Below are 56808 nucleotides of genomic sequence, written 5' to 3' on the forward strand. Positions count from 1 at the left end.
TCAGTCTCTCCTCCGCGAAGATGCGGGTTTCACCGCGCAGCACGGCTTCGTAGATCGGCCTGTGGAAGTCCCGTGTCTCCGGCCAGCAGTCGTGCGTCGGCTGGCCGAGCGCACGCGGATGCTTGGCGGCGGCGATGATGGCGTAGCAGTCATTGTAGATCTGGACGAGGTCGGGACCCCAAAGAACGATCATGCCCAGCGGCGCATCCAGGATCAGGTCCACGACGGTGCACAGCGACGCCGACCAGCCCTCCTTGGGGCCGAGCGGGGTGGCTGCCCAGTCATGCGCGCGTATGAGGGCGCCCATGGTCCCGCCGTCGAACGGCCAGCCGCGTGCCGGAGGGAGCGCGCCAGTCTTCATGGCCGGTGTCCTGGCCGGACCGGGCATGACCTCCCGTAGGCCGCTGCGTGGACGGCCTGGCGGCGAGGGGAGACGCTCCGGCTGGTGCGCCTGGACATGCGCCTGAACATGGACCACCACGGTAATGGGTGAATGAGTAGTCACAGCCTATGCCAACATGGCGTAGAACCGCGACCTATCCGAACGGCCGATAGCGCCATGAGATGCTTTCGTTTCGTGGCCGGAGCCGTCCTTCGGGCGTCCCGGTTGCCGCGATTTCTTCGGTTCGGTCAGGAATCCGCCCGCCGGGATGAGCGTGCTTTTTCCGGCCGGGCGGATAAACTTGGGCATGCGGGCGGGGAGTTCAGCCTCCGCCGGCGCAGGATTCAGGACGGCGGAAGGCGATGTTCACCCTCAAGGGAAAAGCCCGGTTCGAGCAGGAGGTCAAGAAGAGCCGCTTCCTGGCATGGGCGGGACCGGTCGGCAGCGAGGAGGAGGCGCGCGGCTTCATCGCGGGCTGCGCTAGCCAGGATGCCGGCCACAATTGCTGGGCCTTCCGGATCGGCGGCGTCTACCGGTTCAGCGACGACGGCGAACCCGGCGGGACGGCCGGGCGGCCGATCCTCCAGGCCATCGAAGGGCAGGAGCTGGACGGGGTGGCGGTGGTGGTCAGCCGCTGGTTCGGTGGCGTCCTTCTGGGGACGGGCGGGCTGATGCGCGCCTATGGCGGCACGGCGGCGTCCTGCCTGCGCGCCGCGGAGCGGGAGCCGGTCGTCCGTTTCGCGGGCCTGTCGGTCACCTGCGCCTTCGCCGAGGAAGCGCGGATCCGATCGGGCCTCGGCCCCTTTGCCGCTCTCGTCGAGACCACGGGCTTCACGCCCGACGGGGTGCGGCTCGACATCCGGCTGCCAAGCGCGCGGCTGGAGGAGGCCGTCCGGCTGATCACCGACATTTCCCGCGGCCAGGCGGAGATCGAACGCGGTGAGGTCTGACGAAGCCAAACCGTCCGCCGGGCCGGGCATGACCGCCCCCGCCGACACGGGCCTGCGCGAGGTCGCCGGCCTGCTGGGCGCGCTGGAACGGGGCGGTCCGGACGCCCTCTGGCCGGAGGCCCTCGCCTTCGTCCGGTCGCGCGTTCCCTGCGACGCCTGCGCGCTGCTGCGCCGGGACGGCGAGGTGCTGGTGCCGCTGGCGATCCACGGCCTCAGCCCCGACGTGATGGGCCGCCGTTTCCGGCTGGGCGACCACCCGCGGCTTGAAGCGATCATGAAGGGCGGGGAGGGCCGCGGACCGGTGCTGCGCTTCGCCGCCGACTGCGGGCTGCCGGACCCCTATGACGGGCTGATCCCCGACCATGAGGACCGGCTGCACATCCATGACTGCGTCGGCGCGCGGCTGGGGGAGGGCTGGGGCGCCCTGACCTTCGACGCGCTCGACCCGAACGCGCTGGCCGGCGCGCTCGACGGGATCGCGGAGGTGGCGGCCGTCCTGGCGCCGCTGATCGCGCTCGCCGAACGGCAGGCCGCGTTGACGGAGCGGCTCAGCCGGGCGGGGGAACTGCACCGGGTGCTGGCGGAGGTGCCCGCCTCGGGAGGCGAGATCGTCGGGCGCAGCCCCGCCGTCACGGCGATGCTGCGGGAGATCGACGCGGTGGCCGACAGCGACCTCGCCGTGCTGCTGACCGGCGAGACCGGCACCGGCAAGGAGCTGGCGGCGCTGCGCCTGCACCGCCGCTCGGCCCGCGCGGGTGCAGCGCTCATCCAGGTCAACTGCGCGGCCCTGCCGGAAACCCTGATCGAAAGCGAGCTGTTCGGCCATGTGCGCGGCGCCTTCACCGGCGCCACCGCCGAGCGGAGCGGTCGCTTCGAGCTGGCCGACGGCGGCACCCTGTTGCTTGACGAGGTGGGGGAGCTTCCGCTCTCCGCCCAGTCGAAGCTGCTGCGCACGCTCCAGAACGGCGAGATCCAGCGCGTCGGCTCCGACCGCCACATCAAGGTGGACGTGCGCCTCATCGCCGCGACCAACCGCGACCTTGCCGAGGAGGTCCGGGCCGGACGCTTCCGCGCCGACCTCTATCACCGGCTCAGCGTCTATCCCCTGCGCGTGCCGCCCTTGCGCGACCGGGGCCGCGACGTGCTTCTGCTGGCCGGCCATTTCCTGGAGCGGGAACGCGCCCGGCTGCGGCTGCGCAACGTCCGCCTCTCCCCGGAGGCGCAGCGTCGCCTGCTCGCCTACGGCTGGCCGGGCAACGTGCGCGAGCTGGAGCACGTCATCAGCCGCGCCGCGGTGCGCGCCATGGCGCAGGGGGCCGCCCACCAGGGCGTGCTGACGCTTGGGCCGGAGGCGGTCGGGCTCGGCGAGACGCCGCCCGGCATGGCCCCGCCGGCCGAAGCCTGTTCCGCCGGGCCGGAGGAGGGCGGAGCGCCGCCTCAGGAAGGGGCGACGATGCGGGACGCCGTGGACATCCTGCAGCGCCGCCTGATCATCGAGCGGCTGCGGGAAAACGGCGGCAACTGGTCCGCCGCCGCCCGCTCCCTCGGCCTCGACCGCAGCAACCTGCTGCGGCTTGCCCGGCGGCTGTCGATCCGGGACGATGAAGGGTAGCGGGCGCCGCTTGTGTTCCGGATGCAACAGATGTGGTTCAACCGTCACCGGAGTGGCGGGCGGGCTGTCATGTCACAGCACCGGCGCGACGCCTGCGCTAACCTCCGAGTCGGCTTTGGTTGAAAGCTGTTTTTCGATTTCGCAAACCTTCAGACCGCTCCAGCCGATGCTGGAGCGGTTTTTTTCGTCCTCGGCCCGCCGGGGCCTGCGTGGCGAGGTGCGGTGCAACGGCCGGGGCGTTCCGCCGGTTGGCAGCGTCAGGACTGACGACAGGAACTGGCGCAACATGACCACCTCATCATCCAGGGTCGCTCTGGTCGCGGGGGCCGGCGGCATCATCGGCCATGCGGTCTGCCACGAGCTGAAGGCGCAGGGCTGGCGGGTGCGGGCGCTGGCGCGCCGCGCGCTTGCGGGCTTCGAGTCCGTGACGGCGGACCTCACCGACGCCGAGGCCACGGCGCGGGCTCTGGCCACCGCGCGGGATACCACCCACGTCTTCTACGCGGCGCTGAGCCCCGACCCGGACCTCGCCACCGAGGCCGAGCGCAACGGGCGGATGCTTGGCAACCTGCTGGATGGGCTGGAGTCGAACGGCGCGCCTCTGCGGCGGGTCGTGATCTACCAGGGCTTCAAGATCTACGGCATCCATCTCGGCGCCAAGGTGCCGACGCCTGCCCGCGAAAGCGACCCGCCGCACATGCCGCCGAACCTCTATCTGGCGCAGGAGGCGCAGCTCCGGCTGCGGGCGGAGCGCAGCCCCTGGGATTACGTGGCCCTGCGGCCGGACGTGGTGGTCGGGGACGTGCACGGCAACCCGATGAACATCGCGCTGGTCGTCGGCGTCTTTGCCGAAATCTCACGCGCGCTCGGCATCCCGATGCGCTTTCCCGGCACCGACCGCGCCTACGCCCAGCTCGTGCAGTTCACCGACTCCGGCCTGCTGGCGCGGGCGAGCGCCTGGGCGGCGGAGAGCGGACGGGCGGGTGGCGAGGCCTTCAACGTCACCAACGGCGACGTCTTCCGCTGGGAGCGGATGTGGGCCGACGCGGCCGCCCACCTGGATTTACGGACGGCCTCGCCGGTGCCGCTGACGCTGGCCCGCCACATGGCCGACAAGGGACCGTTATGGCGCGGCCTCGCCGAGGCGAAGGGGCTGGTGCAGCCCGACCTCTCGGCGCTCGTCGGCTGGGGTTTCGGCGACTTCATCTTCCACACGGAGACCGACGTGATCTCCGACGTGAACAAGATCAACCGCTTCGGGTTCACGGAACGGCTGGATTCGACCCAGTCACTCCTCACGGCCCTCGACAGCCTCAAGCGGCAGGATATCCTTCCCTGATGCCGACTGACGCTCGGACGGGCCGGTCCGCCGGCCGGTCTGTCATGCGCCTGGGGGCAGAGCCGCCATGGTCCCGGCATTCGTGTTTCAGAGCCGGATCTTACGGATCAGGGAAATCAGGGCCGGGAGGGGCATCGGGCGTAATCACCCGCCCGCCGCTTGGAAAAGCCTGTGCAAGCATGCATCTGAAGTGCGGTCTGCATGATTTTGCCGGGAGAGCGCCGTGGTGAGGAAATTTGGTTTCGTCTTTTATACGGGTGTCCTCCTTCTGGCGGTTTATCTGTTCATCGCCGGCAATATTCTCATGATCGGGGGACGGTCGGAGGAATGGGTGGTCCATGCCGTCGGCTTCCTGGTCGCGGCGCTTCTCGCCTACGCGATCCGGCCCCGCTCCTGACCCGCCGCCGGCCCGGCCGTAAGCCGCCAAGGGGTGGCTGAGCGAGTTTCCGCTTGTGCGGCGCGGGCGGCATCCCCACTTAAGACTGGTCGAGGTTGCTCTGGGCTACGCTACTCCGGTCTCCGCAAGGGGGTCGGGTCTCTTCCCGAAGTGAGTTTGATGCCCCTGGCGCATGTTGCGCAGGGGGCAACGCCAGAAAGGGAACAGACCCATGGCCAACGGTACCGTGAAGTGGTTCAATTCGACCAAGGGCTTCGGCTTCATCCAGCCGGATGACGGCACCGCCGACGTCTTCGTCCACATTTCCGCCGTCGAGCGCGCCGGTCTCGGCAACCTCAACGAGGGGCAGCAGGTTTCCTTCGAAGCCGTCCGCGACCCGCGTCGCGGCAAGGTGTCCGCCGAGAACCTGCGCGCTCTCTGAGCGACGCGGAACACGGCAGTGCGAAAGGGCGGCGTCAGCCGCCCTTTTTTGTTTCCGCCATCCGGTTCGCGCCCGGCCCGAACCGGGCCACATCGAGGAGGAAGCCGATGGATCTCGTTGAAAAGCTGCCGGCGATGACCGACGTCGCCCTGTCGAACCTGCAGGACAACGCCACGCGCCTGTCCAAATCCGGGACGGTCAAGCAGAAGGCGGCGGCCGAAGCGCTGTTGCCGGCCGTCCAGGCCGAAATCACGTCACGCATTGTCCCAAAGCCGGTCCGTGCACCGCGCGCCAAGAAGAAGGCGCCGTGAGCGGGCTTGCTGTCCGGTTGGAGGAAAGCCCATGACCCATCACAAGTTCGACGTCGGCCAGTTCGTCCGCGTGTCGCCGGGACGGCTGGAGCGGGTCGCACCCGAAGGCGAGTACCGGATCGAGCGGCAGATGCCCTTCGAGGACGGCGAGTTCAAATACCGCCTGAAGCCGATGGAGGGCGGGCCGGAACGGGTCGTCCGTGAAAGCCAGATCGGCAACCGGGCCTCGGTCGAGACCCTGGCCCAGTCGTTGTACGAGGCGGGATCGGCGACCGGCGTGCCGTGGGCGAGGCGCGACCGCTCCGTCCGCGATGCCTGGGTCGCCGCCGCCGAACAGGAACTCCGCCAAAGGGCCGCCCGGCAGCCCTGAACGCGAACGTTTCCTTTTCCGATGGGCCTGCCTTCGCGAGGGCAGGCCCGCTCGGCTGACCGCTCACTCGATAGTTGCGCCAAATAATCGGGCGCGACATTTCAAACTTTATTTCTCCCGTTGGCGTGAAGCCCGTTGGTTATTTCTGGAAGCGCCATATTTCTTGTTGGGAGCCGCCTTAAAACTCAGGGGCCATGTCCCCTCCTCCAGGCCGCCATCGAGGCAGGCTGTCACGGCGGAATCCGAATTGGAGGCGACCGCGATGTCGGTTCATGCCTACGACTTCACCGCCGATCTGCACAATTCCGGTTCGAAGAACGCCGATGTCGGGAACGACGCCTGGATGGTGGTCGATCTCGCCACCGGCGACGTCGCCTTCCTGAACGGGGCGGCACAGCGGAATCTCAGCGTGGATGAGGCGGACGACATGGCCGCCCTCCTGAACAGGGTTGCCGCGAGCCGCCCTCCCGCAAGGAAAGGATGACACGGCCATGATAACCCCCATGACGAGCGTCGCCGGGCTGGTGCCGCAGGGTGCCGACCGCCTGCGCGAACAATTGCGCTGGGCCGCCGCCGAGCGGCGCTGGCAGGAACCGGCCTCCAAGGGGCACGTCTTTCCGGTCCCTCCGCCCATCGGGCAAGGGGCGCTGCGGCGCGGCGCCCAACTCACCCGCTTCACCCACGCCCATGGAACAGCCGGCGGGGCGGCCAGCGGCGGCGGTGCCTTCTGAGGCGGTGCCTTCTGATCAACGCAGGCGGCACCGGCGGTCCGGTGCCGGTGCCGCAAGAAAAGGCAGGCTTCAATGACGATGTTTTCAAGGGCTCTCGCGATCGCGGTGGCGCTCGCTCTGTCCGGCTGCGCTGGAACGGGCGAGGACGTCGCGGCGGAGCCGACCGCGATGGTCGGCGATCCCAACGGGCATGTGACGGCGCCGGTTCTCCTGGCGCCGCTCGGCGGGATCTTCTAGGCACCATGATCGACGCCGAACTGCTGCGCCGCTATGAGGCGGCCTTCGGCACGACCTTCAACGCGGCACTTTGGGAACGGCGGCCCGGCGACACGGTGAACGGCATGATGCGGGCAGCGCTCGCCGGCGGTGGTCCCCCGGTGACCGACGCCCTCATCGCCGCGGAGCTTCAGGGGCGGATCGCGCCGCCGGAGTCCTCCTGACCGGCTTCCTTGCGCTTGGGTCCGGGCGTCCTCATGTCCTGTTCTCGAAACAAGAGAAAGGGGAGGGCGGCATGGCCGGCGATGCGGAGAAGGGCGGCGCGGAGAAGAAGGTGCATGAGCTGGACGCGGACACGCTGGCCTTCGTCGGCAAGGTGTTCCACTACACGCGCTCGGGCTCCGCGCCCGAACTGACCGACCTGCTGGACCAGGGGCTGCCGCCGAACCTCCGCAACGAGAAGGGCGACAGCCTCCTGATGCTGGCGAGCTATCATGGCCATGCCGACGTGTGCCGGGCGCTGCTGGACCATGGTGCCGATCCGGAGTTGGCGAACGACCGGGGCCAGACGCCGCTCGCCGGGGCTGCCTTCAAGGGCGATGCCGAGGTGGTGCGGCTGCTTCTGGATCATGGGGCGAAGGTGGACGGCTGCGGCCCGGACGGGCGCACGGCCCTGATGGTCGCCGCCATGTTCAACCGCGCCGACATCGTCGAATTGCTGCTGGAGCGCGGTGCGGACCCCACCGCGCGCGATGCTGGCGGCAACAGCGCGATCGATGCCGCCAACGTCATGGGCGCCACCGACACGCCGGAGCTTCTCCTGCGCGCCGTCCAGGCGCGCTGATCGAGATACGCGCTACTCCTGTGCTGGTCGGGCGCCGGCCTTCAGCCGGATCAGCACGTCCACGCGTCCGGGCGTGACGCCGCCCAGCTGTTCCACCAGCGCCCGGACGGCCGGATCGCCCTCGTCGAAGTGATGGAGCTGTCCCGTCTCCTCGCAATAGAGATGGCAGTTGTGGGTCACGTTGGTGTCGAACCAGCTGCGCTCGGCGTCCACCACGATTTCCCGCAGCAGCCCATGTTCGGCCAGCGCGTGCAGGGTGTTGTAGACGGTGGCGCGCACCACGGCGATGCCAGAGGCGCGCGCCTCGCGGTAGAGCCCGTCCGCCGTGACGTGCCGGTCGCCGGCCCCGAACAGAAGCGACAGGAGCGCCAGCCGCTGGTCGGTCACCCGCAGCCCGGCGGCATGGAGCAGCCCGGCGATGGGAGGGTCGGATTTGCGCCCGTGCGGCATGGGATCTCCCGCTTTCGCTGGTTCGGGTCCGTTCCGGTGGTTGCCCCTCAGTTAAGCTTTTGCTAGTTATATAAGCAAGTGATGTTTCGGATAGTTCGCATTCGAAACAGCAAGTGCGGCAGGACGGCGCGCTGGCGCGCGCCCTTGCCTCGGCCGGGTGCCTCGGACGGGTGCCTCGGGTGGGCACTTCGGAGATGGCAATTCCGGATGGGCCGGCGATCCGGCCTTGACAGGCAAAGTTTAGAATTATTCTAATTAGGTGCGGGCCGTGGTTCCGGAAGGGCATCTTCCCTGAGCCACGGCACGGCGGAGGACTCCTACGCGTGCCCAAGGGCCGACAGCCGGAGATGCATTTCCGGGGCCTTCATCTGTTGCAGGTTCCGGGTCGTATGCCGCTCCCGGCATCGCCAAAAACCTCAAGGGAGAAAGCGATGGACAAGACCAACGAGACCCGCCCGGGCGAGGCTGCGGCGCCGAGAGCGTCAGACGGCATCCTGACCAACCGTCAGGGCCACCCGATCACCAACAACCAGTCCCAGCGCACCGTCGGCAGCCGCGGTCCGGCCACGCTGGAGAACTACCAGTTCCTCGAGAAGATCACCCATTTCGACCGCGAGCGCATCCCGGAGCGCGTGGTGCACGCCCGCGGCTTCGTCTGCTACGGCGAGTTCGAGGCGACCGGCAAGATCGGCGACGAGCCGGCCTCCAAATACACCCGCGCCAAGCTGTTCCAGGAGCCCGGCAAGAAGACGCCGCTCGCCATCCGCTTCTCCACCGTCATCGGCGGCCGCGACTCCTCCGAGGCCGCCCGCGACCCGCGCGGCTTCGCGGTGAAGTTCTACACCGAGGACGGCAACTGGGACCTCGTCGGCAACAACCTCGCGATCTTCTTCATCCGCGATGCCATCAAGTTCCCGGACGTGATCCATTCGCTGAAGCCCGATCCGGTGACCTTCCGCCAGGAGCCGAACCGCATCTTCGACTTCATGAGCCAGACGCCCGAATCCATGCACATGCTGACGCACCTGTTCAGCCCGCGCGGGATCCCGGCCAGCTACCGGCACATGGAGGGATTCGGCGTCAACACCTACAAGATGGTCAACGCCCAGGGCGAGACCGTCCTGGTCAAGTACCATTTCCACCCGCGCTGCGGCATCGCCAGCCTGACCGCCGCCGAGGCCGCCCGGGTGCAGGGCGAGGATCTGGGTTCCGCCTCCAAGGACCTCTACGAGGCCATCGAGCGCGGCGAACACCCGCAGTGGGACATGTACGTCCAGATCATGGAGGACCATGACCACCCCGAACTGGACTGGGACCCGCTGGACGACACCAAGATCTGGCCGGAGAAGGACTTCCCCCTGCGCCATGTCGGCGTCATGACGCTGAACCGCAACGTGCAGGATCACTTCAACGAGAACGAACAGATCGCCATGGGCACCGGCGTGCTGGTGGACGGGCTGGACTTCTCGGACGACAAGATGCTGATCGGCCGGACCTTCTCCTACTCCGACACGCAGCGCTACCGCGTCGGCACCAACTACCTCCAGCTGCCGATCAACCAGGCCAAGAACGCCCGCGTCGCCACCAACCTCAACGGCGGCCAGATGTCCTTCTACCGCGACATGGCGCCGGGCCAGAACCCGCACATCAACTTCGAGCCGTCGATCCACAACGGCCTGAAGGAGGACCCGCGCGAGGAGCCGAACAACCCGCCGGAAATCCGCGGCCGGCTGACCCGCAGCGTGCTGGAGCGCCGCAACGACTATGTCCAGGCGCGCGGCCGCTACAACACCATGATGGACTGGGAACGCGACGACCTCGTCCTCAACATGGGCACGCTGCTCGGCCAGTGCGAACGCGACGTCCAGGAACGCATGCTGTGGCACCTGTTGCTCGTCCATGACGATTACGGCACCCGCGTGGGCAAGATGCTGAACATGACCGCCGACGACGTGAAGCACCTCCAGCCCCTGCCCAAGCAGGTGCTGACCGACGAGGACAAGCGCCGTCTCCAGAACCTCGGCAACAACGGCGACAAGATCGACCCGACCGTCTGGGGCCAGTGGACCAGCTCGGTGAAGAACTTCCAGGTCAAGGCCGAGGATGTGCTGGGCGGCATGCGCAAGCCGCTCGACACGAACCAGGGCCAGAGCAAGGCCGCCGAGTAAGGCCGGCTTTCAGGGCCGGAGTTGAAGGGGAGGGGCGGCCAGCGGATGGCCGCCCCTTTTCCTTTGGGGCAGCCGAGGAGGCGGGCCGCCCCATTGACTCCGGTGCCGCACGGGGGCAGCCTCCAGGCCATGTCGCAGGCGTTGAAACTTGATCCTTCGTTGTTGCAGTTCCCGGCGGTGAGCCTCACCGCGGAAGAAAGGCAGGCCGTTCTCGACCGCCTCCACCTGCAGCGAGCGGAGCCTTGGATCGAGGATCTGGCGATCCGAGCGGAAGAGCGGCGCCGTCAGCAGGCAGAATCACAGCGAAATCTGCGCACCGCCTTCGATCTTTTTCGCCGGGCAGCTGCCGGGGATGATGGTGACTTGGCGTCGGTGACGGCGAGCATCGTGTCCCGCCAGCGGGCTTTCGAAAAGGAGCTGCGCCCGGAGTTCAACGGCATCGCGGCGGCTTTGGCCAAAGCACGCAAGCTCGCCGAGCAGCGGAGCGCGGAGTTTCGGGCGGCCATCATTCCCTTGATCGACCGGGGCTTGGAACTCGACGCGAACCGGGTGAGATACTTCCGGGATTCCGCCATTCAATTCCAGGCGCTGGGCTGCGAACAGGACGGCCATAGGATCGCGGAAACCCTCTATGACGACGAGCTTCGCGTCCAGGCGGTCGCCGGCCTGTTCGATGATGCCTCGGCGGCACGCCGGCGCCGGCTCGTCGCCAGCCTCTGCCTGCTCGGGAAGGAACCAGCCAATTCACGGCTTCAACTGACTCCCGTCGGCGTGACTTCCTCCATCTGGATCATGCTTGCGGACGCCCCGACGGCCGTCATCCTGAAACGGAAGCGCGAAGCGGAACAGGATGCCCTCATCGCCGTCACGCTTGCCGAGTTCAAGCCGGTGCTGGGCGACGGGCTGGCGATCCTCTCCGGCGGGGCCGGCTGGTCCTTCCGGAACGGCCGGCTCGAAATCGGTCTCGGCCAGGGCGAGGACGTGGACTGGTCCCGCGCATTTTCGGAACGGCCTGCGGCCGAGGAACTGATCACTGGAGAGTTCGGCGAGGAAGCCGTTGAGTGGTGACGGCTTCATTCCGGGCCGAGGCGACCTCCTTTGGATTCTGTTCGGGCGCTCGCCCGAGAGCGGGGATGTTTTCGGGCATGAACAACAGGGACGGCGCCCGGCCTTTTGTCTGAGCCCCTACGACTACAACGAACAGCGCGGCATGGCCGTCGTCTGCCCCGTCACATCCAGGATCAGGGGCTATGAGCGCACCGAGGTCCGTCTGCCGCCAGGGCTCCTGGACAGGACTTCGGTCGTCCTGGTGGATCAGGTCCGTGCGATCGACTGGCGTGCGCGGAAGGGCCAGCTCATCGGCGCATGCCCGTTCGAAACCGTGCATGAGGTCCTTCGCAAGCTGAGGGCGATCACCGGGTGATGGTGGCGGCTCAACCTTTTCGACGATGATCAGCAGGTGGCGCTTCTTGCCCGGCCTCATCCAAGGAGCTGTCTTTCATCAGATCTTCTGGCGCAGCGAATTCCGCTGGAACCTTGCTTTCGCGCAATGCCCGCCGAAACGCATCCGACAAGTCGGCCGGGCGAAGGTGGCGGCGGGGATCCGCTGTGGGAGGATGTTCGTACTCGGCACGTTCCTCTGGGGACAAAGGGGCCTCCAAAGATTGCTCCAATGAAGATACTCCGATGCCGGCATAATGTCGAAAGTTGCCGCCAAATCCCTTAACGGCTGCGGCGAGAGCCCACGGCAATTCCGCCCGCTGAAACCGTACGAGCGTCCAGCGGGTTGATCCCCGCCCCCCGCCGCTCTAACGTGCGCCGGACAGGGCGCGACCGGGTGTTCCACGGCTCACCCGTGCCTGGACGTGGCCGGCGGCCGGCGTCCGGGGGCGCCGGACGGAGTTTGGAAGGCAAGGCCCAGTTTCATGCAGGACTATGTCAGGAAGATTCTCACCGCGCGCGTCTACGACGTGGCGGTGGAAAGCCCGCTCGATCCGATGGCGCGGCTGTCGCGGCGGCTCGGCAACACGGTGCTGCTGAAGCGGGAGGATCTCCAGCCGGTCTTTTCCTTCAAGCTGCGCGGTGCCTACAACAAGATGGCCCAGCTCTCCGACGAGGCGCGCGCGCGCGGCGTGGTCTGCGCGTCGGCCGGCAACCACGCGCAGGGCGTGGCGCTCTCCGCGCAGAAGCTCGGCATCAAGGCGATCATCGTCATGCCGAGCACCACCCCCGCCATCAAGGTGGAGGCGGTGCGCAGCCGCGGCGGCCACATCGTGCTGCACGGCGACACCTTCGACGAAGCGTCCCTCCACGCGCGCCAGATCGAGTCCGAACAGGGACTGACCTTCATCCATCCCTACGACGACCCGGACGTGATCGCCGGCCAGGGCACGGTGGGCATGGAGATCCTGCGCCAGCACCCGCACCCGCTGAACGCGATTTTCGTGCAGATCGGCGGCGGCGGGCTGGCGGCGGGTGTGGCCGCCTACGTCAAGTTCCTGCGGCCCGACGTGAAGGTGATCGGGGTGGAGCCGGACGACGCCGCCAGCATGGGGGCGGCCATCGCCGCCGGCAAGCGGGTGCAGCTCGACCAGGTCGGGCTCTTCGCCGACGGCGTCGCCGTGCGCCAGGCCGGCAGCGAGACCTTCCGCCTGTGCCGGGAACTGCTGGACGAGGTCATCACCGTCAACACCGACGAGATCTGCGCTGCGGTGAAGGACATCTTCGAGGACACCCGCGCGATCACCGAGCCCTCGGGCGCCGTCGGCATCGCCGGGCTGAAGAAATACGCCGAGCGCGAGAACCTGGAAGGCGCCGGCCTGGTCGCCATCGGCAGCGGCGCCAACATGAACTTCGACCGGCTGCGCCACATCGCCGAGCGGGCGGAGATCGGCGAGCGGCGCGAGGCGCTGTTCGCCGTGACCATCCCGGAGGAGTCCGGCAGCTATCTCCGCTTCATCGAGGCGCTGGGCCGGCGCTCCGTCACCGAGTTCAACTACCGCTACGCCGACAGCCGCGAGGCGCAGATCTTCGTCGGCGTGCAGCTGACCGGGGGCGAGGCGGAGAAGCGCCAGATCATCGAGACCCTGCGCGGCATGAACCTTCCCGTGCTCGACATGAGCGACAACGAAATGGCCAAGCTGCACGTCCGCTACATGGTCGGCGGCCGGGTGCCGGGCTTGAAGGACGAGGTGATCTACCGCTTCCAGTTCCCGGAGCGGCCGGGCGCCCTGCTAAAGTTCCTGAAGGGCATGGCGCAGGACTGGAACATCTCGCTCTTCCATTACCGCAACCACGGTGCCGACTATGGCCGCGTGCTGGCCGGCCTCCAGGTGCCGATGGCCGACCGAGAGCGCTTCCGCCGCTGCCTGGACGAGCTGGGCTATCCCTACTGGGACGAGACCGAGAACCCGTCCTACCAGCTGTTCCTCGCCGGAACGGGAAAGGCCGGCTGAGGGGCAGGCTTTTAGCTCTTCGGAGAGACTTTGGTGCGCAAATCGGCGTGACAGCGGAGTCCGCCGCAGAGCAGGGGTAATCAGGCGACCTTGCGAGTGACCGGCATGCCCAAGCTGGTCAAGACGTTCATGACCTTGCATCCGGCGGTCGCCTCGACCTTCTGGGTGCGCAGAGTCCGGGCACGTAGGCTGTGCCCGATCAGCGCCTTGTAGCGGAGCATCGCCACCTCGACGAGGGAACGGCGGCCGTACCCGACAGCCTTCTGCCAGCCGAGCCGGCCACGCTCGGAGATCACTTGAAGGTGTCGGTCGCGCTGGGTCGGCGCGGTTTGGGCGGTGTCGCTCGTTACGGCCGTGGAGCGGGGCGGGATGATCACCTCTGCCTCTGCCGTATGGGCGGTTATGGCTTGGTAGATGGGTTCACCATCGTAGGTACCGTCGGCCAGGACCGCGCCGAGCGGGCGGTCGATCCTCTCCAGCATGGGAGCGACCAGCGACGCATCCCCTTCTTCGGAGGTCATCAGCTCTGAAGTGAGGATCTCGCCGGTGTCGGGATTGACGGCCAAGTGCAGTTTGCGCCAACTCCGACGTGGCTTTCCGCCATGCTTTTCCTGATGCCACTCGCCGGCGCCGAACACTTTCAGCCCGGTGGAGTCGATCACCACGTTCACCGGTCCGGCGGCCTTCCTCAGCACCACGCCGATCGTCAGGTCGGCGCCTCGGCGCGAGAAGGTCGTGTGATCCGGGACCGGCAGGTCCAGGCCGAGCAAGCGCATGAGCGAGCCCAACAACCCTTCGGTCGGCCGCCAGGGACGGCCAAACGCGAGGCGTAGCATCATTCCGGCCTCAATGGCGATTTCCGAGTAGCGCTGCGGTCGGCCACGCCGGCCCGTGCTGGCGGGCCTCCAGGCCGCGATCGCCTCGGGCGTCACCCAGATCGTCAGGTCGCCGCGTCGACGCAACGCCGCATCGTAAGCCTACCAGTTCTCGACGCGGTACCAGGCCTTTGGGATCTTGTGGCGGCGGCACTCGTTCGCCTTGTACGGCATGCGGCTCTCGGCTTCGGTGGGAGGCTTCTATACCCGCCAAGGCCCTTCGTCGCCAGACCGCGACCGAACTATGCGCCAAGATCTTGAAGCATAGGCTGCGGGCGCTGCTTCCAGCTACCCGCAGCGCTGCCAACTGGCATCACTCCCCGGGCACCGCGGCCATCGCCCTATGCCCGGTCTCACCGGCTGGCCGGCGGCCGGCGCCGGCCAGCTGGCGCAGCAGCACGTAGAAGACCGGCGTCAGGATCAGCCCGAACAGCGTGACGCCGATCATGCCGGAGAAGACCGCGATGCCCATCGCCTGGCGCATCTCGGACCCGGCGCCGGTGGAGATGATCAGCGGCACCACGCCCATGATGAAGGCGATGGAGGTCATCAGGATCGGGCGCAGCCGCAGCCGGCTCGCCTCGATGGCCGCCTGCACGGGGCTGCGGCCCTGAAGCTCCAGCTCGCGGGCGAACTCCACGATCAGGATGGCGTTCTTCGCCGACAGGCCGACCAGCACCATGAAGCCGATCTGGGTGAAGATGTTGTTGTCGCCCCCCGTCAGCCACACGCCGGCCAGCGCCGACAGGATGCTCATCGGCACGATCAGCAGAATGGCGAGCGGCAGGGTCAAGCTCTCGTACTGGGCGGCCAGCACCAGGAAGACCAGCAGCACGCTGATCGGGAAGATCCACAGCGCGGCGTTGCCGGCCAGGATCTGCTGGTAGGTCAGGTCGGTCCATTCGAAGCGCATGCCGCGCGGCAGCACCTCCGCCGCGATGCGCTCGGCCGCGGCTTCCGCCTGGCCCGAGGAATAGCCCGGCGCCGGGCCGCCGTTGATGTCGGCCGCCGTGTAGCCGTTGTAGCGCACCACCATCTCCGGCCCGTAGCTCTGCGACACGGTGACCAGCGAGGACAGCGGCACCATCGCCCCCTGCTCGTTGCGCGTCTTCAGCAGCCCGATGTCGTCCGGCCGGGCGCGGAAGGGCGCGTCGGCCTGCACCCGCACCTGATAGACGCGGCCGAAGCTGTTGAAGTCGTTGACGTAGAGCGAGCCCAGATAGATCTGCATTGTGTCGAACACCTCGTCCACCGACACGCCGAGCTGCTTGGCCTTCACGCGGTCGAGATCGACGTCGAGCTGCGGCACGTTGATCTGGTAGCTGGAAAAGCTTGGCCCCAGCTCCGGCGTCTCGGCGGCCCTCTTCACGAAGGCGCCCACGGCCTCGTTCAGCGCCTCGTAGCCGAGCGAGCCGCGGTCCTCGATCTGCATCTTGAAGCCGCCGAGCGTGCCCAGGCCCATGACGGGCGGGGGCGGGAAGATGGCGACGAAAGCCTCCTTCATCCCGGCGTAGCGCTTCTGAAGCTCGCCGGCGATGGCGCCCGCCGACAGGGCGGGATCCTTGCGCTCCGCGAAGGGCTTCAGCGCGACGAAGACGATGCCGGCGCTGGAGCTGTTGGTGAATCCGTTGACCGACAGGCCGGGGAAGGCCACCGCATTCTCCACTCCGGGATGGGCCAGCGCCACGTCCGTCATGTCGCGGATCACCTGTTCGGTCCGGTCCAGCGAGGCGCCGGTCGGCAGCTGGGCGAAGCTGACGAGATACTCCTTGTCCTGGAGCGGCACGAAGCCGGCCGGCACGGCGCGCCCGAGATAGCCCGCCGCGCCCAGCAGCACTGCATAGAGCAGCAGCATGGAGCCCTTGCGCCGCAGCACGCCGCCCACGCCCCGCCCGTAGCCGCTGGACGCCCGGTTGAAGCCGCGGTTGAACAGGCGGAAGAAGCCGCCGAAGACCCGGTTCATGGCGCGGGTCAGCCAGTCCTGCGGCTGGTCGTGGCCGCGCAGCAGCACGGCCGCCAGGGCCGGCGACAGGGTCAGCGAGTTGAAGGCGGAGATGACGGTGGAGATCGCGATGGTCATCGCGAACTGCCGGTAGAATTCGCCTGTCAGGCCGGTCATGGCCGCCAGCGGCACGAAGACGGCGACCAGCGTCAGGGCGATGGCGATGATCGGTCCCGACACCTCCTGCATCGCGCGGTATGTGGCTTCCTTGGCCGACAGGCCGGACTCGATGTTGCGCTCGACGTTCTCCACCACGACGATGGCGTCGTCCACGACGATGCCGATCGCCAGCACCATGCCGAACAGCGACAGCGCGTTGACCGAATAGCCGAAGGCCAGCATCAGCGAGAAGGTGCCGATGATGGAGACCGGCACGGCCAGCAGCGGGATGATGGAGGCGCGCCAGGTCTGGAGGAAGACGATCACCACCAGCACGACCAGCGCCACCGCCTCCAGCAGCGTGTGGATGACCGCCTCGATGCTGGCACGGACGAACTGGGTCGGGTCGTAGACGATGCTGTAGTCCACGCCCTCGGGCATGTCGGCCTTCAGGTCGGCCATCGCCTCGCGCACCGCGTCGGAGATGGCGAGCGCGTTGGCGCCCGGCGCCTGGTTGATGGCGAGCGCCACCGCCGGCTTGTTGTTCAGCAGGGAGCGCAGCCCGTATTGCGCTGCCGCCAGCTCGACCCGCGCTACGTCGCGCAGATGGGTGACGCCGCCGTCCGCACCGGCCTTCAGAATGATGTCACCGAACTCTTCCGGCGTCTTCAGCCGGCCACGCGCGTTGATGGACAGCTGCAGCGGCACGTCCGGCAGGGTGGGGGAGGCGCCGATGACGCCGGCCGCGACCTGCACGTTCTGCTCGCGGATGGCGTTCACCACGTCATTCGCGGTCAGGCCGCGCTGGGCCACCTTCTGCGGGTCGAGCCAGACACGCATGGCGTAGTCGCCCGAGCCCCAGACCTGCACCTCGCCCACGCCGCCGATGCGCGCCAGCCGGTCCTTCACGTTCAGGACCGCGTAGTTGCGCAGGTAGGTCATATCGTAACGGTCGTTCGGCGACAGCAGATGCACCACCATGGTCAGGGTGGGCGAGCTTTTCACCGTGGTGACGCCCAGCCGCTGCACCTCCTCCGGCAGGCGCGGCAGCGCCTGGGAGACGCGGTTCTGCACGAGCTGCTGCGCCTTGTCCGGGTCGGTGCCCAGGCGGAAGGTCACGGTCAGCGCGATGTTGCCGTCGCTGTTGGCCTGCGACTGCATGTAGATCATGTTCTCGACGCCGTTGATCTGCTCCTCCAGCGGGGAGGCGACGGTCTCGGCGATGACCTTGGGGTTGGCGCCCGGGAACTGGGCGCGCACGACGACGGACGGCGGCACCACCTCCGGATATTCGGAGATGGGCAGCCGGAACATGGCGATCAGCCCGGCGAGCAGCACGAGGACCGACAGCACGCCGGCGAAGATCGGCCGGTCGATGAAGAAGCGTGAGATGTTCATGATGCACCTTGCGTGCGAAGGGCCTCGGGCTCCCCCTTAGCGGGAGAGTGCCGCCGTTTCGGTGCCCGTGCTTTCCATGGCGACCATGTTGGCGCGGACCTGCGTGCCCGGACGGGCGAGTTGGATGCCGTTGACGACGATGCGGTCGCCGGCCGTCAGGCCGGAGGTCACGACGCGCAGGCCCTCCTGGAGCGGGCCGAGCGTGACCGGACGGTATTCGACCTTGTCCTCGGCGTTGACGGCGAGGACGAACTTGCGGTCCTGGTCGGTGCCGACCGCGCGCTCGTCGATCAGGATGGCGCCGTAGGGGGCCGCACCGCCGACCCGCACGCGGGCGTAGAGGCCGGGGACCAGCCGTCCCTCCGGATTGTCGAAGCGGGCGCGGACGCGGATGGTGCCGGACACGCTGTCCAGCCGGTTGTCCACATGCTCCACCGTGCCGGTGCGGGAATAGCCCGTCTCGTTGGCGAGGCCGAGCCGCACCGGGATGTCGCCCGCGTCGCGCACCGGCGCGATGTGGCGCAGGTAGGTCTGCTCGTCCACGTCGAAGGAGGCGTAGATCGACGACACCGACACCAGCGTGGTCAGGGACTCCGCCGCCGCACCCGCCGCGACCACGTTGCCGACCGTCCGCTCCGCCCGCGACACGCGGCCCGACACGGGGGCCGTGACCTGGGTGTAGGACAGGTTCAGACGGGCGGCGTCCAGTGCGGCTTCGGCCGCCTTCAGGTTCGCGGCGGCCTCGCGGGCGGCGTTCTCCTTCTCGTCCAGCGTGCTGCGGGAGATGGTGTCGTCCTTGACCAGCCGCTGTGCGCGGTTGAGGTCGGAGGTCGTGAAGCGCAGCCGCGCCTGTGCCGCGGCGACGCGGGCCTCGGCCTGGGCCACCTCCGCCTCGTAGGGGCGCGGGTCGATGGTGAAGAGCACGTCGCCGGCCTTCACCAGCGCGCCGTTGCGGAAATGCACGGCGGTGATGGTGCCGGGGACGCGCGGGCGGATCTCGACATGGTCCACGGCCTCCAGACGGCCGGAATAGGACTGCCAGTCGGTCACCTGCCGCTCAAGCACGGTGGCCACGTCCACCTCCGCCAGCGGAGCGGCGGCGGCGGCCGGTGGCGTTTCCTGCGCGCCGGCCGGGCTGCGCAGGGTGGAGAGTCCGGCGCCGGCGGCGACCGAGACACCAGCCGCCAGGAGGACGGCGAACTTCATACGGGATGCGGTCATGATGCGTCCTGGGATTCGGAAGTTTGATCGGGGTTGGTTCGGGGAGCGGCGCCCGCGAGGCGGCGCCTCAGGAAGTCGGAGACGGCGCGCAGGGCCGGCGGGTGGCCGGCGAGCGCCGCGTGGGACAGGCCGGGAAAGCGCGTCGCCTCGGTCGGCACGCCGGCCGCGATCAGGCGGGAGGCCAGGCATTCGGCCTCGGGACGCAGCACGTCGCGTTCGGCCGTCAGCACCAGGGTTGGCGGCATCCGGTCGAGCCGGAGGGAGTCCAGCGGCATGGCGTAGGGATGAACGCGCGACGCGGCGTCCGGCAGATAGGCGCGGTAGAAGCGCGCGCAGGCGGCCACCGACAGGTCGGATTTCAGCTTCCGTTCGTCGCCGGTCCGCGTGAGGCTGGGGTCCAGCATCGGGCCGAGCAGCGCCAGGGCGGCGACGCCGGGACCGCCCCGGTCGCAGATCGCGAAGAGGAGGGAGAGGGCGACATGGCCGCCGGCCTCGTGGGCGGCGATGCCGACGGGGCCGGGCCGCACGCCCAGCGCCTCCGCCCGTTCCGCCAGCCAAACGGCGGCCCGGTGCGCGTCCTCCACCGCGGCGGGGAAGGGGTGGCTGGGGGCCAGCGAATAGCCGACCGACAGCACCAGCGCCGGAACGCTCCGCGCGATGGCCGCGGCGGCCGCGTCCGCCTCGTCGAGCGAGCCGGAGGTGAAGCCGCCGCCATGCAGGTAGAGCAGGGCGGGAAGGGAACCGTCCGCCAGGGGACGGTAGAGCCGCAGGGCAACGGGCCGGACGCCGGGAACGGCGTGTTCCTCGGTGGCGAGGGTCATGGCGGGAACGGCGGACAGCGCACGGTCTGGACCGTGCCCGCCTCCGCCTGTTCCCTGCGTCCCTTTACCCTCTTTCCTCGGCCCCATCTCGATCCGGCGCGGCGCGCCCCTCCTGCATTGCGACAGGGGGGAGTGTCGTCGGATGGGGCGCCCCGATAAAGACGCGGGGATCGTGAACAGAATTCACCGGAGCCGAACAATCGGCTCCTCAGGATGCCGGCCGGGAACCGGTGTCAACGGATCCGCGTCAGGCCACGCACTCGCCGGCCCGCATCCGCTCGGCGCGCGCCATCGCGGCGGCCTCCTTGGCGAGGCAGGCTTCGGTCGTGACGTCCTCGCCCTGGAGCAGCGGGCAGCTCTCGAACAGCTCCGCGGCCCAGTCCACGAAGACGCGGACCTTGGGGGAGAGGTGGCGGCTGTGCGGGTAGACGGCGGAGACCTGCATGCGCGGCGGCCGCCAGTCCGTCAGGATCTCGCGCAGGGCGCCGCTGCGCAGGTGGGGAAGCGCCATGAAGCGCGGCGGCTGGATGATGCCCAGACCCTCCAGCCCGCAGTTCAGGTAGGCGTCCGCGTCGTTCACGGCAACGACGCCGCGCATCGCGATCTCCCGCGTCTCGTCCCCGCGCTCGAAGCAAAGGTCCATGGTGCGGCCGGTGCGGCTGCCGAAATAGTTCACCGCGAGGTGATGCTCCAGCTCCTCCAGGCTCTTCGGCTCGCCATACTGCGCGATGTAGGCCGGGCTGGCGCAGGTGAGCGGCTGGAGCGCGCCGATGCGCCGGGCCACCAGGCTGGAATCCTGGAGGCTGCCGATGCGCAGCACGCAGTCCACCCCTTCCTGGATCAGGTCGATGGTGCGGTCGGTCAGGCCGATCATCACCTCGATGTCTGGATACTGCGCGTGGAACTCGTGGATGGAGGGAATGATGACCAGCCGGCCTATCGAGCCCGGCATGTCCACGCGGATGCGGCCGCGCGGGTTCTTGCGTGCGCTGGTCAGGGTGGATTCGATCTCGTCCACCTCCGACAGGATGCGGGTCGCACCCTCCAGATAGGCCGCACCGTCGAGCGTCAGGTTCAGCCGCCGCGTCGTCCGTTGCAGCAGGCGGACGCCGAGCGACTCCTCCAGGTTCTGGATGGTCGTGGTGACCGAGGCCCGCGGCAGGCCGAGCGTTTCGGCGGCCTTGGAGAAACTGTTCGCCTCGACGACACGGACGAACACGCGCATGGCATGCAGCTTGTCCATGGAGAACCCCCCGTCATCACGCGGCCCGAGCGCTTGGAGCCAAGTCTCTGGATGGGAGTGAGTCTTAGGCCCAATCGCCCGGCCTGTCGATACATGGCGTTTGAAGGGGGTTTTACGCAAAGGTGGGACCAGCCCTCCGCCCGGGGCGCGCGGGACAGGAATGCGCCCCGCGCTGTTTGCGCGATGACGGCGGCTCTTATCTACAAGCCCAATTCCCAGCCCGCCGGAAATGTGCGGGCATCATATGTGAAATGGAGTCATCGGCATGGCTGATCTTTCCATCGGCCGGGCGGCAGGCCCGGCGGCCGGCTTGCCGGACATCAACGGGCGCGTCGTCGGTGCGGCCCTGCTGGCCCTTCTGGGCGGCGCCCTGTGGATCGGCACGGACGTGTCGGGCCGGCAGGCGGCCCTCTATCTCATCGGCGGCGCGCTGGGGCTCGTGCTCTACCACGCGCTGTTCGGCTTCACCTCCGCCTTCCGGGTCTTCTTCTCGGACCGGCGCGGGGCGGGGCTGCGCGCGCAGATGATCATGCTGGCGCTGGCCTGCGCGTTGTTCTTCCCGGCGCTTGCGGCCGGCACGCTGTTCGGCACGCCGGTCAGCGGCCTCGTGGCGCCGGCCGGCGTCTCGGTCCTGGTGGGCGCCTTCCTGTTCGGCATCGGCATGCAGCTCGGCGGCGGCTGCGCGTCGGGCACGCTCTACACGGTCGGCGGCGGCAGCACCCGCATGCTGGTGACGCTGTTCTTCTTCATCGTCGGCTCCGTGCTGGGCGCCTATCACCTGCCCTGGTGGCAGGCCCAGCCGTCGCTGCCGCCGGTGTCGCTGGTGACCGCCTGGGGCTGGCCCGTCGCCCTGGCGGCGAACCTCGCCGTCTTCGCGGCGGTCTATGCCGGCACCATCCTGCTGGAGAAGCGGCGGCACGGCCGGCTGATCGAGCAGCCCGCGGCCCGCACGGCGGGCCTCGCGCGGCTGCTGCGCGGTCCCTGGCCGCTGGTCTGGGGTGCGGTGGCGCTGGCCCTGCTGAACTTCGCCACCCTGGCGCTGGCCGGGCGCCCCTGGGGCATCACCGCCGCCTTCGCGCTGTGGGGAAGCAAGGCGCTGGCCGCCGCCGGGGTGGACGTCGCCTCCTGGCCCTTCTGGCAGGCCCCGGCGCAGGCCAAGGCTCTCTCGGGAAGCGTGCTGGCGGACGTCACCTCGGTCATGGACATCGGCATCATCCTCGGCGCCCTGCTCGCGGCCGGACTGGCAGGCAAGTTCGCCCCGGTCTGGCGGCTGCCCCTGCGTTCGCTGGCGGCGGCGGTGGTCGGCGGGGTGCTTCTGGGCTACGGCTCGCGGCTGGCCTATGGCTGCAACATCGGCGCCTATTTCAGCGGGATCGCCTCGGGCAGCCTGCACGGCTGGGTGTGGATCGTGACGGCGCTGATCGGCAACTGGCTCGGCACCGGCCTGCGCCCGCTCTTCGGGCTGGAGGTCGAGCGGACCCCGCGCCAGACCGGCTGCTGACAATCCGAAACGGCTGATCGGCCCGCCCGGCGGCCCTCGGAGGGGTTGCCGGGCGCCGGCCTATTCCACGACCTTCAGCACGATCTTGCCGCGCGCGTGGCCCGTCTGACTCAGCTCATGCGCCTTGCGAACCTCGGACAGCGGGAAAACCTCGCCGATCAGCGGGCGGACATGGCCGGCGTCGATCAGCCCGGCGATCTCCGTCAGCCACGCCGCGTTCGGGCCGATGAAGATATAGTCCTGCCGCACGCCATGCGCCCGCGCCGTCTCCTCCGACGGCGGGCTGATGACGGAGACCAGCATGCCGCCCTCCCGCAGCACGCCCCAGGACCGTTCCTGCGTCTCGCCCCCGATCGTGTCGAAGACCATGTCCACCTCGCGGACGGCCTCCTCGAAGCGCGTCGTCCGGTAGTCGATCACCTCGTCGGCCCCGAGGTCGCGGACCAGCGCGTGGTTGGCCGCCGAGGCCGTGGCGACGACGCGCGCCCCGCGCCATTTCGCGAACTGCACCGCGAAGCTGCCGACCCCGCCCGCCGCCGCGTGGACCAGCACCGTCTGCCCGGCGGCAAGCCCTGCGGACTCGAACAGCGCCTGCCACGCCGTGATGGCCGCCAGCGGCACGCCCGCCGCCTCCACATGGCCGATGCTCTTTGGTTTGCGGGCGAGTTCCGACGCTCGCACGGCGACGAACTCCGCATAGGCGCCGTCGCGCTGGATATCCGGCCGGGAATAGACCTCCTCCCCGACTGAAAATTCCGTCACCCCCGGCCCGACCTCCTCGACCACGCCCGACAGGTCCCAGCCGAGGATGAGCGGCAGGTCATAGGGAAGCTTCTCCTTCAGCCAGCCGGCGCGGAGCTTCCAGTCCACGGGGTTGATCCCCGCCGCATGGACCCGCACCAGCACGTCGCCCTCGCCCGGCACGGGGCGGGGTGCTTCCTCGTAGCGGAGCACCTCCGGCCCGCCATACTCATGGATCCTCACGGCTTTCATGCGGTTTTCCTACCTTCGTGAGCGTTCAGGGCGGGGCAGAGCGGCCCTTCCCAGCCACCCCTCACAACCGCGATCCCCGGCGGGCGTTGCCCCAATGACATTCACCGCAGCTCTTGCGGTGATTAGAGGGCCTATTCACCGCACACTCTGCGGCGAATAGCCCGGCCATTCACCGCAAGGCGGCCTGATGCTGGTTCCTACCGGCGTATACCGGTCAGGCTGCGGGACGCGGGGGCGCCGAAGGTGCGGCGGAAGTCGTGGGCGAAATGCGCCTGGTCGGCGAAGCCGGCGGCGTGGGCGGCGGTGGTGAAGTTAGCACCATCCACGATCTCGGCGATGGCGGCGCGCATCCGGCTCCAGGCGCGGTAGCGCCGGAAGGGGACGCCCATCTCTTCGGTGAAGAGATGCTGGAAGCGCGACGCGGATAGGCCGGCCGCCCGGGCGATGCGGGCGACCGGCACGGGCGCGCCGCCGGGCTCCTCGCCGGCCTCGCGCAAGGCCTGGAGCGCGCGGGGCAGGCGCGGGTCGATGCTGCGGGCGGCTTGCTTCCCGGAGAAGTCCAGCAGGTCCCGCAGCGCCTCGCCGGCCCAGCGGGTGGCGTGGCGGTCCTCGTAGAGGTCGCGCAGCAGCCCCGTTTCCCCGGCGCTCCCGACCAGGGCGCCGCCCGTCTCTTCGGCACCGCGCAGGAGCGGCGCCAGAGCGTCGAAGCCGGCGACCGTGGGCTCGACGTAGAAGACCGCCAGCGGGTTGCCGCCGAGGTCGAGTTCATGAAGCACCCCCATGGGAATGGCGGCGGTCCGGCAGGTGAGCCAGGGGCCGTCCCCGATCCGCAGACCGAAGGGGCCGTGAAGCCCTGCCAGATAGACCGGCGCGCCGTGCTGGTGGCTGGCGTTGTAGTCCAGCGGCCCCGCGAAGAAGGTCAGCCCCCCGCCGAGATGCCAGAGCGGGCCGGGTGCCGCGTTTTCCGCCGCAGCACGTTCGTACAAGCGCCCGGACTCCGCCATCGCTAGCCTCCCCGCCGTGGTGGACGGAAATCACAGCATGGAATCCGCCGCCGCGACAGACGGAAAGAAAACCATCGGGGAGGATCGAAGACCATGTCCGCCGTCACGCCATCCGCGCGCACGGGACTCACCCGCCGCCGGCTCCTCGCCACGGCCGCCTCGGCGCTCGCCGCACCCGCCATCGTCGGGCCGCTCGCCGCGCCGGTCCGGGCCGCCGCCCCGCCGCTCGGCCCCTCGGCGCCCACCCATTACCGTTTCAGGCTCGGCGACTTCGAGGTGACGACGATCCTCGACGCCGGCGCCATGATCGACGGTCCCTGGCCGGTCGTCGGAGAGGACCGGCCCAAGGAGGAGGTCGAGCGGCTGATGCGGGAGAACCTGCTGCCCGAGACCCGCTTCCAGCCCGGATTCACGCCCACCTTGGTGAACACCGGGCGGGAGCTGATCCTGTTCGACACGGGCAACGGCGCCAACGGCTTCGTGCCCCGGCCCCACGGCGGCTGGCTCGCGCGGGTGCTGGGATCAGCGGGCTACGCGCCCGAGCAGGTCGATCTCGTGGTCCTGACCCACGGCCATGCGGACCACATCGGCGGGCTGATGGAGGAGGGCCGGCCCCTGTTCCCGAACGCCCGCTACGCAATCGGCGGCTCGGAATATGATTTCTGGGCATCCAAGGACCGGCTGTCGGCGCCCCGCGAGGGCAACGAGTTCAAGTCGGCCAGCCTGTTCCAGCATGCGGTGGTTCCGCTCGCGGAGCGGACCGGCTTCCTCACGGCCGGCGGGGAGGCCGCCCCCGGCATCCGTGCCGTCGAGGCGTACGGGCACACGCCCGGCCATCTCGCCTTCCACATCGAAAGCCGGGGCAGCCGCCTGCTGCTCTGGGGCGACTGCGCGCATCACGAGGTGGCGTCGCTGGCCCGGCCCGACTGGCACGCCTTCTTCGACATGGACAAGGAGCAAGGGGCGGCGACGCGCCGGCGCGTCTACGGCATGGCCGCGGCCGACCGGATCCCGGTCATCGGCTATCACATGACCTTCCCGTCGGTCGGCTTCGTGGAGCGGCGGGAGGCCGGATACCGCTGGATTCCGGCCTCCTACCAGTTGAACCTGTAGGCCAGTTGAACCTGTAAGGTGTCGCGGGCCGGACCATCGCCGTCCGGCCCGCATGCTTCCTTACTCCGCCGCCACCATGCCCCGGCGGATCTCCACGGCGCGGTCGGCCGCCTTGCCCGAGACCTCCTGGAGCCGGTCGAAGCTCCAGGTGAAGCTGCCGACGCCGGAGGAGAGCGAGCGCAGATCCACGATCAGGTCATGCATCTCCGCCTGGGGCAGGGCCGCCCGCACCTCGTCCCAGCCGGGCCAGCCGTCCCGCGCGTCGAAGCTCAGGATCTGGCCGCGCCGGCCGCCGACAAGGCGCTGCACCCTGGCGGTCGCGTCGGCGGGAACGGTGATGGAGACCAGCAGGACCGGCTCCAGCAGCACCGGCTCGCAAGACGGCAGGGCCTCGGCCATGGCCTGGCGCGCGACCGTGCGGAAGGCCATGTCGGAGCTGTCCACCGCGTGGTACTGGCCACCGGTCAGCGTCACCGCGAAGTCCACGACCGGGAAGCCGAGCGGCCCGCGCGCCGCCGCGTCGCGCACGCCGCTCTCCACGGCGGGGATGAACTGGCGCGGCACGGCGCCGCCCACGACGGCGTCCTCGAACAGGATGCCGCTGCCGCGCGGCAGTGGGCGGATCGCCACATGGATGTCGGCGAACTGGCCGTGGCCGCCGGACTGGCGCTTGTGCCGGGCGTGGTGCGCCGTGCCGCGCCGGATCGTCTCGCGGTAGGGCACCTGCGGCGGGCGGCCGCGCACCGCGACGTTGGACCGGTTCCGCAGCCGGTCCATGGCGATCTGCAGGTGGATGTCCCCCTGGCCCCACAGCACCAGCTCGTTCGTCTCCGGCGACTGCTCGACGCGCAGGGCCGTGTCCTCCTCCAGCAGCTTCTGGAGGGCGGCGCTCAGCTTCACCTCGTCGTTGCGGTTCTCGGCCTGGAGCGCCAGTGCGTAGACGGGCGCCGGCGGCTCCGGCCAGCCCTCCGGCCGGCCCAGGTTGCCGGCGTCGGTCAGCAGCTCGCCCGCCGCCGCCTTTTCCAGCCGGCCCAGCGCCACCACCTCCCCGGCCATGGCCCTGGGCTGTTTGCTCTGCTCGCGGCCCATCAGGGCGTGGATGCCCGACAGCCGCTCCGCTCCCAGCGTCATGCCGTCCGTCACCGTGCCCCGCCAGACGCGGGCGAGGCTCAGCTTGCCGGCCTGCGTGCCGTTCAGCGTCTTGAAGACCTGCGCGGCGACGGCGCCGTTGGTGGAAATTCCCAGCCGCGCGGCGGTGGTGACGACGTCCGGCGTGTCGTGGCGCAGCGCCTTCAGCAGCCGCCGGACGCCGTTGTCCTTCTCGGCGGAGCCAAACAGGACGGGGACGATCAGATCCTCCGCCAGTTCGCGGGCGAGCCGCTCATAAACGTCCACCGCCTCCGGCCGGACATCCTCCAGCAGCCGTTCCAGAAGCTCGTCGTCGAAATCGGCGACCGCCTCCAGCAGTTCCTGCCGCGCCTCCTCCCCGCGCTCGCGCACGGAGTCCGGAAGCTGGACCAAGTTGGAGGGGCGGTGCGGCGCGAAGCGGTAGGCGCGCTCGCTCACCAGATCGACGAAGCCGGTGACCGCACCCCCCTCCCGGATCGGCACCTCGCGCAGCACCAGCTTGCGCTGCGACACGGCCTGGAAGGCCTGGACCACGTCGCGCAGCCGCGCCTCGCCCAGCGTGTCGATGCGGTTGATGAACAGGATGTGGGGAATGCGCCGGTCGTCGAGGAACTTGAAGAGCGGGGCGAGCAGCACCGCCTTGTCCGGCGCCGGCTCCGCCACCACGACGGCGACGTCGGCGACCATCAGGGCGGCCTGCGTCTCGCAGGCCAGTTCCACCGAACCGGGGCAGTCGATGGCGTTCCACCGTTCCCCCAGATAGGAGAAGGAGGCGAGGTTCACCTCCACCCCCATCTGCCGGGCCTTCGCCTCGGCGCAGGAATCGCCGGTGGCGTTGCCATCGCGGGTGCTGCCCTTGCGGGTGATGGCGCCGGTCGCGAACAGCAAGCTTTCCAGCAGCGTCGTCTTGCCGCTGAGATAAGGCCCGACCAGCGCCATGCAACGGGCGCTTTCAACAGTCCTGTGTGGCATGCCCAAACCTCCCCTATGGCTTTTCTTGAAAAGCCGCCGGGCCGGTTCTCAGACGCCGGCCGACGGACGGCCCATGGTCTTCAAAGCGTGTGGTAGAAGGGCGTGTGGTAGATGGCGTGGAAGGCGACGCCGCTGGCGTCCGTCCCCATGCTGATCCTCTTCGGGGGCGGCTGTCGACGGCAAAAAGGGGAGGGGCCGGCGCGGAGGCCGATGGCCTGGCGCCGGCTTTTGCCGGTTCCTACCCAAACCGCGCGATGTCCGTGTTCTCCGTCGCGCAATATTTGTCGCAGTCGCACTTTCCCTGCGGCTTTCCGAGGAAGTGATAGTGATAGAAGCGGGCGATGCTCGGCGGCAGGCAATAGGTCACCGATCCGTCGACCACCATATGGACGGAGAACACCTTTATCTTGGGCGGCAGGACGAAGCATTTCTGCCGGATCCACTTGGGCTCCGGCTCGGTGGCGCTCCACCGCATGTCTTCCAGGAAGGACATCCGGCTGCCGCCCGCGCCCCGGCCACAGCCGAACATCAGGCATTGCAATGAGATGGCCCCGACCGGGACCCGGCTGAACTTGTATTCCTGCATGAGGAGGAAGTCGTTCGCCGTGTCCATCATCACATCGACAAGGTTTCCGGCGTTCGGCACGATGTATTCATCCACATCGAAAAGCCCGATCAGCCCGTCCCGGCCGAACCTGTAGATGCTGTGGTTCTGCTGGGTGGTCTGGCCGGATATGGAAGCCCCCGGATAGCGGTACGGCACGTCCCACAAGACGGCGGTGATCATGTCCCTCAGCGGAGACGCCGAAGCGGCCTCGGTGAAGGCGGAGAAATGCTCGACGGAATTCGAATAGATGTGAAAACGGTCGATGCCCAGAGTCCTGTGATGGTAATCGACCCATTTCAGGACGAGATCCGAGCTCTCGATGGTCAAGGTCGACATGGACGCCCTGGCGGGCTCGACCGGAACGCAGTCGAATTCCACGGCGGCGTCATGCTGACCGTCGGAAAACAGAAGCCCGCAACGCTGGTTCGCCGGGCCGAAAGCCCTGCCGTCGAACTTGAAGAGCAATATAAGCGTATGCTGGTGGCTGTCCTTCACGGCCACCCCGGGCTTCGAACGCATGCCGGACCGTCTGTCGAGTACTGTGATTGTCTTGGTGTACTCGCCCGTGAATGGCCCTATTCCAACCAGCGTGTCTTCCGAGACGGGGAAAACATCGTACAGCTCCGTGTCCCCGACCCTGAATTTGGTGGGCCTCAGGATAATCATCATCACAACCAAAGCGCATTGAACCAAGGGCTGCACGCTAGCGAAGATGGCAACGGGGATCAACCGCGACTGCCGGCCGGCCGGCCGTGCCATCTTTTTCGCCCGAGGATGGGCCAAGGGCGGCCGCCGGAGAGCGGAGGTCTATGGCGTGGCCATGAGCCGCCCGTATAGGCTCGGTCGAGCTCGTGCCTCTACCAAGCGAGCGCCGCCCCCTGAACGAAGGGCGGCGGACACACCCCATGCCGGAGTCATCCATGCCCCAGTCCCGTTACGGAACCCGCCGCGTCGCTGTCGTCCAGGCCGGATCGAGCCTGTTCGACACGCCGCGCACGCTCGACCGCATGCAGGCCCATTGCGAGGCGGCGGCGGGGCAGGGCGTCGAGTTGGCGGTCTTCCCCGAGGCCTATGTCGGCGGCTATCCCAAGGGGCTGGATTTCGGCGCGCGCGTCGGCACGCGCAGCGCAGCGGGGCGCGAGGATTTCCGGCGCTACTGGGAATCGGCCATCGAGGTCCCCGGTGCCGAGACGGCGCGGATCGGTGGTTTCGCGGCGGAGATGCGGGCGCATCTCGTGGTCGGGGTGATCGAGCGCGACGGCGGCACGCTCTACTGCACGGCGCTCTTCTTCGGGCCGGACGGGCGGCTCCTGGGCAAGCACCGCAAGCTGATGCCGACGGCGAGCGAGCGGCTGGTCTGGGGCATGGGCGACGGCTCGACCCTGCCGGTGCTCGACACGCCCGTGGGCCGGATCGGTGCGGCGATCTGCTGGGAGAACTACATGCCCAACCTGCGCCAGGCCATGTACGCCAAGGGCATCGAGCTGTGGTGTGCGCCGACCGTGGACGAGCGGGACATCTGGCAGGCCTCGATGCGGCACATCGCCTACGAGGGCCGGACCTTCGTGCTGAGCGCCTGCCAGTACATGACGAGGGCCGACGCGCCCGCCGATTACGACTGTATCCAGGGCGACGATCCGGCGACCGAGCTGATCAAGGGCGGCAGCGTCATCGTTGGTCCGCTCGGCGAGATCCTGGCCGGCCCGGTCTATGGGCGGGAGGCGGTCCTGACCGCCGAAATCGACCTGTTCGACACGATCTGCGGCAAGTACGACCTGGACGTCGCCGGCCATTACGCCCGGCCCGACATCTTCACCCTCTCGGTGGACGAGACCCCGCGCGCGGCGGTCACCCTACAGCCTCCGCCTCGGGCCGCCGCACCGGCCGATGGGGGTGGCGCAGCCGAAAGGTGAAGATTTGTTCACCAAACAGTCTCTTAAGTATGCATTAAGAAGCTCTGGGGCAAAAAAGGGGAAAGGAAATGAGCGGCGCTGAGCCGCCTTGATCGGCCGGGCCGCCGGCCGATGGGGGAAGAATGACGGGCAGGGGAACCATCGGCACGGCCGCGCTGCTCGGCGCCGCGCTGGCCGCCATGCTGGCCTTCACGGCGCCGGCCGCCGCGGGGGAACCGCGGGTGAGGCTTCAGGTGGCGAGCACCTTCCCCAGCGGCATGGCGGTGATCGGGGAGGGCGCCCGGCGCCTGGCCGAGAAGATCGAGCGCGCGTCGGGCGGCGAACTCGTCCTGGAGATCCACGAGCCCGGCGCCCTCGTCCCGGCGGCGGACACGGTGAAGGCCGTCTCGGCCGGGATCGTCGACGCGGCCTGGGCAGGGGCGGGCTGGTTCGCCACGGAGGACAGCGCCTTCAACATGTTCTCCTCCGTGCCCTTCGGGCCGTCCATGGGCGAATACATGGCCTGGATGTACCGGGGCGGCGGGCTGGAGATCGCCCGCGCGATGTTCCACGCGCGCGGCGTCCACAACCTGCCCTGCGCCCTCATCCCGCCCGAGGCGTCGGGCTGGTTCCGCAAGGAAATCCAATACGCGGAGGATTTCCGCGGCCTGCGCATGCGCTTCTTCGGGCTGGGCGCCAAGGTGATGGAGAAGTTCGGCGTCCAGACCCAGCAGCTCCCGCCGGCCGAGATCCTCAAGGCCATGCAGGACGGGGCGCTGGACGCGACGGAATTCTCGCTGCCGCTGATGGACGAGCCCTTCGGTTTCGACACGGTCGCCAAATACTACTACTTCCCGGGATGGCACCAGCAGGCGACCTTCTTCGACCTCTACATCGCCAAGAACCGCTGGGACGCGCTGTCCGACCGTGACCGGGCGGTCATCGAACTGGCCTGCGGCGACACGATCCGGGAAACCATCGCGGAGGGCGAGGCGGCGCAGGGCAGGGTGCTGCGGGCGATGCAGGACCGGGGCGTGCAGCTCAGGCGCTGGCCGCCGGAGATCCTGGTGGCGCTGGACGAGGCCTGGAACGAGGTGGTCGAGGAGGAATCCGACGCCAACCCGAACTTCCGGCGGGTCTACCGCTCCTTCGCGGAGTTCCGCGCCCGCTATTCCGTCTGGCACGGGCTGGGGTACCTGCACTGATGATCCGCGCCCGCTGGGAAAAGGACGGCACGGGGCTGCTGGACCACATGAGCGTCCGCAGGAAGATCGCCCTGTGCTTCGGGGCGGCCTTCGGGCTGATGCTGGCGGTCAGCCTGATCGGCCTGCTTCAGCTCCACGCCACCAACAAGGCGGTGGCCGAGATCCGGCACGAATGGCTGTCGCGCATCGAGACGCTGGGCGAGCTGAAGCGCGCGACCATGCAGTACCGCATCCTCGCGGCACAGCAGGGATCGGTGACCGATTTCCGCCAGCTCGCCGAGATCGGGCGCGCCACGCTGGCCACGCGGGCGGCCGTGGAAGGCGCGGTCCGGACCTACCAGGCCCGCGGGCTGTCCGGACCGGAGCAGGGCCTGTTCGGAGAGTTCCAGGCGCAGTGGGAACGGTACGAGGAGGCCCGGGCCTCGGCGCTCGCCCGGCTCGAGCTGGGCGAGAGGGCGGCGGTCGGGCGCGAGCTGAACAGCCTGGCACGCCCTGCCTTCGAGGCGGCGTCCGAAAAGCTCGACGAACTGCTGGCCCTTGCCCGCGAGGGCAGCCAGCGGACCGTCGCCCGCGCCCAGTTCACCTACGACCAGGCGCTCCAGCTGATCGTCGCGGCGCTGGTGGCGGGGGCGGCCTGCGCCGTCGGGGCGGTCGGCTGGGTGACCCGCCGCGTCAGCAAGCCGGTGCTGGACGTCAGCGCCGCGATGGACCGGCTCTCCGCGGGCGACCTTTCGGTCACGCTGGCACCGTCGGGCCGCCGCGACGAGATCGGCACGCTCTACAACGCCGTTCTCGGTTACCGCGACAGCCTGGAGCGCATCCTGCTGCTGAGTGCCCAGTCGGAAACCGAACGGCAGCGGTTCGAGGCCGCGCTGGACAACATGTCTCAAGGCCTCTGCATGTTCGATCCCGGCGACCGCCTGATCGTCTGCAACCGCCGTTACGCCGAGCTGTACGGGCTGCCGCCCGCGCTGACCGCACCCGGAACCGGGCTGGCCGACATGGTCGCCCATTGCGGCGCCAACGGCATCGGCCCGGCCGATCCCCTGGCCTTCGGAGACCGGGACATCGTGCGGTCCATCGCGCGCCGGAACAGCCCCTACGACCTGGAACTCCGCGACGGCCGGGTCATCCGCATCAGCCACCAGACGCTGCCCGACGGCGGCTGGATCGCCACTCACGAGGACCTCACCGAGACCATCAAGGCCCAGGCGATGATCGCCCACATGGCGCGCCACGACGCCCTGACCGGCCTCGCCAACCGGACCCTGTTCCGCGAGGAGCTGGACCGGGCGCTCCTGCGGGTCCGCCGGGGCGAGGGGCTGGCCCTGCTCTGCCTGGACCTTGATCATTTCAAGAACGTCAACGACACGCTGGGCCATCCCGTCGGCGACGCGCTGCTGCGGACCGTGGCGCAGCGGCTGCGCGGCTGCACGCGCGAGACCGACACCATCGCGCGGCTCGGCGGGGACGAGTTCTCGATCCTCCAGGTCGGTCCCGACCAGACCGGCCAGCAGAGGGACCGGGCCGTGGCGCTCGCCGCGCGCGTGATCGACGCGCTGTCGGCCCCCTACGACATCGACGGCCACCAGCTCGTGGTCGGGGCGAGCGTCGGGATCGCGCTCGCCCCCGGCGACGGCCTCGACCCCGACCAGCTCCTGCAGAACACCGACCTGGCGCTCTACCAGGCCAAGGCCGAGGGGCGCGGCACCCACCGATTCTTCGCTCCGGACATGGCCGAACGGCTGCACGCCTACCACGCGCTGAAGACCGGCCTGCGCGAGGCGCTGGCGAAGGGGCAGTTCGAACTGCACTATCAGCCGCTGGTCAACCTCCGCTCGGGCCGGGTCCGCGGCTTCGAGGCGCTGTTGCGCTGGCGCCATCCGGAACGCGGGCTGGTTTCGCCGGCGGAGTTCATTCCCGTCGCCGAGGAGACAGGGCTGATCGTGGCGCTCGGCGAATGGGTCCTGCAGGAGGCCTGCCGCGAGGCCGTGGGCTGGCCAGCCGGGCTGGGCGTCAGCGTCAATCTCTCCCCTGTCCAGTTCCGTAGCCGCGGGCTGGTGGAGGCGGTGGCGGGGGCGCTGGCCGAGAGCGGCCTGGAACCGGAGCGGCTGGAGCTGGAGATCACGGAATCCGTGCTGCTCCAGGACAATGACGCCAACCTCGCGGTGCTCAGCGAACTGCGGCAACTCGGCCTGCGCATCGCCATGGACGATTTCGGCACCGGCTATTCGGCGCTGGGCTACCTGCGCAGCTTCCCCTTCGACAAGATCAAGATCGACCGCTCCTTCGTCAGCGACCTGCCGCAGGGAGAAGGCTCAAAGGCGATCCTGCACGCCGTCGCCGGGCTCGGCCGCAGCCTCGCCATCACCACGACGGCGGAGGGGGTGGAGACCCGCGACCAGCTGGAGGCGGTGCGCGCCCAAGGCTGCGACGAGGCCCAGGGCTACTTCTTCTCCAGGCCCGTGCCGGCGGCCGAAATCCCGCTCCTGCTCGCCCGGCTGGAAGGCACCGCCGGCGCCCCGCCCGGGCTGGGCGGCCGGGGCGCTCCGATCCGGGGAGCGGTGGAGCTGGTCGGGGCGTGATGAGGTGTTCCGGCACCGCCCCATACCAATCGGGCGAGGAGCGTGGCAAGCTGTCCGCGGTTCCGTCCGGGCGTCCCGCGCGGTCGATACGGAACCCGGCAGGAACGGAGCCGGCGCCGCGCGGTGCCCGACAGGAGGAAACAGATGCTGAGGATGATTCTGGCCGCCGTGACCCTGGCGCATGGCCTGTTGGCGGGTCCGGCCATGGCCCAGGACGGCGGGAACGCGCCGTCCGGGTCCGCCACGGACAGTGGCATGGGATCCTGGATGGTGGGCGACAGCGGGCAGTTCTGGGCGAAGCCCCTGGAGCTTCCGGACCTGGGCGGCGCCCGTGCCGACGAAGCGGCGGGGCCAAGCGCCGGCCTGTCCCCGGATGAGCCCTGCTGCGCCGCCGTGGAGAACGCTTCCGGAGCCGGTGAGGGTGGATTGTTTCCCGAGCGGGAGGAGAAGGCCGGGATTAGGTAAGGCGGCCCGAACGGTGGCGGGCCACGATCTCCGGCACGGTTTCGGCCGCCGGCCGCAAGCGGGCCGCATCCTCGTCCGTCAGTTCGGGGTTGTCCGGGTCTTGCGCGATCCCAGCATTGATCGCTGCGTCCTCATCCGGCCCCATGCCCCGCAGCGCCTCCAGGGCGCGCCTGCGCGCCTCATTCCGCTGCATCGACAGGGCCGCCAAAGCCGGAAACGCCTCGGCGAAGGGCACTGCCTGCTCGATGTCCGCTTCGGTCCACTCCGGGTTGTCGGACACCTCGTTCCAGTCGGCTTCCGTGAAGCCCTGGCCGGTGGGAAAATCGGTCGGGGGTTTGGTGGTCATGGGAATGGACGCCTTTCCTTCCGACGGGCCGGACGCATGCTGATACCATGAGTCGGCTTACGCAAGAGCCCGCGTAGTCGCAGACCTCACAGCGCGCCGGGCATGCGGACAAACGTCCCCCCTTCCGAACCCGCCGTCCTTCAAGACACCGCGCTGATCCTGCGCTCCGCCCAGCCCGGCTGTTCGGTGTCGGGGCGGCGGCGGCCGGTGCGGGGGTCGAAGAGGTGGAGGTCGGACGGGTCCGCCGTGACCGGCAGGACGTCGCCCGGCCGGTGGGCGGGCATGCCGGCCATGCGGAGCTGGGCCGGCTGCCCGCCGTCGAGCCGCCCGTAGAGCACGGTTTCGGCCCCCAGCGCCTCCGACAGCTCCACGGTCAGCGAGAGCCCGCCCGGCCCGGCCGTCGGTTTCAGATGCTCCGGCCGGATGCCGAGCTTCACCGGCTGCCCGGCCTCTGCGGCCAGCGGGCCGGGCAGGGCGATGCGCCCTCCGCCGCCGAGCAGCAGGCCGCGGCCGTCATCGGCGATCCGCGCGTCCAGGATGTTCATGGGGGGCGAGCCGATGAAGCCCGCCACGAAGAGGGAGGCCGGGCGGCTGTAGATCTCCAGCGGCGCGCCGATCTGCTCGGCCACCCCCTGGTTCATGACCAGGATGCGGTCGGCCAGCGTCATCGCCTCCACCTGATCGTGGGTGACGTAGAGGCTGGTGACGCCGAGCCGGGCCTGGAGCCGCTTGATCTCCAGCCGCATCTGGGTGCGCAGCTTGGCATCGAGGTTCGACAGCGGCTCGTCGAACAGGAAGGCGGCGGGCTCGCGCACCACGGCGCGGCCCATCGCGACGCGCTGGCGCTGGCCGCCGGACAGCTGGCTCGGCCGCCGGTCCAGATAGGGGGCCAGCTCCAGCATCTCGGCGGTCCGGGTCACGCGCGCGCGGATCTCCGCCTTGGGCAGCCCCCGGATCTTCAGCCCGTAGGCCATGTTGTCGAAGACGCTCATGTGCGGGTAGAGCGCGTAGTTCTGGAAGACCATGGCGATGTCGCGGTCCTTGGGCTCCAGCCCGTCCACCCGGCGGCCACCGATGGCGATCTCGCCGCCGGTGATGCTCTCCAGCCCCGCGACCATGCGCAGCAGGGTGGACTTGCCGCAGCCCGAGGGGCCCAGCAGGACGAGGAATTCGCCGTCGCGCGCCGCGACGTCGATGCCCCGGATCGCCTCGACCGCGCCGTAGCGCTTGGTGACCTGGCGGAGTTCGACGGTTGCCATGATGGGTCTTGCCTTATTTCTCGCTGTCCACGAGGCCCTTGACCAGCCAGCGCTGCATCAGAGCCACCACGGCGACCGGGGGGAGAAGCGCCAGAAGCGTCGCCGCCATGATGATGTTCCAGTCGGTCGCGGCCTCGCCGGTGCCGATCATCTTGGTGACGCCGATGACGACCGTGTCCATGTCGCCGCTGCTGGTGACCAGAAGTGGCCAGAGATACTGGTTCCAGCCGTAGATGAAGAGGATGACGAACAGCGCCGCGATGTTCGTGCGCGACAGCGGCAGCAGCACGTCCAGGAAGAAGCGCAAGGGTCCGGCCCCGTCGATCTTCGCCGCCTCCACCAGCTCGTCCGGAACGGTCAGGAAGAACTGGCGGAACAGCAGGGTCGCCGTCGCCGAGGCGATCAGCGGGATCGTCAGACCGGCGTAGCTGTCCACCATGCCGAACCCTGCCACCACCTCGTAGGTCGGGACGATCCGCACCTCCACCGGCAGCATCAGCGTGATGAAGATCATCCAGAAGAAGACCATGCGCAGGGGGAATCGGAAGAAGGCGATGGCATAGGCGGAGATGATGGAGATGGCGATCTTGCCCACGGCGATGGCCAGCGCCATCACGAGGCTGTTCCACATCATCACCCGCACGGGCGTGTGCATGACGCGCTCGCCGCCGGTGCCGGTCCAGGCATGGGCGAGGTTGTCGAGCAGCAGCGGGCCGGGCGTCAGCGGCAGGTTGCCGCGCGCGATGGTGCCGGCGTCCCAGGTCGCCCCGATGAACACCATGTAGAGCGGAAAGCCGAGAAGCAGCACGCCGAGCACCAGCACCGCGTGCGGCAGCAGGTCCAGCGGGCGGAAGCGCGCGGGCGCCACCTTCGCGGGCGCCTGGTCGAGGAGGGAGGCGCTCATGCGTAATGGACCTTGCGCTCGATGAAGCGGAACTGGATGGCGGTGAGCGCGATCACGATCACCATCAGGATCACCGACTGCGCCGACGAGCCGCCGAGGTCGTTGCTGACCACCCCGTCCTGGTAGACGCGGTAGATCAGCGTCTCCGTCGACTTGCCGGGCCCGCCGCGGGTCAGCGCGTGGATGGTGCCGAAGGTCTCGAAGAAGGCGTAGACGACGTTCACCACCAGCAGAAAGAAGGTCGTCGGCGACAGCAGCGGGAAGGTGATGGTGAAGAAGCGCCGCACCGGACCTGCCCCGTCGATGCTCGCCGCCTCCAGCACGGAGCGGGGGATCGCCTGGAGCCCGGCCAGGAAGAAGATGAAGTTGTAGGAGATCTGCTTGGCGCTGGCCGCCAGCACCACCATCAGCAACGCCTGCCCGCCGTTCAGCCGGTAGTCCCAGCCCAGCCCCATCCCGTTCATCGCCCGGCCGAGCAGCCCGATCTCCGGGTTGAAGACGAACAGGAACAGCACCGCCGCGATGGCCGGGGCCAGCGCGTAGGGCCAGATCAGCAGGGACTTGTAGAGGCCGGCGCCCCGGATCTTGGTGTCCGCCAGTGCCGCCAGCAGCAGCGCCACGGACAGCGACAGGCCGGCGACGGCGGCGCTGAACAGCACGCTGACCTGCACCGTGCCGAGATAATTCGGGTCCGACAGCACGGCCTGGAAATTCTCGAACCAGACGAACTCACTGTACAGCCCGAACGGGTCCTGGAGATGGACGGACTGCCAGAGCGCCCGCCCGGCCGGCCAGAGGAAGAACAGCACGGTCACCGCCACCTGCGGCGCCAGCAGCAGATAGGGCAGGAGCCTGCCTTTGAAGATCGCGCGACGTTGCAAGGGGATCTGTCCTGCGGAGCGGTGAACAAAGCGGAAGGCCACCCTCCCTTCGGGGAGCTGTTGCGCTCACGCGTGCGGCAAAACACCAATTAACGGTAAAACAGCCACTTAACCGTCACCCCCGCGAAACGCTCTCGGCGAATGCCGTAGGCATTTGCCTGCCGCGTCAGCGCAAACGAAGTTTGCGTGAGAGCGGGGGTCCAGGACTTCTCCACAGGGAATGGCCCGGAGACTTCTGGATCCCCGCTTTCGCGGGGATGACGGTCAAATGATTTTCCGACGGAAACCGGTTGCAGAGCGGCAGGTGTGAACGCGCTAGCGCCCTAAAGGGGAGGGGACGACGGACGTTGCCGCCCGTTCAGCTCTTGTTCGCGCGCTCGAAGTTGCGCAGCACCGTGTTGCCGCGCTGGACGGCCTTGTTCAGCGTTTCCTGGGCGGACTGCTGGCCCTGGAAGGCCTTCTCCAACTCCTCCTGGATGATGTTGCGGATTTCCGGCAGGTTGCCGAGCCGCAGGCCGCGGGTGTTCTCGGTCGTCTCCGACCGGGTCATCTGGAGGTAGGGGATGTCGGCGCCCGGGTTCTTGTCGTAGAAGCCCGCGGCCTTGGCCTCCTCATAGCCGCGCGCGGTGACCGGCAGGTAGCCGGTGTCCATGTGCCACTTGGCGTCGACCGAGGGCTGGCCGAGATACTTGAAGAACTGCGCCACCGCCTTGTACTCGGCGTCGGTGCGCTTGGGCGAGGTCATGGTCCAGAAGGCGGCGCCGCCGATGATGGAGTTCTTCGGCGCGTCCTTCACGTCCGGCCAGTAGGGCAGCATGGCCGCACCCCAGGCGAACTTCGCGTCGCGGGCGACGCGGGCGCGCAGGCCGGAGGAGCCGAAGATCATCGCGCATTCGCCCGAGGGGAAGAGGGCGTCGGCGGTGCTGTCGCGGCCGCCGTACTTGAACAGCCCGTCCTTCTGCATGTCGATCAGCGTCTGCACCTGCCGGACATGCAGCGGGCTGTCGATCTTCAGCTCGGCCTTGGCCGAATCGAAGCCGTTGGATTCGGACGCGAAGGGCAGGTTGTGGGCGGCGCTGAACTGCTCGAACAGAGTCCAGACCGGCCAGGCGGCGGTCAGCGGGCAGGCGCTGCCCGAGGCCTTCAGCTTCTTCGCGGCGTCCAGCAGCTCGGGCCAGGTGGCCGGGGCCTTGTCCGTGTTCAGACCGGCCTTCTGGAAGGCGTCCTTGTTGTAGAACATGATGGCGGTGGAGCTGTTGAAGGGCAGCGCCATCAGCTTGCCGTCCTTGGCCGCGTAATAGCCGCCGACCGACGGAAGGTAGCTGTCGGTGTCGAGCGGCATGCCGGCCTCGGCCATCAGCTCGTGCGCCGGCTTGATCGCCTTGCCCGCCGCCATCATGGTCGCCGTCCCCACCTCGTACATCTGCACGACGTGCGGCGCGTTGCCGGCGCGGAAGGCGGCGATGGCCGCCTGCATCGTCTCCGGATAGCTGCCCTTGTAGCTGGCGTTGACCTGGACCTTGTCCTGCGAGTCGTTGAAGCCCTGGACGACCTGCTCCAGCTGCCCGCCCAGCGGCTGCGACAGCCCGTGCCAGAATTCGATGACGACCTTCTGCTGGGCCTGGGCGGCGCCGGCGGAAAGGGCCGTGACGGCGAGTGCCGCCGCGGAGCCGGCGAGCGCCGATGCGAGCCGGCGGCGGCCGGTCTGGTGACGGGTCAGCATCTGGAGGTTCCCCCTGTTTTCGGTGCCTTCTTGCGGGCACCTGAATGGACCCGGATGCTTACGCTCCGGAGACAGGGGGATGAAGTTTTCGTGTCAGACGATCGCCGGCGCGAGAAAGCGGCTGGAAGAACCCCGCCGGCCGGGAGGACACCCGGCCGGCGGCGCCCGTCAGTTGTAGATTGCGTCCGGCAGCCAGAGCGCCATGCCGGGGAAGACGTAGAGCGTGACGAGGCAGAGAACGACGATGAACAGGAAGGGCATGACGCCCGCGAAGATCTGCTCGATCGTGACGCCGGCCGGGGCCACGCCCTTCAGGTAGAAGGGCGCCATGGCGATGGGTGGCGACAGGAAGGAGGTCTGGAGGTTCAGCGCCACCAGGATGCCGAAGAACAGCGGGTCGATGCCGAAATTGTCCAGCAGAGGCAGGAAGATCGGCACGAAGATGACGATGATCTCCGTCCATTCCAGCGGCCAGCCCAGCACGAAGATGATCGCCTGGGCCAGGATCATGAAGGTGACCGGGCTGAGGTCGAGGCTCATGACGAAATCCTCGATCACTTGCTGCCCGCCGAGATAGCCGAAGACGGAGGAGAAGATGAAGGAGCCCACGAACAGCCAGCAGACCATGGCCGTGGTGCGCGCCGTCAGGAACACCGATTCCTTCAGCTTCTGAACGTTGAGCGCCCGGTAGCAGGCGGCGAGCAGGATGGCGCCGAGCGCGCCGATGGCCGCGGCCTCCGACGGGGTCGCCAGGCCGAACAGGATGGCGCCGAGCACCGCCATGATCAGCCCCGCGAGCGGCAGGAAGGAGCGCGCCAGCTCCAGCAGCACGCGGCCCGGCGTGATGCCGGCCGTCAGCTCGCGCGGCGGTGGCGGCGCCCGTTCCGGACGGAAGAAGCCGACGGCCAGCGCGTAGGTCATGTAGAGCGCGGTCAGCACGAGGCCGGGGATGAAGGCCGCGGCGTAGAGCTTCACCACCGACACGCCGGCCGTGGCGGCATAGAGGATCAGCATCACGGACGGCGGGATCAGGATGCCCAGGCAGCCGCCCGCGCAGACCACGCCGCTCGCCAGCCGCGTGTCGTAGCCGGCGCGCAGCATCGCCGGGAAGGCCAGCAGCCCCATCAGCGTCACGGTGGCGCCGACGATGCCCGTGGCGGTCGCGAACAGCGCGCAGGTGACCAGCGTCGCCAGGGCGAGCGAGGCGGGGACCGAGCCGAAGGCCATCTGGATGGACCGGAACAGCCGGTCCAGGATGTTCGCGCGCTCCACCAGATAGCCCATGAAGACGAAGAGCGGGATGGAGATCAGCACGTCGTTCGACATGACCCCGTAGGTCCGCTGCACGAACAGGCTGAAGATGGCGTCGCCCATCCCGAGATAGCCGAAGCCGAGCCCGAGCGCCATCAGCGTGAAGGCGATGGGGAATCCCAGCACGATCGCGAAGATGAACAGGACGAGCATGAACAGGCCGAGTTGCGGATCGGTCATGGCGCGGTGCTCCCCCCGACGGTCTTGTTTTCGCGGGCCAGGGCCGCCTGGGCGAGCACCACCTGCTCCAGCTCCTCGACGTCATGCAGCCGCCGCGGCCAGTCACCGGTGCGGATGCAGATCACGCAGCGCACGCTCTCCGCCAGCCCCTGCAGGAACAGCAGCAGCCCGGCGATCGGGATCAGCGCCTTGAAGGGCCAGATCGGCGGGCCGTCCGGCGTGAAGGAGGAGTGTTCGTTGAACTGGTAGGAGGGCTTGAAGAAGTTCCAGCCCGAATAGATCAGCGCCGCCATGCAGGCGAAGAAGAACAGGATGTACATGGTCAGATCGACCGAAGCCTGCACGCGCGGCGGCCATTTGCGGTACAGGAAGTCGCCGCGGACATGGCCGTTGCGCGACAGGGTGTAGGCGCCGGCCATCATGAACAGCGCGCCGTAGAGCATGTAGCTGGCGTCGTAAACCCAGAAGGTCGGGGCGCGGAAGACATAGCGCATGAAGACTTCGTAGGAGATGGCGAGCGTCAGCAGAAGGATGCACCAGGCGAAGGTCTTTCCGACCCAGGCGCTGATGCGGTCGATCGACAAGAGAAGCCGCTGCATGCGGTGCGCCTCCGTGAACGCGGAAGGAATGCGGGAGAGGACTGTGGACGGAGGTGGGAGGGGGCACGGACAGCCCTAAGGGGACGGCGCCGAGGGCGCCGTCCCGACACAGGCCAGCCGGCCGTCCGGCCGGAGCGATCGCGCGGATCAGCCGAAGAAATGCTTGAAGGCCTGCTCGCGCGGGACTTCCCATTCCATCTCGAAGCCGACGACCTCCTTGGTCCAGGCCTTCTGGCTGTCCACCACCTTCTTGAAGAAGGGATCGGCCGAGAGCTTGTCCACGACCTTGGTCCAGGCGTCGAGCTGCGCCTGGAGCACGGCCGGCGGCGTCTTCACCGCCTTCACGCCGCGCTCCTTCATGGCCTGAAGGTCCTTCGGGTAGCGCGACATCGCCTTCCACATCATGTCCGCCGAGGCCGCGTCCGCCGCGAACTTAAGGATCTGCTGAAGCTCGGGGCCGAGGTTGTCATACTTGTTCTTGTTGTAGATGACCTCGAAGCACTCGCTGCACTGGTGGTAGCTCTGCACCATGTAGACCTTGCTGACGTCCGGGAAGCCCAGCGTCCGGTCGGAGGAGGGGTTGTTGAACTCCGCCCCGTCCAGCAGCCCGCGGTCCATGGCCGGCACGATGTCGGCGGCACCCATGATCGTGACGGCCGCACCCATCTCCTGGTACATGTCGGCGGCAAGGCCGTTGGTGCGGTACTTCAGGTTCCGCATGTCCTCGGCCGTGGCGATCTCCTTCTTGAACCAGCCCAGCGGCTGGGTCGGCATCGGCGCCATCAGGAAGCCCACGAGGTTCAGCTTGAGGACGTCGCGCACCAGCTCGTCATAGAGCGCCTGCCCCCCGCCGTAGCGGATCCAGCCCAGCATCTGGTTGGCGTTCCAGCCGTAGGCCGGCGGCGTCGCGAAGAGCGAGAAGGCCTTGTGCTTGCCGTACCAGTAGCCGGCAACCCCGTGCCCGCCGTCCAGCGCGCCGGAGATGATCGCGTCCTGGAGTTGGAGCGCGCCGACCACGGCACCCGCCGGCAGCAGGTCCAGCTTCAGCCGCCCGCCCGACAGGTTGTTGACGGTCTTCACATAGTCCTGCGCGAACTCGTGGAAGATGTCGCGGTTCGGCCAGGTGCTCTGGAAGCGCAGGTTCACGGTCTGCGCGCGCGCCACGTTGGGCATGGACACGGCGGCGACGGCGCCACCCGCAGCGGCACCCGCCAGGAAGCTGCGGCGCGAGGCCGCGGGCTTGGACGAGTCGGCATCGGCCGGCGTTCCGGCAACCGTGTTGGTGTCGGCGGTCTCGGTCATGGTTTTCCTCCCCTTGCACGGCGGTGCCGGTTCGTTGCCGGCGCGCCGATCGTTGATCGCTCTTTGTTTGGTGGCTCCGATCCGGGATCGGGCGGTGTGGGGGCGGCAGGGCGCCGCTCGTCGGTCGTCGTCACGTTCGGGAGCGATGGGCATGGCAAAACCGCGCAAGCGCGCCGTCTCCGGTCCGCCGGCCGAGCCCATCCCGTCAGGAGCACCTCCTTCAGCCAGTTTGCTGCGCCTGCAAACTGTCGCATGAGCGAACAACTTCCGCCAGTCTTCAAATCGGCGTAAGAAACACAAAGTTCGAAAAATGCCGGGGATGGGATAGGAAGCTGCGGGGCGGGCGACTCGCGTTTCCCCAGCGGTATGCGAACTGGTATGTCCTCGCCATCGCGCTTGCGTCGGCTGTGGACCTACCGGTGGGCTCCCTGGATCATGCGCCAAGGGAGCGGGTCATGAGCCTCGCAAGGCCGATCCAGAACGACGCGAAACACCAACACGCACTTGCCGAAGTGATACAACTTTGGGCGGCTGAATCAGGCACGCCAGACCATGTTCGGCTGGTGCTCCTTGGTGCTCTCATGGACGCCTATGAGGAAACACTCTGGCCGATCACAGCAGCGTAAGCACCGCCCCTCAGCGGAGTTGCGCGAGGGTTCACAGGACAGCTGCCAGAATAGCGAAGCGAGTGTTTGCGGCAGCGCTCCGGGGAGATGGCGAGACCCCTGGGATCGGCTTGGCCGACATTCCGGCCCAACATGCCGGACCTGGAGGCATCTTCCTCCTGGCGGCGCAATTGCTGCCTTGGAGCTGATTATTAGAGCATCGTTAGGCTGGGTCGCCTGTTCACCATTCGGTTTGGAACGGCAAAACAGGCTCCCATCTATCAAATGACGCAAGCTGGGTCGTTCAGTATGCGATCATGTATATCGCAAACATTTAGCAAAAAGGCCTAAGATTACCTCAAAGTCATCTGTTGCCGCGCGTATAGGTTTTTCACTTTCCGTCCTGCGCGGAGGCGCTGTCCTCCGGAGGATTCTTGATGTCTTTGATTAGAGTAATTATGTTTCCACTATCGTCGCTCTGCAGATCCGGTGCATCGTCGTAAGAGTTCAGCTCCTCCTTACTATTCTTTTCCTTTTTCTTATCTTTTTCGGTCTGTCCGGGCCGCTCATCCACACGAATTTTTATCACATCCCAGATTTGGCGAAGCCGCTTGACATGGAGGTCGTCCCGAATAATTGCAACAATAGCTTCGATATAATCGGACGGGTCAAGCTCCAGCTCGCTTGAGTTTTCTACAACACTTTCGCGTTTTTTACCGGAAGCCCTAAACTTTATTCCTTCAAGGTCCTTCCTGTCTGTAAGAATTTCAGTTAGCTTCCTTTTAAGGAAGTCGTTATCCATGGATTTTTCAAGATCAAATATGGTGCGTATATTATATGACCTTAGCATAGAAGTCTTCTTTGTTCCAACAGCTAATATGAGTTGAGCTTGCGCCACCCAATCAACAACTTCATATAATCCGTAGGGCGTCTCAACGAATAGCTGGATTGGATTTGTTGTTGCAAGATTTTGAACATCCTCGATTTCAAATTCGGAAAGCCGGAATTTCATATAAGAATCTATTCCGAGAATCGTGTCGAGGGGCAGTTCTTCTTGCAGGTCCTTGGTTTCTTTCTTTGTCCTTTTCAGCCTCATCCAGGGGTATCGAGCCATTAGTTTATCGAGCATCAATCGTGGCTCAATTCCTATAAGGAATGCGATCCCAACGGTAAACGTAGAGCCTAGGGCCGGCTCATCAAAAAAAGATGACGCCACGTGCCAGCATGTTACAGCAACAAATATTCCGAATATTATGTGATAGCAGCATCGAAGGAAAGAAAGTGGAGAAAGGTCAAAGTTTGATATCCTCTTGATTAAGTAATTGACTGTCCAACAATATCCTCCAGCAAAAGCATAGGAAACGACACTCAATGTGAAGTAATGGCTCTGGTCGGTCGAGGAAGGATTGTATAACAGAGGCTGCAAGAAAATATTGTTGCTGAAATTCTGACCTGACGCAAACGCCGTCCAGAAGCCGCAGAAGCAGATAAGTGAATAGATTGTGACAGGAAGTAAGTAATATTGGAACGAGTGGGCTTCTGCCGCTCCACTTCTCTCCGGATTAGAATCTGGATCATACTTGTACTTTACCAGTTCGAAAGAAGGTATAATCAAAGATTTACCATCTTTTTGTTTGGCGAAATCAAAAAGGTGCTCTAAGTCCCTTACCAAATCCCTTCTGAAAGCTCTTATGTTATTGCGGCCGATGAATATGGCAGTGGGTACAAGGACGCTGAGCATAAGTATACTGAGTATTTCTATAATTTTCTCTATGCCAATGCTAAATATATCTAAATCTGTCATTTCAATCTCCGAGGTTGAGGGCATAAGGCGACCGCATATGAGCCGGACTGCAAGCTGCTTTATTTGTCCGATAACCTTGCAGGCTGGTCAGAAGGGAAGAATGTGCCCAAGATGAGTGAAGGCTGCTCACCATACAGCTGCATTCTCTTACAGCGTCTCTATTATATTGTCGCAATGATCTCGGCGCCCGCAAGCTAAAAGCGGGAAAGGCGACCTGAATGCTCGTATAAACCGATGCCGGTAATGATATTACAAGTTCGGTGTTAGAAGATTTAACAATAATCTATTGGTGCTGCCTAGAAATTGCGTCTTCGGTTCTCCCATCCGATCCGGAGAATACGGCGAAGTCGGATCATAAACCTGAATGAAAGCAAAGTGCATGGACTCGGAGGGAGATTTACTCCGGCGTTGGAGGCGAGTTGAGGTGCTTGGCAGGACCAAATCGCTGATGTTAACAAGAGGCAGCGCCCGGCAGGAGGCCTGCGCCGGCAAAAAAATTAATTTGAGCGTATAGAATCTGATTGTCGAGACACACGACAAACCTATGGCATTCAACTGCGTAGGTAAGTCGTAGCACGGTCTAAAGTTTAGGGATTTGAAGCAGCTCTGAGGAGATGCCCATCAGGCTGGCAGTTTCCAGACAAAGCAAAGTACCCTGGAATGTCACCTCATGACGGCAGGGTCATGCACCTGATTCGCTCACCGGAACGCGTGCAGGTTCGCCAGGAACTGTTCGGCCGACCGCCGCCAGGAGTAGCGCAGCGCGTGCTCGCGGCAGCGCTCCGGCGGGATGGTCAGCGCCGCGCGGACGGCGCGGCCGAGGTCCTCGTCCAGCACGCCGGCGGACGATCCTTCCAGCACGTCGAGCGGGCCGGGCACCGGGTATGCGGCGACCGGCAGGCCGGACGCCAGCGCCTCCAGCAGCACGAGGCCAAAGGTGTCGCTGCGCGACGGGAAGACGAAGACGTCGGCGGCGGCGTAGTGGCGCGCGAGGTCCTCGCCCTGGCGGGCACCTGCCCAATGGACCTCCGGGTAGCGCCGCTCCAGCTCGGCCCGCGCCGGGCCGTCGCCGACCACCAGCTTGCTGCCGGGCAGGTCGAGCCGCAGGAAATCCTCCAGGTTCTTCTCCACCGCCACCCGCCCGACATACAGCGCGATGGGGCGCGGCAGGTCGAGGAAGCCCTTGTCGCGCGGCCGGAACAGCTCCGTGTCCACCCCGCGCGTCCAGCGCCGCAGGTTGGCGAAGCCGCGCGCCTCCAGGTCGCGCTCGATGGAGGGGGTGGCCACCATCACCGCGGCCGAGGGCCGGTGGAAGCGGCGCACCACCGCGTAGCCGAGTCCCAAGGGCACGGGCGCGCGGTCGCGCACATATTCGGGAAAGCGCGTGTGGTAGGCGGTGGTGAAGGGCTTCTTGCGGGCGAGGCAATAGCGCCGCGCCGCGAAGCCCAGCGGCCCTTCGGTGGAGATGTGGATGCAGTCGGGTTTGATCCCGTCGATCATCCCCGCCAGCCGCCGCCCGGCCCCCAGCGCCAGCCGGATTTCCGGGTATGTGGGCAGCGGCACGGTGCGGAACTGGTCGGGGCCGATCACCTCGACCCGGTGGCCCATGGCCTGCAACTCGCGCTGCACGGTGCCGATGGTGCGCACGACGCCGTTGACCTGCGGGGTCCAGGCGTCGGTGACGATGACGATGGTCACGCCGCCACCTTCTCCGCCTCTCCCACCAGCATCAGCGCCTGGCGCGCCTCGGCCCAGCGGATGATCTCCAGCTCGCCGTTCTCATGCTCGACCAGCGCCGTGCAGGACTCCACCCAGTCGCCGTCGTTCACGTAGAGCACGCCGTTCATGTCGCGCATCTCGGCCGTGTGGATGTGGCCGCAGACGATCCCGTCCACCTTGCGGCGGCGCGCCTCGTCGGTCAGCGCCGTCTCGTACTCGCCGATGAACTCGACGGCCTTCTTGGTCTTGTGCTTCAGGTAGGCCGACAGCGACCAGTAGGTGAAGCCGAGCTTGCGCCGGACCCAGTTCAGCACCGTGTTCATCTGGAGCAGCACGACATAGGCGCTGTCCCCGACGAAGGCCAGCCAGCGGGCGTATTTCACGACCGCGTCGAACTGGTCGCCGTGGATCACCAGCAGCTTGCGTCCGTCGGCGGTGGTGTGGATCGCCTCGTCCTGCACATGCACGCCGCCGAACTGCAGCCCGACATAGTCGCGCGCGGCCTCGTCATGGTTGCCGGGGATGTAATAAACCTGCACGCCCTTGCGCGCCTTGCGCAGGATCTTCTGCACCACGTCGTTGTGCGCCTGCGGCCAGTACCAGGCCTTGCGCAGACGCCAGCCGTCCACGATGTCGCCGACCAGATAGAGATGGTCGGATTCCGTGTGCCTCAGGAAATCCAGCAGCATCTCCGCCTTGCACCCCCGCGTGCCGAGATGCACGTCGGAAATCCAGATGCTGCGGAAGCGCCGAACGCCGCGCGTCGTGTCCATGGCCAGAACCCCATCGCCGTCCCGACACTGCAGGGTGCCGTCAGGGGTTCCTGTATCCCCAAGGAAAGGAGCCGTGCAATGGAACTAATTGTGGCATCGCTTCTTGAGGGGTGATTCGCGTATATCTTCTTTGTGCCGCAATCAATGCTTCACGGTCCTTGCTTCATCTTGTCATGGAACCGCAAGAAACCGGGTGCATCTACCCATTTCGAGACAAGGAAAGAGGGGGCGCCTGCCGGGTCAGACCGGCAGGTCTTCCAGGAATCGGTCGATGTCGCCCCAGACGCGGTCGCGGATCTCGTCGCGCTCCATCAGAAGCTCGTGCTTGCCCTCGGGATAGCTCTTCAGCGTGGCGTTGCCGAGCCGGGCGGCGACCAACCGGTGCGCGGCGGCGCGGACGACGCGGTCGTTGGGGGCGCTGACGATCAGGACGGGGGTCTTCACCCGTTCCAGCGGCGCCTCCCGCTGGAGATGGTCCGAGGCGCGGAGTGCTGCCCGGATCCAGCCGAAGCTGACGCCGCCCACCCGCAGTTCCGGCCTTTTCCGGAAGGCGTCGTGGAAGACGGCGTAGCGGCGCGGGTCCGACGTGATGAAGTTCAGGGTGGTGAAGGTGCCCTGGAACAGCTTGTAGTCGCCCTGGCCCAGCGCGTATTCCGCCGCGCGGCCCCGACCGCAGTACCAGTCGGCGAGGATGACGGCCAGCCGGCGCGGCACCGGACCGGTGAAGAAGTCGAACATCGGCGCCGACAGGACCGCGGCGGCGTAGCGCTCGCCATGCCGCAGCAGGTGCATGACGGCCGGCAGCCCGCCCATGGAATGGGCCAGCAGCACCAGCGGGCCGGCGGCGAGCGGCTCGACGAAGTCCCGGAGGATCTCGTCCAGGTCGTCGGTGAGGATGGAGAAATCCTCGATGTGGTGGACCTGCCGGTTGGCGAGCGGCCGGTCGGACAGGCCCTGGCCGCGCCAGTCGAACCCCGCCACCTGGAAGCCGCGGGCCAGCAGCTCACCCACCGTCTCCTCGTACTTCTCGACGAACTCCGCCCGGCCGGTCAGGACCAGCACGGTCCCGCGCACGCGCTCCCCGGTCGCCCGCCAGAAGGCGGTGCGCAGCCGTGTCCCGTCCCTCAGCGTGAAGGTCCCGAACTCCGGTTCCGGACAGGGGGACGCCGCCGCCCAGTCCGTCTTTCTCTGCACCGCCCTCACGCCGTCACCAACCGTCCAATTCGCCACCGCTCAGAAACAGGATAGGGGGCGGGGCGGTCCATCGGAAGCGCCGAAAAGCCGGACCGGCCCTGCACGCCCCACCTGCGCCCGCCCTGTGCCCGGCGGCGTTACAGGCCCGTCTTCCGGCCGGACTCCGGTGCGATGAACGGCTTTCTCTCCGAACCGGCCTGCCAACCCGGCAGGTATTTCGCTTTCTTCGCATCGACGCTCCGCATGTGCGTGCGCGCCCAGTCATGCGAGGCGGGCGTGTTTTCCACCCACGCGGTGGTCCTCAGATCATCCTTGAGGTTCGGCGACGACGCGGGGACGGGTTCCAGCGCGAAACGCGATTTCCAGGTCCCAAGACGTGGCGAGACGCGGGCGAAGTAGGTGTGTCCGGCGGTGAAATCCGCGTCCAGGAAATCGGCCGACTCACCGATGACCATCAGGCGGCGCTTGCCGGCCGGCGCCTCGTAGGCGAGCTTCCTGCCCGCAGAGACGATGCCGATGAACTCGGACTGTCCCGTCGTGATGTCGAAGACCGACGACTGGATCGCGGCTTCGGCCATGGACGGGCGCATAATCACGAGCGTCGCCTTGTTCTCGGCGGGCCTGGTCATGGCGACGGGCTCCGCGGCGTCCCGCATGTGCCGGCTCCCGCAGGCGCTGAGCATCAGCAGGGCGCCCAGCGCCAGGACGGTGGCGCGCGACTTCTTTTCGAACATGGCTTTCCTCGAGGGCGGGACTAATGCCGGAGGATACCGGCATCAAACCATGGGTTGAAGAGGAAAACGCATGAACATTGCGCGGTGGTGGCCGGGCGCGGCGGAAAGACGGCGGCCATGACGGCCGGAACGCCGTCATGGCCCATGCCCGTCATTCGGCGGCGGCCCTCACCCGCCCGGTGGCGGGCTCCGGCGGCCGGTCGGGGATGACGCGTTCCAGCGCTTGGGCGATCGTCGCCGTGAAGGGCAGGAAGAGCAGCGTGCCCAGCACGTTGAAGGCGACATGCGCGTTGGCGATCTGGCGCGGCACGCCGTCGGCGGTGCCGGCTGCCCAGCCGGTGAGTTGGTGGACGAAGAGCAGGCCGAGCGCCACCGTGGCGATGTTGAAGAGCAGGTGGAACAGCCCCGCCCGCACCGCCGGGCGGGAGCGGCCGATTGTGGCGATCAGCGTGTCGGCGCAGGTGCCGATCTCCGCCCCCAGCATCATGGCGACGCCCGCCGGCAGACTGATCAACCCCTGGCTGGCGAGCGCTATGACGATCCCCATGGTGGCGCTGGAGGACTGGATGACCAGCGTCGCCACGCAGCCGGCCAGCGCCCCCAGCAGGGGCGTTTCCATGCGCTCCATCCAGCGCAGGAGGCCGGGATGGTCCTCCAGCGGCTTCACGCTGTCGCCGATCACCGACAGGCCGAAGAAGATCAGCCCCAGCCCGAACAGGATCAGCCCTGCCTTGCGCCAGACCTCCGCCTTGGGAAGGATCGAGGTCACGAGCCCGACGATCATCGCCACCGGCGCGTAGTCCTCGACGTTGAGGGCGTAGATCTGGCTGGAGAGGGTCGTGCCGATGTTGCTGCCCATGATGACCGGAATCACGTGGGCGAAGCTCAGCAGCCCGGCGTTCACGGTCGCGATCAGGATGATGATGGTGACGGAGGAGCTGTCCAGGATGAAGGTCGCCGCCGTTCCCGTCGCCACGCCGGCGACGCGGTTGCGCGCGGCCCCTTCGAGGACGCGGCGCATGCGGTCGCCGGCCACCTCGCGCAGGCATTGCGACAGAAGCGTGACGCCGTAGAGGAACAGCGACAGCCCGGCGGAGAACTGGATGGCGACCGACACCCAGTCGATCTCCGCCGCGCCGGCGTCCGCCGGCTCCTGCGCGGGCAGGGGACTCGCGGCGAGGAGCAGGGCGAGCGGCGCGAGGCCGGCCAGCAGAAACCCGGGTCGCCCTGCCGGAAAAGGTTTGGCGGCTTTGCTTCCGAAGTATTTCAGTTTCATGAAAGAAATAATGCGGGCAAACATGGCGGATCTCCGTGTTGTTGCCGCAGGCATGAACAACGTGAGCTGCTGATCGTTTCTTTGCTTTTATTGTCAAGCGCGAGTATTGATGGCGCACTGTGCGGGGGTTCCGGCCGCAACGCCGCCGGTACCGCCCCTCAAAGCCGAAACCATGCCGGGCACCGGCCATCGCGGGAGAGGGTTGCGTCCGCCGCCCCTCGCCGCTACCGGCGGCGCGGCTTATCTAAGTTGCCTGTCTTAGATGCCCGGTCCCTTGCGAGAGGGGCCTTTTCGTTCGCGACGCCAGACCGGAGCCGGCGCCGGCGCGCCGGAGAGTTCACATGCCCGTTCAAGACCGCCGGCGGGCGGACGCGATCCGCACCGTCCTCGCCTTCACCTTCGGCCATTGGCGCCGCCAGCCCCGGCTGGTCGCGGCGGTGGCGCTCGCCATGGCGGGATCGACCTTCGCCGACGTGCTGATGCCGCTCTTCGCCGGGCGGCTGGTCGATGCGCTGGCAAGCGGGGTGGATCGGGCCGAGGCGCGCGAGGCCGCCCTCTACGCCTTCGGCGCCATGGCGGGGCTGGGCGCCCTGATGGTCGTGCTGCGCCACCTCGCATGGAGCGGCATCATCCCGCTCACCCTGCGCATCATGTCCGACGTGGCGCAGGACGCCTTCCACCGGGTCCAGCGCTTCTCGACGGACTGGCACGCCAACAGCTTCGCCGGCTCGGTCGTGCGCAAGGTGACGCGCGGCATGTGGGCGCTCGACACGCTGGACGACACGCTGCTGCTGGCGCTCTGGCCGTCGATGGTGGTGCTGGTCGGAACCATGGTGATGCTGGCGCTGCACTGGCCGGTCATGGGGCTGGTGATCGCGCTGGGCACGGCCGCCTATGTCGGCATGACGGTGTTCCTGTCCACCAATTACATCGCCCCGGCGGCGCGGCTGGCGAACGCCTGGGACACGCGGCTGGGCGGGGTGCTGGCCGACGCCATCGGCGCCAACGCGGTGGTGAAGGCCTTCGGCGCCGAGGGGCGGGAGGACGAGCGCTTCGCCCGCGTGGTGACGAAATGGCGCAGCCGCACCTGGCTGACCTGGACCCGCCACACCCGCAGCGGCAGCGGCCAGCTGGCGCTTCTCATGCTGGTGCGCACGGCGGTGGTGGGGACCGCGCTCTGGCTCTGGTGGCGCGGGCAGGCGACGCCCGGCGACGTGACCTACGTGCTGACCACCTACTTCGTCGTGCACGGCTACCTGCGCGACATCGGCATGCACATCAACAACCTCCAGCGCTCGGTCAACGAGATGGAGGAGCTGGTGGCGATGCACGCGGAGCCGCTGGGCGTCGCCGACCGGCCGGGCGCCCGCCCGATCCGCGTCCCGGCCGGCGAGCTGCGCTTCGACGACGTCACCTTCCATTACGGCGGCCACGACACGCCGCTCTACCGGGACCTGTCCGTCACCATCCGCGCGGGGGAGCGGGTGGGGCTGGTCGGCCCGTCGGGGTCGGGCAAGACCACCTTCGTGAAGCTGATCCAGCGGCTCTACGACGTGACCGGCGGGCGCATCCTGATCGACGGGCAGGACGTGGCGCAGGCGACGCAAAGCTCGCTGCGCTCCCAGATCGCCATCGTCCAGCAGGAGCCGATCCTGTTCCACCGCTCGCTGGCCGAGAACATCGCCTACGCCCGGCCCGGCGCCGCGATGGAGGAGATCGAGCGCGCCGCCCGGCTCGCCAACGCGCACGACTTCATCGCCCGCCTGCCCAAGGGCTACGGCACGCTGGTCGGGGAGCGCGGCGTGAAGCTATCCGGCGGCGAGCGCCAGCGCGTGGCGCTCGCCCGCGCCTTCCTGGCCGACGCCCCGATCCTGATCCTGGACGAGGCGACCTCCAGCCTGGATTCGGAATCGGAAGCACTGATCCAGCAGGCGATGGAGCGGCTGATGCAGGGCCGCACCGCCATCATCATCGCCCACCGCCTGTCCACCGTCCGCACGCTGGACCGCATCCTGGTCTTCAACCGCGGCCGCATCGTGGAGGAGGGCAGCCACACGGCCCTGCTGCACCGCCCCGGCGGCCTCTACCGCCGCCTGTTCGAGCAGCAGTCCGGCGACGCGCCAGCCGCCCAGCCGGACCGGGCGCCTAGGGGAGTGCCCAGGGAGATGCGCGGGTAGGGTGCCGGCTTACCCCCGCGCCGCCGCCGGGGGCTGTTCCGGACGGTGGCCGGAGCGGTGCCAGGCGATGGGGAAACGCCGCGCCGTCCGTCCGGCCTTCGGGCCGGCGGGCGGCAGGCCGGCGGGCAGGATCAGGACGGCGCGCAGGCCGCCCTCCGCCCGGTTCTCCAGCAGGATGTCGCCGCCATGGCCGCGCGCGATGGAGCGGGCGATGGACAGGCCCAGCCCGACGCCGCCGGTGCGGCGGTTGCGCGAGGCCTCCAGCCGCACGAAGGGTTCGAAGACCCGCTCCATCTCCGGGCCGGCGATGCCCGGCCCGTCATCCTCCACGGTCACGCGCAGCTCGTTCCCGGCCTCGGCCACCGTCACCCGCGCGACCCCGCCATAGGCAACGGCGTTCTCCACGAGGTTCCGGATCACGCGGCGCAGGGCGGCCGGTCGGCAGACGATGGGCAGCTTGCGCACGCCCTCGAAGCTCACCGGCGCGCCTAGGTCGGCCATGTCGTCGCACAGGCTCTCCACCAGCGAGACGAGGTCGGCGGGGCGCGATTCCTCCCCGGCCTCCTCGCGGGCGAAGGCGAGCATGGCTTCGGCCGTCTGGCGCAGTTCCTCCACATTGTGCAGCATGCGCGCCTTGGTCTCCCCCTCCTCCAGCATCTCCACGCGCAGGCGCAGGTTGGTGATGGGGGTGCGCAGGTCGTGGCTGACGGCGGCCAGCATGCGCGTGCGGTCGTCCACGAAGCGGCGCAGCCGGTTGCCCATGGCGTTGAAGGCCGCCGCCGCCCGGCGCACCTCCGTCGGTCCCTTGCCCTCGTCCAGCTCGACCGCCTCGCCGCGACCCAGCCGCTCCGCCGCCTCGCCGATCTCGCGCAGGGGGCGCGCGATGCGGCGCGAGATGAAGAGCGCCACCAGCGCCACCATCGCCGCCGCCGCCAGGGTGGAGGAGAGCATCGCGCCGTTCATCGACGACGGCCCCACGACTTGGTAGGTCGCGGCGTTCAGCCAGCGGCCGTTGGGAAGCTGCACCGACACCTTCAGCTTCACGTCCTCGGTGCCGTCCGGCTCCGCCATGTCGGCACCGTTGGGGCGGATGATCTTCACCCGCACCTCGCGCGCGCCGTCCCCGACCAGCGCCTTCAGCCGCTCGCCCGCCTCCACGTCCCCGAGCCGCGCCATGGCCGGGATGGCGGGTTCCTCGCCCCACCAGAAGCGGAACTTCAGGCTGCTGACGGCGTCGATGGCGTCCTTGTGCAGGTCCTCCGGCGCCACGCTCATCAGCCGGACCGTGGCGGCGATCCGGCCGAGGGAATCGTCCACATGCATCCGCTGCACGGCGAAGGCGCGCTCGTCCTGGTAGGCGTACCAGCTCCCGGCCTTGGCCAGGAAGACGGCGGCGGCGAGCAGCAGGACCATCTGCGCCCACAGGGTCCGCGGCGCCAGCCGGCGGAGGAGCCCGGTCACGGCAGCTCCCTCACGGTCGCGGCGAAGCAGTAGCCGCCGCCCCACACCGTCTTGATCATGGCGGGGTTGCGCGGGTCGGCCTCCACCTTGCGGCGCAGCCGGCTCACCTGGTTGTCGATGCTGCGGTCGAACACGTCGGCCGTCCGCCCCTTGGTGAGGTCGAGCAGCTGGTCGCGCGACAGCACCATGCCCGGATGGCGCACGAAGGCCTCCAGCAGCAGGAACTCCGACGTGCTGAGCGAGACGGCGACCCCGTCCGCCCCGGTCAGCTCCCGCCGACCGAGGTCGAGCTGCCAGCCGTCGAACGCCACCCGCGCGCTCTCGCCGCGCCGCCGGGCGTAATCCACGGGCAGGCTGCGGCTGCGGCGCAGCACCGCCTTGACGCGGGCCAGCAGTTCGCGCGGCTCGAACGGCTTCGCGACATAGTCGTCGGCCCCCATCTCCAGCCCGACCACCCGGTCCGTCGGCTCGCCCAGCGCGGTCAGGAAGATGACGGGAAGGTCCGTGGTCTCGCGCAGGTGCCGGCAGAGGCTGAGCCCGTCCTCCCCCGGCATCATGATGTCCAGAACCACGAGGTCGAGCGCCGCCGTCTTCAGCACGCGGCGCGCCGCGGCGGCGTCCTCCGCGGCCGTCACCCGCAGCCCGTGGCGGTCGAGGTAGCGGGACAGCGTCTCGCGGATGTCGCGGTGGTCGTCCACCAGCAGCAGATGGGCGGGGGTGTCTTCGGCGATCAGCGGCATGGGACGGAGTCCATCAGGTCGGGTCCATCGGTTCGGCCCTTCTCACCCCGAAGGTGCCATGGACCGCCAAGTCTCCAAAGCCCGAAATTGTATAAATCCATGTCAGCCGCCGGCCCCGCGACAGGCGGATACAGGCCACGACAGGCCGATACAAAACACCGGCCCCGCCGACACACCCTTGCGACAAATCAGGCCCAGAACTTTGTCCGTCGGCGGCCTCTTCCGTCAGCCGATGCCCGGCCGGACCATGGGTGCCTCCCCCGCGAAGACTCCGGCCGGGCACCCCCTTCACATTTCAAGGACAGGAGTTTCCCATGACCACCCGCCGCATCGCCGCCCTCGCCATCGCCGCCGCCACGCTGACCGCCACCGCCCTGGCGTCAGGCCCCAGCCTCGCCGCCGGCTTCGACACCCAGCTCGGCGAGGCCCAGGCCGCCAGCCTGGCCCAGCCGGAACGCGAGATCCGCGACACCATCGCCACCCACCTCAGCACCGCCGAATCCCTCCAGGCCCAGGGCCGCGAGGCCGAGGCGCAGCCCTACCTGAACCTCGCCCGCGGCCTGCTGGGCCTGCCGGTCGAGCAGAGCGTGCCCTTCCGGACACAGACCGCCGAGCGCCCCACGGGCGGGCTTCAGGCGGAGCGGAACTGACGGGGGCGTGCCGCGATCGGTTCCCACAAGCGGAATAGTGGGCCGCGTAGAAGCCAAGCTGATCAGATGTCCTGCCGGTCCACGATTCAATGCGATGTCATGGTCAGGATCAGGCCACACAGGAGAAGAAGCAAGAGTGATCGTTCCACTGATTGGCCGGCGGCATCGAAATTAGCCAGAAACTTGGGAAATACCGCTGGGTCGTCAAACGCACGCTCGCGTGATTCGCGTGATTCGCGTGGTCGCAGGGGCGCTGTCCGCTACGAGCGTCGCGCTAACATCCTCAGGGCATTTTTCATCGCGAACGGTCCTAGGCTCCAGACTCAATCAGAGCCAGTACGCTACAATGGTTGCAATGGTTATGGCTGACACATAGTTTCTGGCGAGCTTGTCATAGCGT

51 protein-coding genes and 1 pseudogene (1 of these 52 running past the window's edge) are annotated in these 56808 nt (G+C 67.9%); 24 read left to right on the forward strand and 28 right to left on the reverse strand.

Going from position 1 to position 56808, the window contains the following annotated elements; translation table 11 throughout:
* On the reverse strand, window positions 1-361 hold the beginning of the coding sequence (locus JUB11_RS16645) for a PAS domain S-box protein (protein WP_247887112.1). It extends 2024 nt beyond the left edge of the window; the window shows 361 of its 2385 coding nt (coding positions 1-361); its start codon is at window positions 359-361; its stop codon lies off the left edge, out of view.
* A 383-nt stretch (window positions 362-744) separates the two neighbouring features.
* Between JUB11_RS16645 and JUB11_RS16650 the strand changes: the two genes are divergently transcribed.
* Together JUB11_RS16650 and norR are read left to right on the forward strand one after the other, a co-directional pair.
* Entirely contained in the window at window positions 745-1332 is a 588-nt protein-coding gene (locus JUB11_RS16650; RefSeq protein WP_207459692.1) for a YigZ family protein, read from the forward strand.
* Window positions 1322-2944, forward strand: coding sequence for a nitric oxide reductase transcriptional regulator NorR (gene norR / locus JUB11_RS16655; protein WP_348771454.1), 1623 nt, complete (start codon window positions 1322-1324; stop codon window positions 2942-2944). Before JUB11_RS16650 ends, norR begins: the two co-directional genes overlap by 11 nt.
* A 72-nt stretch (window positions 2945-3016) precedes the next feature.
* On the opposite strand, the gene JUB11_RS16660 is transcribed toward norR, so the two are convergent.
* Complete coding sequence (locus tag JUB11_RS16660) at window positions 3017-3232, reverse strand: hypothetical protein (protein ID WP_207459693.1); 216 nt, start codon at window positions 3230-3232, stop codon at window positions 3017-3019.
* Between JUB11_RS16660 and JUB11_RS16665 the strand changes: the two genes are divergently transcribed.
* The 10 genes from JUB11_RS16665 (at window position 3231) to JUB11_RS16710 (ending at window position 7573) form a co-directional block, all read left to right on the forward strand.
* Window positions 3231-4283, forward strand: a complete 1053-nt coding sequence (locus tag JUB11_RS16665) for an SDR family oxidoreductase (protein WP_207459694.1) — start codon at window positions 3231-3233, stop codon at window positions 4281-4283. The two genes, JUB11_RS16660 and JUB11_RS16665, sit on opposite strands and share 2 nt — an antisense overlap.
* Before the next feature lie 226 nt (window positions 4284-4509).
* Window positions 4510-4680, forward strand: coding sequence for a hypothetical protein (locus JUB11_RS16670; RefSeq protein WP_207459695.1), 171 nt, complete (start codon window positions 4510-4512; stop codon window positions 4678-4680).
* 211 nt (window positions 4681-4891) lie between these two features.
* Window positions 4892-5101: a cold-shock protein gene (locus JUB11_RS16675; protein WP_207459696.1), complete on the forward strand. Its 210-nt coding sequence runs from the start codon at window positions 4892-4894 to the stop codon at window positions 5099-5101.
* 107 nt (window positions 5102-5208) lie between these two features.
* Complete coding sequence (locus JUB11_RS16680) at window positions 5209-5412, forward strand: hypothetical protein (RefSeq protein ID WP_207459697.1); 204 nt, start codon at window positions 5209-5211, stop codon at window positions 5410-5412.
* 31 nt (window positions 5413-5443) lie between these two features.
* Entirely contained in the window at window positions 5444-5782 is a 339-nt protein-coding gene (locus tag JUB11_RS16685) for a hypothetical protein (protein ID WP_207459698.1), read from the forward strand.
* 262 nt (window positions 5783-6044) lie between these two features.
* Entirely contained in the window at window positions 6045-6266 is a 222-nt protein-coding gene (locus JUB11_RS16690; protein WP_207459699.1) for a hypothetical protein, read from the forward strand.
* Window positions 6267-6285: 19 nt separating this feature from the next.
* On the forward strand, window positions 6286-6513 hold the full coding sequence (locus JUB11_RS16695; RefSeq protein WP_247887113.1) for a hypothetical protein: 228 nt from the start codon (window positions 6286-6288) through the stop codon (window positions 6511-6513).
* A 72-nt stretch (window positions 6514-6585) separates the two neighbouring features.
* A complete protein-coding gene (locus JUB11_RS16700) occupies window positions 6586-6750 on the forward strand; it encodes a hypothetical protein (protein ID WP_207459700.1) in 165 nt (54 codons plus the stop codon).
* Between the two features lie 5 nt (window positions 6751-6755).
* On the forward strand, window positions 6756-6953 hold the full coding sequence (locus JUB11_RS16705; RefSeq protein WP_207459701.1) for a hypothetical protein: 198 nt from the start codon (window positions 6756-6758) through the stop codon (window positions 6951-6953).
* A 71-nt stretch (window positions 6954-7024) separates the two neighbouring features.
* Window positions 7025-7573 (forward strand): ankyrin repeat domain-containing protein, encoded by a 549-nt coding sequence (locus JUB11_RS16710; RefSeq protein WP_207459702.1) that lies wholly within the window; start codon window positions 7025-7027, stop codon window positions 7571-7573.
* A gap of 12 nt (window positions 7574-7585) precedes the next feature.
* On the opposite strand, the gene JUB11_RS16715 is transcribed toward JUB11_RS16710, so the two are convergent.
* On the reverse strand, window positions 7586-8023 hold the full coding sequence (locus JUB11_RS16715) for a Fur family transcriptional regulator (RefSeq protein WP_207459703.1): 438 nt from the start codon (window positions 8021-8023) through the stop codon (window positions 7586-7588).
* A 431-nt stretch (window positions 8024-8454) separates the two neighbouring features.
* Between JUB11_RS16715 and JUB11_RS16720 the strand changes: the two genes are divergently transcribed.
* The 4 genes from JUB11_RS16720 (at window position 8455) to ilvA (ending at window position 13646) form a co-directional block, all read left to right on the forward strand.
* Window positions 8455-10191, forward strand: a complete 1737-nt coding sequence (locus tag JUB11_RS16720) for a catalase (RefSeq protein ID WP_207459704.1) — start codon at window positions 8455-8457, stop codon at window positions 10189-10191.
* A gap of 129 nt (window positions 10192-10320) precedes the next feature.
* Entirely contained in the window at window positions 10321-11259 is a 939-nt protein-coding gene (locus JUB11_RS16725) for a hypothetical protein (protein ID WP_207459705.1), read from the forward strand.
* Window positions 11249-11614 carry a type II toxin-antitoxin system PemK/MazF family toxin gene (locus JUB11_RS16730; protein WP_207459706.1) on the forward strand — a complete coding sequence of 122 codons (366 nt, stop codon included), beginning with the start codon at window positions 11249-11251 and terminating at the stop codon, window positions 11612-11614. Before JUB11_RS16725 ends, JUB11_RS16730 begins: the two co-directional genes overlap by 11 nt.
* Window positions 11615-12116: 502 nt before the next feature.
* Entirely contained in the window at window positions 12117-13646 is a 1530-nt protein-coding gene (gene ilvA / locus JUB11_RS16735; RefSeq protein ID WP_207459707.1) for a threonine ammonia-lyase, biosynthetic, read from the forward strand.
* A gap of 80 nt (window positions 13647-13726) precedes the next feature.
* On the opposite strand, the pseudogene JUB11_RS16740 reads toward ilvA, so the two are convergent.
* From JUB11_RS16740 to JUB11_RS16760, 5 genes and pseudogenes are all read right to left on the reverse strand, one after another.
* Window positions 13727-14695, reverse strand: a pseudogene (locus JUB11_RS16740) (IS5 family transposase).
* 139 nt (window positions 14696-14834) lie between these two features.
* On the reverse strand, window positions 14835-18020 hold the full coding sequence (locus JUB11_RS16745) for an efflux RND transporter permease subunit (protein WP_207459708.1): 3186 nt from the start codon (window positions 18018-18020) through the stop codon (window positions 14835-14837).
* A 36-nt stretch (window positions 18021-18056) separates the two neighbouring features.
* Window positions 18057-19241: an efflux RND transporter periplasmic adaptor subunit gene (locus JUB11_RS16750; RefSeq protein ID WP_207459709.1), complete on the reverse strand. Its 1185-nt coding sequence runs from the start codon at window positions 19239-19241 to the stop codon at window positions 18057-18059.
* On the reverse strand, window positions 19238-20062 hold the full coding sequence (locus tag JUB11_RS16755; RefSeq protein ID WP_207459710.1) for an alpha/beta hydrolase: 825 nt from the start codon (window positions 20060-20062) through the stop codon (window positions 19238-19240). Before JUB11_RS16755 ends, JUB11_RS16750 begins: the two co-directional genes overlap by 4 nt.
* Before the next feature lie 247 nt (window positions 20063-20309).
* Window positions 20310-21305, reverse strand: a complete 996-nt coding sequence (locus JUB11_RS16760) for a LysR family transcriptional regulator (protein WP_207459711.1) — start codon at window positions 21303-21305, stop codon at window positions 20310-20312.
* A 265-nt stretch (window positions 21306-21570) separates the two neighbouring features.
* On the opposite strand from JUB11_RS16760, the gene JUB11_RS16765 reads away from it, so the two are divergent.
* Window positions 21571-22806 carry a YeeE/YedE family protein gene (locus tag JUB11_RS16765; RefSeq protein WP_207459712.1) on the forward strand — a complete coding sequence of 412 codons (1236 nt, stop codon included), beginning with the start codon at window positions 21571-21573 and terminating at the stop codon, window positions 22804-22806.
* Between the two features lie 60 nt (window positions 22807-22866).
* On the opposite strand, the gene JUB11_RS16770 is transcribed toward JUB11_RS16765, so the two are convergent.
* Complete coding sequence (locus JUB11_RS16770; RefSeq protein ID WP_207459713.1) at window positions 22867-23799, reverse strand: NADP-dependent oxidoreductase; 933 nt, start codon at window positions 23797-23799, stop codon at window positions 22867-22869.
* A gap of 197 nt (window positions 23800-23996) precedes the next feature.
* Window positions 23997-24785, reverse strand: coding sequence for a helix-turn-helix transcriptional regulator (locus tag JUB11_RS16775; protein WP_207459714.1), 789 nt, complete (start codon window positions 24783-24785; stop codon window positions 23997-23999).
* A 111-nt stretch (window positions 24786-24896) separates the two neighbouring features.
* On the opposite strand from JUB11_RS16775, the gene JUB11_RS16780 reads away from it, so the two are divergent.
* Window positions 24897-25916, forward strand: coding sequence for an MBL fold metallo-hydrolase (locus tag JUB11_RS16780; RefSeq protein WP_207459715.1), 1020 nt, complete (start codon window positions 24897-24899; stop codon window positions 25914-25916).
* Between the two features lie 60 nt (window positions 25917-25976).
* Here the strand turns inward: JUB11_RS16780 and JUB11_RS16785 are convergent, their stop codons facing one another.
* Both JUB11_RS16785 and JUB11_RS16790 read right to left on the reverse strand, forming a co-directional pair.
* Complete coding sequence (locus JUB11_RS16785) at window positions 25977-28016, reverse strand: elongation factor G (RefSeq protein WP_207459716.1); 2040 nt, start codon at window positions 28014-28016, stop codon at window positions 25977-25979.
* Window positions 28017-28254: 238 nt separating this feature from the next.
* Window positions 28255-29382 carry a glycosyltransferase family 92 protein gene (locus tag JUB11_RS16790; RefSeq protein ID WP_207459717.1) on the reverse strand — a complete coding sequence of 376 codons (1128 nt, stop codon included), beginning with the start codon at window positions 29380-29382 and terminating at the stop codon, window positions 28255-28257.
* 161 nt (window positions 29383-29543) lie between these two features.
* On the opposite strand from JUB11_RS16790, the gene JUB11_RS16795 reads away from it, so the two are divergent.
* The 4 genes from JUB11_RS16795 (at window position 29544) to JUB11_RS16810 (ending at window position 34770) form a co-directional block, all read left to right on the forward strand.
* Window positions 29544-30536, forward strand: a complete 993-nt coding sequence (locus JUB11_RS16795; RefSeq protein ID WP_207459718.1) for a carbon-nitrogen hydrolase family protein — start codon at window positions 29544-29546, stop codon at window positions 30534-30536.
* A gap of 122 nt (window positions 30537-30658) precedes the next feature.
* Complete coding sequence (locus tag JUB11_RS16800; RefSeq protein ID WP_207459719.1) at window positions 30659-31720, forward strand: TRAP transporter substrate-binding protein; 1062 nt, start codon at window positions 30659-30661, stop codon at window positions 31718-31720.
* The gene (locus tag JUB11_RS16805) at window positions 31720-34305 is read left to right on the forward strand and encodes an EAL domain-containing protein (protein WP_207459720.1); all 2586 of its coding nucleotides are present in this window, start codon (window positions 31720-31722) and stop codon (window positions 34303-34305) included. Before JUB11_RS16800 ends, JUB11_RS16805 begins: the two co-directional genes overlap by 1 nt.
* A 144-nt stretch (window positions 34306-34449) precedes the next feature.
* Window positions 34450-34770, forward strand: a complete 321-nt coding sequence (locus JUB11_RS16810) for a hypothetical protein (protein WP_207459721.1) — start codon at window positions 34450-34452, stop codon at window positions 34768-34770.
* On the opposite strand, the gene JUB11_RS16815 is transcribed toward JUB11_RS16810, so the two are convergent.
* The 14 genes from JUB11_RS16815 to JUB11_RS16880 all read right to left on the reverse strand — a co-directional run bounded on the left by JUB11_RS16815 (window position 34763) and on the right by JUB11_RS16880 (window position 51380).
* A complete protein-coding gene (locus JUB11_RS16815; RefSeq protein WP_207459722.1) occupies window positions 34763-35116 on the reverse strand; it encodes a hypothetical protein in 354 nt (117 codons plus the stop codon). The genes JUB11_RS16810 and JUB11_RS16815 overlap by 8 nt on opposite strands.
* A 140-nt stretch (window positions 35117-35256) precedes the next feature.
* Entirely contained in the window at window positions 35257-36375 is a 1119-nt protein-coding gene (locus JUB11_RS16820) for a sn-glycerol-3-phosphate import ATP-binding protein UgpC (protein WP_207459723.1), read from the reverse strand.
* A gap of 13 nt (window positions 36376-36388) precedes the next feature.
* Window positions 36389-37279 carry a sn-glycerol-3-phosphate ABC transporter permease UgpE gene (gene ugpE / locus JUB11_RS16825; RefSeq protein WP_207459724.1) on the reverse strand — a complete coding sequence of 297 codons (891 nt, stop codon included), beginning with the start codon at window positions 37277-37279 and terminating at the stop codon, window positions 36389-36391.
* The gene (gene ugpA, locus JUB11_RS16830; protein ID WP_207459725.1) at window positions 37276-38160 is read right to left on the reverse strand and encodes a sn-glycerol-3-phosphate ABC transporter permease UgpA; all 885 of its coding nucleotides are present in this window, start codon (window positions 38158-38160) and stop codon (window positions 37276-37278) included. The genes ugpE and ugpA overlap by 4 nt, the downstream gene beginning before the upstream one ends.
* A 358-nt stretch (window positions 38161-38518) precedes the next feature.
* The gene (gene ugpB, locus JUB11_RS16835; protein ID WP_207459726.1) at window positions 38519-39883 is read right to left on the reverse strand and encodes a sn-glycerol-3-phosphate ABC transporter substrate-binding protein UgpB; all 1365 of its coding nucleotides are present in this window, start codon (window positions 39881-39883) and stop codon (window positions 38519-38521) included.
* A 168-nt stretch (window positions 39884-40051) separates the two neighbouring features.
* Window positions 40052-41374, reverse strand: a complete 1323-nt coding sequence (locus JUB11_RS16840) for a TRAP transporter large permease subunit (RefSeq protein ID WP_207459727.1) — start codon at window positions 41372-41374, stop codon at window positions 40052-40054.
* Window positions 41371-41973 carry a TRAP transporter small permease subunit gene (locus JUB11_RS16845; RefSeq protein WP_207459728.1) on the reverse strand — a complete coding sequence of 201 codons (603 nt, stop codon included), beginning with the start codon at window positions 41971-41973 and terminating at the stop codon, window positions 41371-41373. The genes JUB11_RS16840 and JUB11_RS16845 overlap by 4 nt, the downstream gene beginning before the upstream one ends.
* A 147-nt stretch (window positions 41974-42120) precedes the next feature.
* Window positions 42121-43275, reverse strand: coding sequence for a TRAP transporter substrate-binding protein (locus JUB11_RS16850; RefSeq protein WP_207459729.1), 1155 nt, complete (start codon window positions 43273-43275; stop codon window positions 42121-42123).
* Window positions 43276-44271: 996 nt separating this feature from the next.
* The gene (locus tag JUB11_RS16855) at window positions 44272-45684 is read right to left on the reverse strand and encodes a hypothetical protein (RefSeq protein WP_207459730.1); all 1413 of its coding nucleotides are present in this window, start codon (window positions 45682-45684) and stop codon (window positions 44272-44274) included.
* A gap of 699 nt (window positions 45685-46383) precedes the next feature.
* Window positions 46384-47382 carry a glycosyltransferase gene (locus JUB11_RS16860; protein WP_207459731.1) on the reverse strand — a complete coding sequence of 333 codons (999 nt, stop codon included), beginning with the start codon at window positions 47380-47382 and terminating at the stop codon, window positions 46384-46386.
* Window positions 47379-48176, reverse strand: coding sequence for a UDP-2,3-diacylglucosamine diphosphatase (locus tag JUB11_RS16865; RefSeq protein WP_207459732.1), 798 nt, complete (start codon window positions 48174-48176; stop codon window positions 47379-47381). Before JUB11_RS16865 ends, JUB11_RS16860 begins: the two co-directional genes overlap by 4 nt.
* A 240-nt stretch (window positions 48177-48416) precedes the next feature.
* Window positions 48417-49370 (reverse strand): alpha/beta fold hydrolase, encoded by a 954-nt coding sequence (locus JUB11_RS16870; protein ID WP_207459733.1) that lies wholly within the window; start codon window positions 49368-49370, stop codon window positions 48417-48419.
* 137 nt (window positions 49371-49507) lie between these two features.
* A complete protein-coding gene (locus tag JUB11_RS16875; protein ID WP_207459734.1) occupies window positions 49508-50104 on the reverse strand; it encodes a hypothetical protein in 597 nt (198 codons plus the stop codon).
* A 151-nt stretch (window positions 50105-50255) separates the two neighbouring features.
* Window positions 50256-51380, reverse strand: coding sequence for a Na/Pi symporter (locus JUB11_RS16880; RefSeq protein WP_207459735.1), 1125 nt, complete (start codon window positions 51378-51380; stop codon window positions 50256-50258).
* Between the two features lie 341 nt (window positions 51381-51721).
* Between JUB11_RS16880 and JUB11_RS16885 the strand changes: the two genes are divergently transcribed.
* A complete protein-coding gene (locus JUB11_RS16885; RefSeq protein ID WP_207459736.1) occupies window positions 51722-53557 on the forward strand; it encodes an ABC transporter ATP-binding protein in 1836 nt (611 codons plus the stop codon).
* Between the two features lie 9 nt (window positions 53558-53566).
* Here JUB11_RS16885 and JUB11_RS33380 read toward each other — a convergent pair whose 3' ends face one another.
* Both JUB11_RS33380 and JUB11_RS16895 read right to left on the reverse strand, forming a co-directional pair.
* Window positions 53567-55018 (reverse strand): ATP-binding protein, encoded by a 1452-nt coding sequence (locus JUB11_RS33380; protein ID WP_207459737.1) that lies wholly within the window; start codon window positions 55016-55018, stop codon window positions 53567-53569.
* Complete coding sequence (locus JUB11_RS16895; protein ID WP_207459738.1) at window positions 55015-55758, reverse strand: response regulator; 744 nt, start codon at window positions 55756-55758, stop codon at window positions 55015-55017. The genes JUB11_RS33380 and JUB11_RS16895 overlap by 4 nt, the downstream gene beginning before the upstream one ends.
* Before the next feature lie 314 nt (window positions 55759-56072).
* On the opposite strand from JUB11_RS16895, the gene JUB11_RS16900 reads away from it, so the two are divergent.
* On the forward strand, window positions 56073-56408 hold the full coding sequence (locus JUB11_RS16900) for a hypothetical protein (RefSeq protein ID WP_207459739.1): 336 nt from the start codon (window positions 56073-56075) through the stop codon (window positions 56406-56408).
* Window positions 56409-56808: the final 400 nt, after the last annotated feature.

Origin of the sequence: Azospirillum sp. SYSU D00513 (assembly GCF_017356015.1) — a bacterium.
GTDB lineage: Bacteria > Pseudomonadota > Alphaproteobacteria > Azospirillales > Azospirillaceae > Azospirillum.

Bases quoted from the DNA above. Each gene is read 5' to 3' on its own strand.
- JUB11_RS16650 (WP_207459692.1), top strand. From the start codon at position 745: ATGTTCACCCTCAAGGGAAAAGCCCGGTTCGAGCAGGAGGTCAAGAAG.
- JUB11_RS16665 (WP_207459694.1), top strand. From the start codon at position 3,231: ATGACCACCTCATCATCCAGGGTCGCTCTGGTCGCGGGGGCCGGCGGC.
- JUB11_RS16660 (WP_207459693.1), bottom strand. From the start codon at position 3,232: ATGTTGCGCCAGTTCCTGTCGTCAGTCCTGACGCTGCCAACCGGCGGA.
- JUB11_RS16675 (WP_207459696.1), top strand. From the start codon at position 4,892: ATGGCCAACGGTACCGTGAAGTGGTTCAATTCGACCAAGGGCTTCGGC.
- JUB11_RS16680 (WP_207459697.1), top strand. From the start codon at position 5,209: ATGGATCTCGTTGAAAAGCTGCCGGCGATGACCGACGTCGCCCTGTCG.
- JUB11_RS16685 (WP_207459698.1), top strand. From the start codon at position 5,444: ATGACCCATCACAAGTTCGACGTCGGCCAGTTCGTCCGCGTGTCGCCG.
- JUB11_RS16690 (WP_207459699.1), top strand. From the start codon at position 6,045: ATGTCGGTTCATGCCTACGACTTCACCGCCGATCTGCACAATTCCGGT.
- JUB11_RS16695 (WP_247887113.1), top strand. From the start codon at position 6,286: ATGACGAGCGTCGCCGGGCTGGTGCCGCAGGGTGCCGACCGCCTGCGC.
- JUB11_RS16700 (WP_207459700.1), top strand. From the start codon at position 6,586: ATGACGATGTTTTCAAGGGCTCTCGCGATCGCGGTGGCGCTCGCTCTG.
- JUB11_RS16705 (WP_207459701.1), top strand. From the start codon at position 6,756: ATGATCGACGCCGAACTGCTGCGCCGCTATGAGGCGGCCTTCGGCACG.
- JUB11_RS16710 (WP_207459702.1), top strand. From the start codon at position 7,025: ATGGCCGGCGATGCGGAGAAGGGCGGCGCGGAGAAGAAGGTGCATGAG.
- JUB11_RS16715 (WP_207459703.1), bottom strand. From the start codon at position 8,023: ATGCCGCACGGGCGCAAATCCGACCCTCCCATCGCCGGGCTGCTCCAT.
- JUB11_RS16720 (WP_207459704.1), top strand. From the start codon at position 8,455: ATGGACAAGACCAACGAGACCCGCCCGGGCGAGGCTGCGGCGCCGAGA.
- JUB11_RS16725 (WP_207459705.1), top strand. From the start codon at position 10,321: ATGTCGCAGGCGTTGAAACTTGATCCTTCGTTGTTGCAGTTCCCGGCG.
- ilvA (WP_207459707.1), top strand. From the start codon at position 12,117: ATGCAGGACTATGTCAGGAAGATTCTCACCGCGCGCGTCTACGACGTG.
- JUB11_RS16745 (WP_207459708.1), bottom strand. From the start codon at position 18,020: ATGAACATCTCACGCTTCTTCATCGACCGGCCGATCTTCGCCGGCGTG.
- JUB11_RS16750 (WP_207459709.1), bottom strand. From the start codon at position 19,241: ATGACCGCATCCCGTATGAAGTTCGCCGTCCTCCTGGCGGCTGGTGTC.
- JUB11_RS16755 (WP_207459710.1), bottom strand. From the start codon at position 20,062: ATGACCCTCGCCACCGAGGAACACGCCGTTCCCGGCGTCCGGCCCGTT.
- JUB11_RS16760 (WP_207459711.1), bottom strand. From the start codon at position 21,305: ATGGACAAGCTGCATGCCATGCGCGTGTTCGTCCGTGTCGTCGAGGCG.
- JUB11_RS16765 (WP_207459712.1), top strand. From the start codon at position 21,571: ATGGCTGATCTTTCCATCGGCCGGGCGGCAGGCCCGGCGGCCGGCTTG.
- JUB11_RS16770 (WP_207459713.1), bottom strand. From the start codon at position 23,799: ATGAAAGCCGTGAGGATCCATGAGTATGGCGGGCCGGAGGTGCTCCGC.
- JUB11_RS16780 (WP_207459715.1), top strand. From the start codon at position 24,897: ATGTCCGCCGTCACGCCATCCGCGCGCACGGGACTCACCCGCCGCCGG.
- JUB11_RS16785 (WP_207459716.1), bottom strand. From the start codon at position 28,016: ATGCCACACAGGACTGTTGAAAGCGCCCGTTGCATGGCGCTGGTCGGG.
- JUB11_RS16790 (WP_207459717.1), bottom strand. From the start codon at position 29,382: ATGGCACGGCCGGCCGGCCGGCAGTCGCGGTTGATCCCCGTTGCCATC.
- JUB11_RS16795 (WP_207459718.1), top strand. From the start codon at position 29,544: ATGCCCCAGTCCCGTTACGGAACCCGCCGCGTCGCTGTCGTCCAGGCC.
- JUB11_RS16800 (WP_207459719.1), top strand. From the start codon at position 30,659: ATGACGGGCAGGGGAACCATCGGCACGGCCGCGCTGCTCGGCGCCGCG.
- JUB11_RS16805 (WP_207459720.1), top strand. From the start codon at position 31,720: ATGATCCGCGCCCGCTGGGAAAAGGACGGCACGGGGCTGCTGGACCAC.
- JUB11_RS16810 (WP_207459721.1), top strand. From the start codon at position 34,450: ATGCTGAGGATGATTCTGGCCGCCGTGACCCTGGCGCATGGCCTGTTG.
- JUB11_RS16815 (WP_207459722.1), bottom strand. From the start codon at position 35,116: ATGACCACCAAACCCCCGACCGATTTTCCCACCGGCCAGGGCTTCACG.
- JUB11_RS16820 (WP_207459723.1), bottom strand. From the start codon at position 36,375: ATGGCAACCGTCGAACTCCGCCAGGTCACCAAGCGCTACGGCGCGGTC.
- ugpE (WP_207459724.1), bottom strand. From the start codon at position 37,279: ATGAGCGCCTCCCTCCTCGACCAGGCGCCCGCGAAGGTGGCGCCCGCG.
- ugpB (WP_207459726.1), bottom strand. From the start codon at position 39,883: ATGCTGACCCGTCACCAGACCGGCCGCCGCCGGCTCGCATCGGCGCTC.
- JUB11_RS16840 (WP_207459727.1), bottom strand. From the start codon at position 41,374: ATGACCGATCCGCAACTCGGCCTGTTCATGCTCGTCCTGTTCATCTTC.
- JUB11_RS16845 (WP_207459728.1), bottom strand. From the start codon at position 41,973: ATGCAGCGGCTTCTCTTGTCGATCGACCGCATCAGCGCCTGGGTCGGA.
- JUB11_RS16850 (WP_207459729.1), bottom strand. From the start codon at position 43,275: ATGACCGAGACCGCCGACACCAACACGGTTGCCGGAACGCCGGCCGAT.
- JUB11_RS16855 (WP_207459730.1), bottom strand. From the start codon at position 45,684: ATGACAGATTTAGATATATTTAGCATTGGCATAGAGAAAATTATAGAA.
- JUB11_RS16865 (WP_207459732.1), bottom strand. From the start codon at position 48,176: ATGGACACGACGCGCGGCGTTCGGCGCTTCCGCAGCATCTGGATTTCC.
- JUB11_RS16875 (WP_207459734.1), bottom strand. From the start codon at position 50,104: ATGTTCGAAAAGAAGTCGCGCGCCACCGTCCTGGCGCTGGGCGCCCTG.
- JUB11_RS16880 (WP_207459735.1), bottom strand. From the start codon at position 51,380: ATGAAACTGAAATACTTCGGAAGCAAAGCCGCCAAACCTTTTCCGGCA.
- JUB11_RS16885 (WP_207459736.1), top strand. From the start codon at position 51,722: ATGCCCGTTCAAGACCGCCGGCGGGCGGACGCGATCCGCACCGTCCTC.
- JUB11_RS16895 (WP_207459738.1), bottom strand. From the start codon at position 55,758: ATGCCGCTGATCGCCGAAGACACCCCCGCCCATCTGCTGCTGGTGGAC.
- JUB11_RS16900 (WP_207459739.1), top strand. From the start codon at position 56,073: ATGACCACCCGCCGCATCGCCGCCCTCGCCATCGCCGCCGCCACGCTG.